This is a genomic window from Streptomyces sp. NPDC051677, assembly GCF_044453465.1.
GTDB lineage: Bacteria > Actinomycetota > Actinomycetes > Streptomycetales > Streptomycetaceae > Streptomyces.
The window spans coordinates 1-57671 of record NZ_JBITCT010000007.1 but is presented as its reverse complement, the minus strand read 5'-3'; the positions used below and the strand labels follow the sequence as shown (position 1 = coordinate 57671).

Below are 57671 nucleotides of genomic sequence, written 5' to 3'. Positions count from 1 at the left end.
TGGCCGAAGTATTCGAGCATGCCGAGCTTCTTCCAGTCGTCGACGCCGGAGTTGAAGCCGACGACGGGGATGCCGGCGGCGGTGGCCTTGGCGACGACGTCTTTCATGGCTTCGGGTTTGGCGGCGGTGAGGGCGATGCCGTCGACTTTCTGGTCGATGGCGTTCTGGACGAGGTTGGCCTGGTTGCCGGCGCTGGGGTCGCTGGAGTAGACGAGTTTGACGTTGTCCTTGGCGGCGGCGGCCTGGGCGCCCTTGCGGATGAGGTCCCAGAAGGTGTCGCCGGGGGAGGCGTGGGTGACCATGGCGACGGTCATGCGGGGGGTGGTGGCCTTGCCCGCGGAGGCGTCGGCGGCGCCTTCCTCGGACTTCTTGCCGCCCGAGCTGCTGGAACAGCCCGCGGCGAACAGGACGCCGGCCAGGGCGGTCGCGGTCAAAGTGGCGGCTCGGTGGTGTCTGTGCATGTCCCTCGCACCTCGCTGTGCTGGTCAGGGTGGGTGGGCGGAGCTGGGGCCCGATCACTAGCGCGCTGTATTAGCGCGCGCTAGTGGCATGACTATGGAGCCGCCCGCGAGGGATGTCAACGGGTTTGTCCGGACGTTTTGACAAGATGCCCCGACTAGGCGCAGGGCCCGATGTGATGCCTGCACGCTGGTGCCGCCTGGCGGCCCCGACGGGCCGGTGGTCCCGTCGTCGCCTGCGTGCGGAGCGGTCAGGCGCCCGCGCTCAGGCGGGCTGCCACAGCTCGACGCGGTTGCCCTCGGGATCGGTGACCCAGCCGAATCGGCCGACGCCGTCCATCTCCTGCGTCTCCTGGGCGACGTCCGCTCCCTTGGCGCGCAACTGCGCGAGCATCGCATCCAGGTCGCGGACCCGGAAGTTGAGCATGGTCTGCTGGGCGCGGGACCCGAAGTAGTCCGTCTCGGACTCGAACGTCGCGAACACCGTCGGCCCCGTTCCCTGACGCCACAGGCCGTTCTCGTCGGCGTCCAGGCCCAGGCACTCGCGATACCAGGCGCTCAGGGCCGCCGGGTCGGCGGCCCGCAGAAAATACCCGCCGATGCCAAGCACACGCTCCATGCCGCCATCTTGCCAGCACGGCCCTCGGGCGGCCCGGGGAGCCGGTCATCCGGGGGTCCCCCGGAGAAACGGGTCGGCCGTGACCGGCGGCGGACAGCCGGACCGCGGGGCGCCGAGCACGACCGAGCGCCACACCTCGGGCTCGCTCAGGGGTGCGGCGCCGAGCGTCCCCTGCGCGACGTCCTCGGCGATGCCGAAGCCCGGCAGCGCGGTCCGACGTGCCCGGCCCGGATGGAGGCGGGCATGGCGAAGCCGTTCGCCTCCGAGACGGCCGTGCGGATCGCCCTCAACGCCGTTCGCATCCACGGCGGTTACGGCTGCTCGACCGAGTTCGACGTCGAACGCTGGTTCCGCGCCGCCCCGTTGACGATCGTCGGCGAGGGCGCCCGACGAGATTCCGGCGCAACGTCGTCGCGAGCCGGGGTCCCGGCGTCAGTTCGTGCGGCTCGGGATACGGAGTTCCACCGCATAGCCGCCGTCGTCGGTCGGCCCCGACTCGAAGGTTCCGTGCAGGAGTTCGGCGCGTTCCCCGAGGCCGACGAGACCCTGGTGGGAGCCGGGGAGGGGAAGCGAGGGGCGGGTCGGCGGTGTGTTGGTGACGGTGACGCCGACGGCGTCGGCCTCGTGCCACAGGCGGACGGTCGCACGGGCGCCGGGGGCGTGCTTGCGCACGTTGGTGAGGGCTTCCTGGACGGTGCGGTAGACGGCGCGCTGTGCCGGGGTGCCGATGTCCGGCGGGAGTTCGCCGGTCAGGTCCGTCGGAATGCCGCTGGTGGTCACGAGCTGGTGGAGGTCGGCGAGGGTGGGCTGCGGGGTGAGCTCGGTGGCCCGCCCGCCCGAGGCCCGCAACAGGGTGACCATGTGCCGCAGTTCGTCGAGGGTGTCGACGCTGAGGGTGCGGATGGTCCGGGCGCCCTCCCGAACGTCGGGGTCGGTGGCCGAGACCTGGAGGGCGCCCGCCTGCACCGCGATCAGGCTGACCTGGTGCGAGACCACGTCGTGCATCTCGCGGGCGAGCTGGGCGCGTTCGCGGGCCAGCACGGCCTGCGAGTGCAGCAGCCGCTCGTGCTCACGGGCCTCTTCGATCTCCACGAGCCGACGCGCCAGGTCCTGGCGCGCCTGCACGAGTTGGCCCAGGAAGACCGGGGCCGCGGCCGTGGCGAGCGTGTAGAAGAAGTAGACGACCGTCCAGGTGCGATCGTGGGAAGAGAGGTCGTCCAGCGGCCAGGGAGCGGCGGAGGCGAGCGCGAACAGCACCGCGCAGACGGTGAGCAGACGACGGTCGCGGGAGCGTTCCGCCAGCGTGAACAGGGCGGCGAACGGGGCGAACACGATGTCCAGCACCAGGGCGCCGGGAAGTGTGATCAGGAACACCGGGAGCGGGAACCGCCGGCGCAACGCCAGTGCGGCACAGCCCGCGGCGGCCGCCCCCATGGCGAACGCGGACTCCTCCTCCAGGTTGATCAGGAGGTCCGCGACCGCGACCGCGACGACCGCGGCGTCGACGGCCGGCGCGGGAACCCGGCCCCACCAGGCCTGCGGCGAGCTCATCGGCCGGGCTCCGGACGCCGCCGACCGTCGTCGAGCAGCCCGGCCCGCTGGGCGAGCAGCGCCGCCTGCACCCGGCCGGCGACGCGCAGCTTGGTGAGGATCGCGCTGACATGGTCCTTCACCGTGCCCGCGCTGAGGTGGATGCGGCCGCCGATCTCGGCGTTGGACAGTCCCTCCGCGATCAGCACGAGCACCTCGCGCTCGCGCTCGGTGAGCCGTCCGATCCGGGCGGCCTCGGCGTCGTCGACGGCCGCGGCCCCCGGGTGGCTCTGCCACACGGCACGGGACGCCTTCGGCGACATCACCACCCCGCCCGCCACCAACGTCCGCACCAGCTGGGCGAGTTGGTCGGGCTCGGTGTCCTTCAGCAGGAAGCCGGCCGCGCCGGAGCGCAGCGCGGTCAGGATGTACTCGTCGGCGTCGAACGTCGTCAGCATCGCCACCACCGGCGGCTCGGGCAGGGCGCGCAGCTCCCGCAGCACGGTCAGCCCGTCGACGTCCGGCATCCGGATGTCGAGGAGCACGACGTCGGGCCGCTCCCGCCGTACGGTGTCGACCGCCTCGGCGCCCGCCGTGGTCGCGACGACCTCGATGTCGCCGGCCGCGCTCAGGATGAGCTTGAAGCCGGACCGCACCAGGGCCTCGTCGTCGACCACCATCACCCGGATCACGTGAGTTCCGCCTTGCTGTCGTTGCGCGGAGGTCCAGGGCCGCACGTCGCTGTCGATTGTCGCCGCTTTCGACCGTAGAGCGGTCAACGACCGGTGGGTCGGCCGGACGGGACGCTCCCGCCGCCTGGGGGGAGGGTTCCAGCCGGACGGGGGAGGAGCGGGGACGCACCCCCGCCGGGTGGCGGGGCGGGACCGGACAGGTGCCGGATACTCCGGGTCCGGGCCGCTCTCCAGCCTGGAGACATGACCCAGAACGCAGACGACACGGCGCTCACCACGCCGACCACGGGGCCGACCCCCGCGCCGGCCGCCGCGAGGGCCACCGCGCCGGCCGCCGCCCGGCCCCAGGCCCCGGCGAGCGGCCGGTCCTCGGTGGGCCGCCTGATCGGGGTGGACCTCGCCCGAGGCCTCGCGGTCTTCGGCATGTACGCGGCCCATGTCGGCCCCGACCCGTCCCAGGGCGGCGTCACCGGTCACCTCATGGAGCTGGCGCACGGCCGCGCCTCCGCCCTGTTCGCCTTCCTGGCCGGCTTCTCGATCATGCTGATCACCGGCCGCCGTACCCCGAAGACGGGCCGGGCGGCGCGTCAGGCCGTCGCCAAGGTGGTGATCCGGGCGCTCGTACTGCTGGCGGTGGGCACCGCGCTCACGATGAGCGGCACCCCCGTCGAGGTGATCCTCGCCTTCTACGGCCTGTACTTCCTGCTCGTCCTGCCGCTGTACCGGCTGAGCGCCCGACCGTTGGCGATCACAGCCGCAGCGAGCGCACTGGTCCTGCCGCAGCTCCTGTACGTCGTCCAGCACGCGCTGCCCGCCGACGGCGTCGAGGGCGTCTGGGCCTGGCCCGCGGACGCCGACGGCCTCGTCTCCCTCCTGTTCACCGGCAGTTACCCGGCCCTGACCTGGATCCCCTTCGTCATCGCCGGCATGGCCGTGGCCCGCCTCGACCTCGCCTCCGCACTCGTCCGCACCCGCCTGGCCGTCACCGGCGTCTGCCTCGCCGTCCTCGGTCACGGCGGCTCCTGGCTGGCCCTGCATCTGGTCCCCGGCGCGCTGACGGCGCTCGGCGAGTCCGGCTGGGGCGACGGCGGATCGGCCGCGTCGGCCTGGTGGTCCGACACCTGGGGCTACCCGAGCGGCGCCACCCCGGCCGGCCTCCTGGTCGCCTCCCCGCACAGCGAGACGACCTTGTCGATCCTGGCCAACGCCGGTGTGGCGATCGCGGTCCTGGCCGGCTGCCTCGCCGCCGTCGACGCCTTCCCGCGCTTCCACCGCCTGGCCCGCCCGGTCATCGCCGTCGGCACGATGTCGCTGACCGCGTACGTCTTCCACGTCGTCGGCATCCGGCTCCTCGGCATCGAGGAACTGCCCGGCTCCTCGCTGCACGTGCTGCTGGGCTTCCTCGTCGCCGTCACCGTCTTCGCCTCCCTCTGGTCCCGCTTCTTCCGGCGCGGCCCCCTGGAGTGGCTGCTCGGCAAGGCGACCAAGCCGGCCGAGTGGGTGCGATGAGCGGATCGCCGGGCGGCGGCTGGGAGTGCTGGTGGCTGGCCGCCGCGGTGGCCGCCGGCGTCCTGGGGGTCCTCCGCCCGGACCTGTACGCCTCCGCCACCGAACAGTTCGTCGTCGCCGTCGTCGGACACCGCTGACGGACCCTCGCCCGCCCCGGACACACCACAGGAGCAACCCACATGCTGTTCAACCCGCTGCCGAACCCGCATCAGCGCCCGCGCTCGCGCCCCGCCGGCCCGGCCAGGATCCTGCTGACCGCCGCCGGCGCGACGAGCCTCGCCGTCGCCGGACTGACCCTCGCCGCCGTCACCGACTCCGACGCCCGCCCCGTGGGGCGGAAGATCCACACGGTCGTCGTCTACGCCGACGGCGACGGCAGGGGCCGGCAGGACAAGACGCAGCAGGCGTGGGAAGGCACCGGCTTGTGACGCGTGCCGAGGGCCGAAGGCCTCTGCCGTCACAGGACGCCGTGCTGCGGCTGACGTCGCGCTTCGGCCGGCGCCGTGCAGCGGCGAGGTCTCGGCGACTCCTGGGGGCGACGCGACCTCGGGTTGCCTCCGGCGGTTCGACGGTCAGCGCCCCTTGCGACCGGGGCCCTTCGCCGCCGGGTCGGTCCGGGGGCTCCGGTGCGAATGGCCTCCGTGTCCGGGGTGCGGGGCGTCGGCCGAGCAGTCGGGGGGGCCGGCCTCTCCGGGATCCGGGGCACTGTCCCCACCGGGCTGCGAGGGGTCGGGGTCCGGGTCCGGCGTCACGGGGGCGGGCGCCGGCGGCTCCGGGTCTTTCGGCGTGCCGTTGTCGGTCGGGGGCGCGTCGTCCGGGTTCGCAGGCTCCTCGGACGTCGCGTCACCGGGTGTCGGCGTGCGGCTGTCGGCCGGGGGCGGCTGCGGCGCGTCCGTTCCGGCGGTGTCCGTGAGCGTACTGGGCGTGGCCGTTCCGGCCGTCCCTACAGGGGGCCTCTCCCGGGCGACCGGCGCCTGCGCGAAGGGGCCGTCGTCCTCGGGGGATTCGGCTCGGACGGCAGCCTGCGAAGGCGGGGCTTCGGCTGCCTCGGCCACCGGCGCCCCGTCCGCCGGGACCTGGACCGCGGGCGCCTCGGCCACCGGGGTGCGCTGCACCGGCGCCGGAGCGGAGTCGGACCAGCCGAGGACGAGACAGACCGCGGCGGCCCCCGCCACGAGCGCCCCGGCCGTCGTCGCCACGGGCGCCTTCGCAGCGCCGACCGTGGCATGACGCACCCCGTGCAGCACCCCGGCCGCGTGGCCGCCCGCCGCACCGGCGGACCCGGCCGCGAACGCCAGGAGGAACTTGCCCGTGCCGCCCAGCGCGAGGGCGAGCAGGGCGGGGCCGACCAGTGCGGGCAGCCGGTCGTTGGCCTGCATCAGCGAGGCGAGCAGCCTGCGGCAGTCGTCGCACGCGTCCACGTGGCCGAGCAGTCGCTCCTGCTGGCGGGCGGTCGCGGCGCCGCGGACGTACGCGGGCATCCGGGCCCAGTGGACCTGGCACGCGGGGTCCTCGGGGGCTCCGGTCTGGGCGCGCAGGAAGGCCTGCCGCATGCCTTCCCGGGCCCGGTGCAGCAGGACGGCCGTGGCCCCGTCCTTGGTGCCGAGCTGCGGCCCGATGGCCGCCAGCGGCTGGCCCTCGGCCTCCGCCAACCACAGTGCCCTCACCCAGCGTTCGGGCAGCTGGCCCAGCACCCGCACCACCAGATCGACGCCGGCCACCTGCTCGGCCGGGTCCTCGCCGTGCCTGCCCGGCTCGGCCCGCTCCTCGCTCTGCGGATCCTGCGGCGTCTCGCGCGCCGCGCTTCCGGAAGCCATCGCGAGATGCCGCACCGTCGTCCTGAGATACGCCGGCACGTTGTCGATCTCGTGCCCGGCGGACAGCCGCCGCCACACGCGGAAGTGCGCCTCGGCGACGAGGTCCTCGGCGGTCCACGCGTTCCTGGTGAGCGAGCGGGCGTACGCGACGAGACGCGGCTGCTGCTCCTCGTAGACACGGGCGTACGCGGCGGTGGCGGAGGACGGTGCGGGCACGGCAGTGGACCTGTCGGTCATGGAGGAACGCTCCAGTTGCCTGCTGAGGGGCGGAAGGATTTGTCACCCTAGATGACAAAACTTTCAAACAAAGTTGCGGTCGTCGATGGATGTGACTCACATCACGAGACCGGCAGGGGCCTCGGCCCGTCGGCCGCGGGCCCAGCCGAGCAGCAGCACCGACCACAGCGCCGCGAACGCGCACCAGGTCGAGACGAACTCCAGTCGCCACAGCGCGAAGCAGACCGACGCGCCCACGGCGACCACTGCCCCCAGCGTCAGCAGCCGCCGGTCGCCGGAGAACAGCAGGGAGCCGACGGTGGCCAGGAGGTAGCCCGCCACGAGCACGGGCGGGTAGGGAAGATCGAGGGCGTAGCCGACCGTGTGGCCGCGGATCTCGGCCGTCACCGGGCCGGTGGCGATCCCGTACCCGAGGCCCGCGGCCGTCGCGACGCCGACCGCGAGCAGGAACGTCAGCCTGCGCCGGGCGGACGGCGGGGCCGTGCACCACACGGCCGCCGGCATCCACACCGTCAGCAGCGGCATCGCGATGACGGCCCAGGCGACGGTGGCCGGTCCGCTGCCCCCGCCCGCGTCCCAGACCGCCGACTCCACGATCTGATGCGCCCCGAGCAGCAGGGGCAGTGCGGCGAGGGGAAGGTCCCGGCGCTCCCGCACCTGCGCCACCGTGGCCACCCCGACGGCCGCCACCCCGGCGCCCGCGACGAGATCGGCCGTCGCACTCCAACACATCGTGCCCCCCGTCCGCCGAGCCTCGGTTGCCACGGTACGTCCGGCTCCGATCATCCTCCCGCTCCGGAGCGGCGTCAGGATGCCTTTCGTGGGTAGGGGCTGCCTGTGGGCCGTCCCGGGGCGGGAGCGCGCCCAGGTGAGCGTCGGACGGTGAAGGAGGCCGAGGGTGGTGGACGCCTCGCGGGGGGTCGACCGGTTCGGACCGGTGCACGGCGGGGCCGTGCTGGAGGTGGGCCCGCTGTCCGGCCGGCCCGGGATACGTGCCAGGGGCGAGATCAACGAGGACACTCGTTCGCCGTGGGAAGAGGCCTTGGCGGGGCTGGCACGGCAGCATGGCGACGTGTCCTATGTGGAGCTCTCCGAGGTCGGGTTCGTCGACGTGGCCGGGGTGACGGCGCTCGCCGTCACGGCGCTGGCCCTGCGCGGCGGTCGGGTGGTGGTCGAGCATCCGCCACCGCAGGTGCCGCGCGTACTGGGCCTGTTCTGGCCGGGACTGAGCCGGATCGAGGTGGCGTCGCGATGAACCAGGTGGCGACCCACGAGGCGTTCGAGCACCCCGCGCTGTTCTACCGCACCGCACAGGAGTACGTGGACCGGACCGTGTCGTTCGTGCAGGACGGCCTGGACGTCGGCGAGCCGGTCGCCGTGGCGGTGCCCGGCCCCAACCTGGAGCTGATCAGGGCCGGGCTGGGCGCGGACGCCGAGGGCGTCCTCCTGCTGGACATGACCGAGGCGGGCCGCAACCCGGGCCGGATCATCCCCGGGGTGCTCCGCGCGTTCGCCGACGCCCACCGGGACGGGCGGGTCCGGATCATCGGCGAGCCGATCTGGGCGGGCCGCAGCGCGGTGGAGTACCCGGCGTGCGCACAGCACGAGGCGCTGATCAACGCGGCCTTCGCGGGCCGGCCGGTGACCATCCTGTGCCCGTACGACGCCTCGACGCTGGACGCGGAGGTCCTGGCCGACGCGAGGATCACCCACCCGACCGTCATGGCCGCCGGCGCCGAGCAGGCCAGCGACGCCTACGACTGGCGTTCCGTCGTCGCCCGCTACAACGAGGCGCTGGCGCCCGCGCCGGACGCCGCCGTGTACTCCTTCGGCCCCGACGACCTGTCCGCCGTCCGCGCCTTCGCCGTCGGCCGGGCCGAACGGCTGGGGCTGGCCGGGCAGCGGCTGGAGGACGCCGAACTGGCGGTGGCGGAACTGACGACCAACAGCGTGGTGCACGGCGGCGGACGGGGCACCCTCGCCGTCTGGGCCGAGGCGGGGCAGGTCGTGTGCGAGGTGCGGGACACGGGCCGGCTGGCCGATCCGCTGGCCGGCCGCAGGCCGCCGCTGCGCGGACAGATCGGCGGCCGCGGTCTGATGCTGGTCCACTACGTGGCCGACCTGGTCCGCCTGCACACCGCCGAGGACGGCACGACCGTCCGCTTCTACCTGAGCCCCTGAGCCCGTGAGCCCGTGAGCCCGTGAGCCCGTGAGCCCGTGAGCCCGTGAGCCCGTGAGCCCCTGAGCCCCCGAGCCCCCGAGCCCCTGAGCCCCCGAGCCTGTGAGCCCCTGAGCCCGTGAGCCCCCGAAGCGGCGGCGACCGACAGCCGCCGGCGGTCAGTCGGCGGCGCGCAGCGCGCCCCAGGTGGCCTGGTTCACGATGCCGCTGACCTTCAGCCCCTTGTCGCCCTGGAAGCTGCGGACGGCCGTCTCCGTGCCGGCGTCGAAGTCACCGCTCACCCCGGCCCCGCCGACGTCGTAACCGCGCTTGGTGAGCATGCACTGCACCTGCCGCACCCGCTTGCCGCTGTCTCCCGTGCGGGTACGGCCGTTGCCGGCGTAGTACGTGCAGTCGGTGACCCAGGGCGGGCTCGCCGTTTCGGTCGGCGCGGTGCCGACGGAGCCGGTCGGGCTGGGGGAGGCGGAGCCGCCGCCCCCCGGCGGGGCGGCGGAGGTGTCCTGTCCGCCGTCGCCGCCGGACGCGGAGGCCCGGGGCGACGACGTGACGTCGCCGTCGGTCTCGTCGGCGCGTTTGCTGGACGCGCCCGCGGCGGACGCCCGGTCCGGCGGGTCGGACACCCCCGGCAGGGCGACGGCCCCGGGCCCGGTGCGGGTCGCCGACGCGACGGACTCCGGTGGGGCCGCGCTCGCCGCATCACCCTGGCGCATGAGCACGAAGGCGCCCGCGGCGACCGCGCACAGGGCGGTGCCCGCGGCGGCGGCCAGCACCCGCTTCCGGCGGACGCGGTGGCGGGCCGGCGTCGTCCCGGCGGCGGGCGACTCGGCCACGGGCGCCGGGTCCGGGTCCGGCTGCGGGGCGCCGGGGACCGCAGCCGCAGCCGGCGCCGGCTGCACCCGGTAGTCCGAGGGCCGCAGCCGGGCCGCCCGTTCGACGGGCAGCCGGTGCAGCGTCTCGTACGCCCGCTGCCGGGCCAGCACCTGGCCGTGCAGCGGCTCCGGCCAGCCGGGCGTGCCGGCCCGCGTCCCGGCCGCGTCGATCAGCGCCCGTGGGGTGGGGCGCCGCTCGGGCTCCTTGGCCAGACAGGCGGTGAGCAGCGCCCCGAGCTCGGGGTCGGCCGCCGACACCACGCCGGTCACCTCCGGGTTCGGCTCCTCGAACGCCACCCGGTGCATCACGTCGACCCCGGTGCCGTCGCCGAACGGGGCCCGTCCGGTGGCCGCGTAGAGCAGGGTGCAGGCCAGCGAGAACACGTCGGACGCGGTGTCGCAGTGGCCCGTCCTCAGGTACTCCGGCGACATGTAGGCCGGCGTGCCGACCCGGTTGCCCGTGCCGGTGATCGCGCTGGCGTCCGCGGCCTTGGAGATCCCGAAGTCGATGACCCACGCGCCCTGCAGCGACAGCAGCACGTTGGACGGCTTGAGGTCCCGGTGCACGACGCCGGCGGCGGCGAGGGCGGTGAGCGCCCGCCCGAGCTCGGCTGTCAACTGCCACACGGTGGCCGTCGGCAGGGCTGCGTCGTCGCGTACGGCGTCGGCCAGATCGAGTCCGGGGACGTACTCCGTGGCCATCCACAGCAGTTGGTCGTCCCAGCCGGTGCCGCATAACCTCGGGGCGTGCGGCGGACCCAGCCGGGCGTGCACCGACGCCTCGCGTTCGAAGCGGCGCTGGAAACGGACGTCCTCGGCGTACTCCGGCCGGATCACCTTCACCGCGAACAGCCCCGGAGCGTCGTCGGCGGCCCGGGCCAGATAGACCCGGCCCATCCCGCCGCTGCCGAGCAGCGCCACCGGCACGAAGGGGCCGACCCGCGCCGGGTCGCCGATCCGCAGGGGTGCGGCCCCGGTCTGCCGGAGCGCGGCGGCCTCGCGCGCAGCGGAGTTCGGTGATGACGGCAGCTGGTCGGACACGGAACTCCCGAAGTGATGTTCGTCGTAAGTCAGTTCGCCTGGGCGGAACATCGAGGCTAGCCGAGCCACCGCCCGTGCTCAGGGATTCAAGTACTTCCGTCCGGTGACCGCGGCCGCGGAGCGGCCCGCCGGCCCCCCGCGACGCAGCCGGGTGAAGCCTGAGCCGCCGTCAGCTCCACGGGGCATGCATGAGGATCTCCGCCGTATCCGGCCGGGTCGGCGGACACGACGCGCTGGAGGCGAGAGTGATGAACGAACGAGCCGGACGGACCGGCCACGACACCCTCAGGGTCCCGGTCCTCATCGTCGGCGGCTCCCTGGTGGGGCTCGCGACCTCGTTGTTCCTGGGACGGCTCGGAGTGCGGCACATGCTGGTGGAGCGCCATTCCGGCACCTCCATCCACCCGCGCGGCCGCGGCAACAACGTCCGCACGATGGAGCTGTTCCGGGTGGCGGGCGTGGAGAAGGCCATCCAGGAGGCGGCCGCCACCCTGGCCGGCAACCACGGCATCCTGCAGACCCCCACCCTGGTCGGCGACGCCGGCGAGTGGCTGTTCCGGGACATCGACCCGGGCGGCGGACTGGCCCGCTTCAGCCCCAGTTCCTGGTGCCTGTGCAGCCAGAACGACCTGGAGCCGGTCCTCCTCGACCACGCCCGCAGGCACGGCGGCGACCTGCGGTTCTCCACCGAACTGATGTCCTTCGAGAGCGACCCCACCGGTGTCACCGCGGTGGCCAAGAGCCGTGAGACGGGTGAGCACACCACCATCCGCGCGGACTACCTCGTCGCCGCCGACGGACCCCGCAGCCCCGCCCGCGAGCAGCTCGGCATCGGCCAGAGCGGCCCCGGCGACCTGTTCCACAACGTCAGCCTCACCTTCCGCTCCCGCGGCCTCGCCGACGTCGTGGGCGACCGCCACTTCATCGTCTGCTACCTGACCAGCCCGGACGCCGACGGCGCCCTGCTGCCCGTGGACAACGTCGAGAACTGGGTCTTCCACGCCCCCTGGCACCCCGAACACGGGGAAACGCTGGAGGAGTTCACCGACGAGCGGTGCGTCGAGCACATCCGCCGGGCCGTCGGGGTCGCCGACCTCGATGTGACGATCACCGGCAAGGCGCCCTGGCACGCCGCCCAGCGGGTCGCCCGCAGCTACCGGTCGGGACGCGTGTTCCTGGCCGGCGACTCGGCCCACGAGATGTCCCCGACCGGGGCCTTCGGTTCCAACACCGGCATCCAGGACGCGCACAACCTCGCGTGGAAACTGGCCGCGGTGCTCGACGGCTGGGCGGGGGAGGGGCTCCTGGACAGCTACGACGCCGAGCGCCGCCCGGTGGCCGAGGCCACCAGCGCCCGCGCCGCCGCCCGGTCGGCCGAGCACAGCCACCCCGGTTTCGCCCCGCCGCCCGGCGCGGGCGGCGGCGGTCCCCAGCGCGGCATCCTCAACGTGGCCCTCGGCTACCGCTACCCGCAGGGCGCCGTCGTCGGCGCCGACCCGGGCGAACCGGTCGTCCCGGAAGGCCTCGACCTGAGCGGCCGGCCCGGCAGCCGGGCGCCCCACCTGTGGGTCCGGCGCGCGGGTGAGCGGATCTCCACCCTCGACCTCTACGAGCGGGCCCCCGTCCTGCTCAGCGACGCCGACGAGCCGAGCGGATGGCATGAGGCGGCCGCCCGGCTCGCCGCGGAGCTGTCCCTTCCGCTCAGGTCGTACCGGGTGGGCGCCGGACCCGAGGCCGACCTGGTGACCGAGGACGACGTCGACTGGGCGGAGCGCCACGGCACGACCCGCGGGGGCGCCGTACTCGTCAGGCCCGACGGGTTCGTCGCCTGGCGGTCGCCGGGCCCGGAGCCCGACGCCGAGGCGGCGCTGCGCGACGTCCTGAACAGCGCGCTGGCGCTCGCCGCGCCGCGCCGACTCCATCAGAACTGAGTGGACTTCACCCGTGTGAACGCCCCGAGTGGTGCGGCGACGACGAGCGGCTGACGGTGGATCACGTCCCGTTCGGGTCACCTCAGCTGACGAGGCGTCGGCTGCCCGATCGTGACGGAAGGGCCGTCGCATGCGTTCCGCTCACATGATCCCGGCCGCCGGTGACCCATGTCGGGCGCGATAGCGAAGCCGAGGCCGCCACCCGTACCCCGGGTGGCGGCCCGGCTCGCTTCCCGTGCCCTGTCCGCTCCGCTGCCGCGCCCGAGTGAGGTGGTCCCCGATGCCAGTACCCCCATCCCCGTCCTCGTCCCCGTCGCCTTCCCCCTCTGCACCCTCCCCTTCTCCCTCTCCTTCGCCCTCTGCTTCGTCTTCTGCCCCCTCTGCTCCCCCTGCCCTCTCTGGTCGCTCTGGTCCCTCCGAGGAGGGAAACTCCCGCACCGGCCTGACGATGCTGTGCGCCGCGGCCGCCGTGATCCTGGCGCTGAACCTGTTCGGCGGCAACGCCACGGCACCCGGCGCCCCCAGCCCCCCGCACGCCCCGCCCGCCGCCTCGCTCCCGGCGACCGGCGCACCCGACAGGCCCACCTCGGCGTCGTCCGGCCAGGACCAGGCCCCGCTGGGCAAGCACCTGCCGCGCTCCAGGCCCGTGCGGCTGCTCATCCCGAAGATCTCGGTCGACGCCCCCTTCACCGCCCTCGCCATCGGCCCCTCCGGACGGCTGGAACCGCCGCCCGCGGACGACGTCAACCTCGTCGGCTGGCACGCCGACGGAGCCTCCCCCGGCGAGACGGGCACCGCGATCATCGCCGGACACGTCGACACGAAGACCTCCCCCGCCGTCTTCGCGGGTCTCAGCGCCCTGGGGAAGGGCGACACCTTCTCCGTCCGGCGGGCCGACGGCAGCACGGCGGTCTTCCGGGTGGACAGCGCGGAGACCTTCGCCAAGGACGACTTCCCGAGCGAACGCGTGTACGCCGACACCGCGCAGGCGCAGGTACGGCTCATCACCTGCGCGGGGAGCTACGACCGGGCGGTCAAGGACTACACCGACAACCTGGTCGTCTTCGCCCATCTGATCTGACGCCTCGCCCGCCCGGTCACCCGCGTAGTTCATCCGAGTCGCGCACTTGCGGGGACGGGCTGAGGATCGAGGAACGCTGACGTCGCATCACCGCGGCCGACGTTCACTTCCCCCTCCGCGAAGGAGATGTGCGCAGGATGACCACCACGTCCGAACGTGTTGCAGGTTCGCGGACGCGACAGGCGTCGCAACGAGTCTCCCAGTCCGTGTTCGACGGCTCCCGGCTTCGAGTCGTCCTCCTGGTCGACGTCTACGACGGAGCCCAGCAGCAGTTCCTGGAGGCCTACGAGCAGCTCTGCAACCAGGTCGCGTCCGTCCCCGGGCATGTCAGCGACCAGCTGTGCCAGTCCATCGAGAACCCCTCCCAGTGGCTCATCACCAGCGAATGGGAGAGCGCCCCGCCGTTCCTCGCCTGGGTCAACAGCGAGGAACACGTACGGATGGTGGAGCCGCTGCACAGCTGCGTCCGCGACACCCGGTCGTTGCGCTTCCACGTCGTGCGCGAGACCGGCGGCCCGGCGGCGGAGGCGAAGCCGGGCAAGCGCCGCCTCCAGACCTCGCCCAGGATCGGCGACGGCGTGATCCGTCACGCGCTCACCTTCACCGTGAAGCCGGGCAGCGAGAAGATCGTCGCCAAGATCCTCGCCGACTACGCCTCGCCCGAGCCGCAGGTCGACGACACCACCCGGCTCTGCCGCACCTCGCTGTTCATGCACGGCAACCGGGTGGTGCGGGCCATCGAGGTGCGCGGCGACCTGCTCGCCGCGCTGCGCCACGTCTCCCGGCAGCCCGAGGTACGGGCCGTCGAGGAGGCCATCAACCCCCATCTGGAGCAGGACCGCGACCTCAACGATCCCGAGTCCGCGCGGGTGTTCTTCACCCGGGCCGCGCTGCCGGCCGTCCACCATGTGACGGCGGAACGTCAGGACGCGCAGGCCGAGCGGTACGCCCTGTACTACCCGGCCCGGGCCGACCGCGGCATGAAGCTGGCCGAGCTGCTGGCCCGGCAGGACGAGGCGGCGGCGGACGACCCGCGCAGCCCGGTCCTGCGCAGCACGATCTTCCAACGCGACGACGTCGTCGTCCGGCTGATCGACGTGCGCGGCGGACTCGACGCCGCCGACCCCGTACAGGCCCTCGGCCTGGCCGACCCCGGGCAGGTGGCCGAGCTGACGACGCTCCAGGACGCCGTCGACGCGGACGCCTCCGCGACGAAGGACGCCCGGCTCGCGCGCTTCCTCGAACGCGCCCGCATGGACCTCGTCACCGACCGTCGGTCGCCCGACGCCTGATTCGTCATCACGTGGGCCGGGGCGGCGCCCTGCCCCGCCCACGTCGGTGCAGTACAGCAACGGAGGAACGTCGTGATCACTTCCCGTCCCAGAGTCGTGGATCTCAGCGAGGTCGAGCCCAACACCCGGCGCGGCGGCGATCTGCGCGCCATGCTCACCCCCGTCACGGTCGGTTCGACCAGCGGTTTCATGGGCGTGGCCCTCATCAAGCCCGGCGACCGCATCGGCGAGCACTACCACCCCTACTCCGAGGAGTTCGTGTACGTCGTGTGCGGGCAACTGGAGGTGGACCTGGACGGCGAGCCCCAGCCGCTGCAGCCCGAGCAGGGCCTGATGATCCCCGCCCACATGCGCCACCGCTTCCGCAACGTCGGAAACGTCGAGGCCCGGATCGTCTTCCACCTCGGCCCGCTGGCCCCGAGCCCGCCGCTCGGCCACGTCGACACCGAGGAGAGCGACGCCGAGCCCGTGGTGATCGGGCGCGAGGCGACCGCCCGACGTCAGGCCAGGTCATGACGAGGCGGGTCGCGGTCACCGGCATAGGCATCGTCGCTCCGGGCGGCATAGGCGTCCCGTCGTTCTGGCGGCTGCTGGTCGAGGGACGCACGGCGACGCGCGGCATCACCTTCTTCGACCCGACCGGTCTGCGCTCGCGGATCGCCGCCGAGTGCGACTTCGACCCGGCGGCCCACGGACTGGACGCCCAGGACGTCGAACGCTGCGACCGCTACATCCAGTTCGCCATGGTCGCCGGCGACGAGGCGGTACGGGACGCCGGTCTCGACCTCGCCGCCGAGAACCCCTGGCGGGTCGGCGTCTCCCTGGGCACCGCGGTCGGCGGCACCACCCGGCTGGAGAACGACTACGTCCTGGTCAGCCACCGCGGGCAGCGCTGGGACGTGGACCACCGGGAGGCTGCCCCGCAGCTGCACCGCGCGTTCTCGCCCAGCACGCTCGCCGCCACGGTGGCCGAACGGTTCGGGGCGCGCGGGCCGGTGCAGACCGTCTCCACGGGCTGCACCTCGGGGCTCGACGCGGTCGGGTACGCCTTCCACACCGTCGAGGAGGGCCGGGCCGACGTCTGCATAGCCGGCGCCTCGGACTCGCCGATCTCCCCGATCACCATGGCCTGCTTCGACGCGATCAAGGCCACCTCCCCGAACAACGACGACCCCGCCCACGCCTCGCGTCCCTTCGACGCCGACCGGGACGGGTTCGTCATGGGCGAGGGCGGCGCCGTACTCGTCCTGGAGGAGCTGGAGCACGCCCGGGCCCGCGGCGCCCACGTGTACTGCGAGCTCGGCGGGTACGCCACCTTCGGCAACGCGTACCACATGACCGGTCTGACCAGCGAGGGCCTGGAGATGGCCCGGGCCATCGAGGACGCCCTCCAGCACGCCCGGACCGACGCCACGGCGATCGACTACGTCAACGCGCACGGGTCGGGCACCAAGCAGAACGACCGCCACGAGACCGCCGCGGTGAAGCGGGTCCTGGGCAGGCACGCCTACGACACGCCCATGAGCTCCATCAAGTCCATGGTGGGTCACTCCCTCGGCGCGATCGGCGCGATCGAACTCGTCGCCTGTGTCCTGGCCCTGACCCATCAGGTCGTACCGCCGACCGCGAACTACGAGACGCCCGACCCCGAGTGCGACCTGGACTACGTCCCGCGCGTGGCCCGCGAGCGCAAGCTGGCCAGCGTGCTCTCGGTGGGCAGCGGGTTCGGCGGTTTCCAGTCCGCGGTGGTCATGAACCGGCCGAGGGAGAAGACACGATGAGCGAACCCCATCCACGGCGCGCGGCCGTCACGGGAATCGGTGTGGTCGCGCCCAACGGAGCCAGCACCGAGACCTTCTGGAAGTCCACCAGCGAGGGCATCAGCGTCCTGGACCGCGTCACCGGCGAGGGGTGCGAACACCTGCCGCTGCGGGTGGCGGGCCAGGTCCGCGACTTCGACCCGACGGCCATGATCGAGGAGCGCTACCTCGTCCAGACCGACCGGTTCACGCACTTCGCGATGGCCGCCGCCGACCTCGCGCTGGACGACGCCCGCCTCGGGCGCACCGACACCGACGCGGCGCCGTTCTCCGTCGGCGTCGTCACCGCGGCCGGTTCCGGCGGCGGCGAGTTCGGCCAGCGGGAACTGCAACAGCTGTGGGGCAAGGGCAGCCGCTTCGTCGGCCCCTACCAGTCCATCGCCTGGTTCTACGCCGCGAGCACCGGCCAGATCTCCATCCGGCGCGGCTTCAAGGGCCCCTGCTCGGTCGTCGCCGCCGACGAGGCCGGCGGCCTGGACGCCCTCGCGCACGCGGCGCGGGCCGTGCGGCGCGGCACCGACGTGATCGTGGCCGGGGCCACCGAGGCGCCGATCGCGCCCTACTCGATGGTCTGCCAGCTCGGGTACAAGGAGCTCAGCACGCTCGACGACCCGACCCGCGCCTACCGCCCGTTCACCGCCGCGGCCTGCGGGTTCGTGCCGGCCGAGGGCGGCGCCATGGCGGTGGTGGAGGAGGAGGGCACGGCCCGGGCGCGGGGCGCGCGGGTGCGGGCCTTCCTCGCCGGGCACGCGGCCACCTTCACCGGCGCCTCCCGCTGGGAGGAGTCACGGGAAGGGCTCGCCCAGGCGATCCGGGGGGCCCTGGAGGAGGCCGAGTGCGCCCCCGAGGAGATCGACGTGGTCTTCGCCGACGCGCTCGGCGTGCCGGACGCGGACCGCGCCGAGGCGCTGGCGATCGCCGACGCCCTCGGCGCGCACGGCGCCCGCGTGCCCGTCACGGCGCCGAAGACCGGGATCGGCCGGGGTTACTGCGCGGCGCCGCTGATGGACGCCGCTGCGGCCGTGCTCGCGATGGAGCACGGCGTGATCCCGCCCACCCCGAACGTCTTCGACATCTGCCATGACCTCGACCTGGTGACCGGCCGGGCCCGCAGCGCCGCATTGCGCACGGCGCTGGTCCTGAGCCGGGGACTCATGGGGTCGAACTCGGCGCTGGTGCTGCGGCACGGCGCCACCGACGCCTCGTAGCGAGGCGCCGCGGAGAAGCAAGAGGAGAGGAACCGCATGTCTGATCGCATCACCGTGGAAGAGCTGGCCGAACTCATGAAGAAGTCAGCCGGCGTCACCGTCGCCCCGGAGGAACTCCGGCAGAACGACACCGGCTTCGACCGCCTCGGCGTCGACTCGCTCGGCCTGCTGGGCATCGTGGGCGAGCTGGAGAACCGGTACGGCACGCCGATGCCCACCGACGCCGAGCGCTCCAAGACGCCCCGGCAGTTCCTCGACCTCGTCAACACTGCCCTCATGACAGGAGCGTGAGATGACCGGACACACGCAGAACGAGATCACCATCGCGGCCCCCCTGGACCTGGTCTGGGAGATGACCAACGACCTGGAGAACTGGCCCCGGCTGTTCAGCGAGTACGCCTCCGTCGAGGTCCTCCGCCGGGAGGGGCGCAAGACCACCTTCCGGCTGACCATGCACCCGGACGAGAACGGCACCGTGTGGAGCTGGGTCTCCGAGCGCGAGCCGGACCGCGAGGCGCTCACCGTCAAGGCCCGCCGGGTCGAGACGGGGCCCTTCGACCACATGAACATCCACTGGCGGTACGAGGAGGTCCCGGCCGGCACGCGGATGGTGTGGACGCAGGACTTCGCGATGAAGCCCGAGGCGCCGGTCGACGACGAGTGGATGACCGACAACATCAACCGGAACTCCAAGGTCCAGATGGGTCTCATCCGGGACCGCATCGAGAAGGCCGCCGCCGAACGCGGGGCCACCGCGGGTCTGACCGACTGAGCCGGACGGAGAACGGTCCCATGCACCAAGCCCTGATCGTCGCCCGAATGGCCCCGGGGTCGGCCCCTGACATCGCCAAGGTGTTCGAGGAGTCCGACCGGGGAGAACTGCCGCGCCTCGTCGGCGTCGCCCGGCGCAGTCTCTTCCAGTTCGGCGACGTGTACATGCACCTCATCGAGTCCGAGCGCGACCCCGGGCCCGCCATCGCCAAGGTCACCGGGCATCCCGAGTTCCGGGATGTCAGCGAGCGGCTGTCCGCGTACGTCAGCGCGTACGACCCGGAGACCTGGCGTTCCCCCAAGGACGCCATGGCGCAGCGCTTCTACCTCTGGGAGCGCGAGCCGGCCGGCTGACCACGGTCGGCCATCACCGGTCGCCGGACCCGCGACGCTGCGGGCCCGGCGACCGGTGGTTCGTGGGGGATACGGGGAACGTGCGGCCGGATCAGCCGGGGACGTGGCAGTCGAACGCGTGCAGATAGGGGTTGACCGGGCTGACGTCGTCGATGACCAGGCCCGCTTCGGTCAGCCGGCCGACCATGCTCTCGGTGGTGTGCTTCGCCCCGCCGACGTTGAGCAGGAGCATCAGGTCCATCGCGGTGCTGAACCGCATCGACGGCGTGTCGTCGACCAGGTTCTCGATGACCACGACCCGCGCCCCGGGGCCGCCCGCCGCACGGACGTTGCGCAGGGTGCGGGCGGTGCTCTCGTCGTCCCACTCCAGGATGTTCTTGATGACGTAGACGTCGGCCTGCACCGGGACGGCCTCCCGGACGTCGCCGGGCACCACGCGCGCCCGGTCCGCGAGGTCGCCGCCCGCGCGCAGCCGCGGCACCGCGTTCTCCACCACCCGGGGCAGGTCGAGCAGGGCGCCGTGCATCGCGGGGTACTTGTCCAGCAGGCTCGCCACCACGTGCCCCTGGCCGCCGCCGATGTCGGCGACCGAGGAACTCCCCGACAGATCGAGGAACTCCGCGACGTCCCGCGCGGACTGCACGCTGGACGTCGTCATGGCACGGTTGAAGACGTCGGCGGACTCCGGGGCGTCCTCGTTGAGGTAGGGGAAGAACTCCTTGCCGTACAGGTCCTCCACGACGTTGCGGCCGGTGCGCACCGCCTCGTCCAGCAGCGGCCAGGCGTCCCAGGTCCATGGCTCGGTGCACCACAGGGTGATGGCGCGCAGGCTGTGGGGGTCGTCCTCGCGCAGCAGCCGGGAGACGTCGGTGTGCGCGAACACCCCGTCCGGCTGCTCGGCGAAGACGCCGTAGCAGGACAGGGCCCGCAGCAGCCGTCGCAGCGGCCGGGGTTCGGTCTTCACCGCGGCTGCGAGGTCCTCGACGGCCATGGGGCGGTCGCCGAGGGCGTCGGCGACGCCCAGCCGGGCGGCCGCGCGCAGGGCGGCGGCGCACGCCGCCCCGAACGCGAGCTCCCTCAGCCGCATGGACGGCGGTGGGGCAGTACGAGCGGTCGTCATGTGCCGCCTTCTTTCCTTCTCTGGGTCATGGGCTCGGGGTCACGGGCTCTGGGTCACTGGCTCGGGGTCACCGGCGCGGTTCAGCACAGGCCGGAGGGCTTCGACGCCCGGCAGTCGTTGCCCATGAAGGCGTTGCCCTTGCCGGTGTCCGTGTTGATCAGGTCCGCGGGGGAGTTGTCCCGCAGCACGTTGTCGGTGACCCGGTTGCGGTCGCTGGTGGTGCCCACGAAGCTCTTGAACAGGACGATGCCGCCCGACAACGGGGACTTGCCGGCGTTCTCCTCGATCACGTTCCTGGTCACCAGGCTGTCCTCGGCCCCGGTCAGGACGATGCCCGAGCCTTGCAGCGCGGCCAGCTTGGCCGTCTTCGGGCAGGACTTGTTGTTGCGCACGATGTGGTTCTCGGCCACGGTCACGAAGCCGGCCTTCGGCTTGTTCTCGTCGCCGACGACGAACACGCCCGCGCAGTTGCCGGTGAGGTGGTTGTGCGCGACGGTGAGGTCGCGCAGCCGGCGGACGGTGACGCCGATCCGGTTGCCCTCCAGCCGGTTGTGCTCGACCACCGTCCCCTTGGTGTCCGCGGCGCCCTGCTCCTCCTTGATCGTGTTGGCGAGGAACAGGCCCGCGTCGCCGTTGTTCCGGGCGACGTTGTCCTGGAACACTCCGCGCACCGAACGCTCCGTGGCGATGCCCCACACGCCGTTCTTCACCGCGGTGACGTGGCGCACGGTCAGCCCGTCGGTCGCCATGGAGAAGACGCCGGCCTTGGTGAAGCCGGTCACCGTGAGGGAGGCGACGGTGACGCCCTTGACGTCGCGCTTTTTCGTCCCGAGGACGCAGATGCCGTTGCCGCCCTCGGCACAGCTCTGGGTGGCCTTCGCGGCGGACGCGGCGGACGCGGCGGACGCGGCGGCACTCGTGGTGCTGGTGGCGGTGCTGGTGGCGGTGCTGGTGCTCACGCGCGGGTCCGGCTTGAGCACCGTGCGGTTGCCCATGCCGCGCAGGGTCAGCCCGGGCGTGCTCACCTTGACGCTCTCGTGGAAGGTGCCGGAGGTCAGCAGAACGGTGTCACCCGGACGGGCGGCGTCCACCGCCTTCTGGATCGACTCTCCCGGCCGGACCACGTGGACCGTGTGACCGGCGACCGACGGAGCGGCGCCCAGGCCGGTGCCGAGGAGTGCGGCGGTGCACGCCAGGTATGCGATATGGCATTTCTTCATATTGCGTACGTTATGACCGGATCGTCAGTTAATCGGCGGGATGGGCCATCCGGCGGCGTGTCCCGACGGAAGGTGCGAGGGCTTGTTCTCGCTCGTCTCGCGAGGGGTGTGACGAATCGGGAGCCACTGCCGAATCGTGGCGAATTTGCGGAGCAAACGTGAAGTGTGTCACTCCACGAGTTCCATTGGTTTGTGGTCCTTGGGGTCTATGTCCGCTTGTGAGTCTCTGGTTAGCGAGTCGAGAGCGGTCGTATGTTGCGACCTGACCGTGTGAGCGAACACATCCGGTCATGTCCAACGCGGTTTCATGGGGGAGCAGTTCACATGAACACATACGGGGGGAGACGTCGGTTGCGCGCAGCCGGCGTGGCGCTCTCCGCTGCCATCGTGCTGGCGGCGAGCGCGTCCAACGGCGCCCTGGCGGCGACCGGTGAGAGAGCGGCCGACACTCCGGCCGCAAAGTCCGCCGATTCTGCAAAGTCCGCCGGCGCCGCCGCGGCCGACGGGTCGGCCACGGCCGCCGGAGACGATGGAGCGGGCGAGGACGCCAAGGCGCTGGCGAAGGCCGCGCGCACGGGCAAGCCCGTGGAGATCACCTCGATGCGGGGTGAGAGCAGTGAGGTGTACGCCCTCCCCGAGGGGCATCTGGAGGCGCGGGAGCATCTGCGTCCGGTACGGACCCGGGTGGACGGCGCGTGGCGCGCCATCGACACCACGCTGGCCCGCGGCGCGGACGGAACGGTGGCGCCCAAGGCGACGACGGTCGGTCTGACGTTCTCGGGCGGCGGTTCGGCTCCGCTGGTGCGGATGACGAAGAACGGCCGCGAACTGGCGTTGTCCTGGCCGAAGAAGCTGCCCGCCCCGGAGCTGAACGGGAACACCGTCACCTATCCGGAGGTGCTGCCCGGCGTCGATCTGCGGATGACGGCCCAGCAGGACGGCTTCACCCAACTCCTCGTCGTCAAGTCGGCCGAGGCCGCCGCGAGCACCGAACTGAGCAAGCTGCGGCTGAAGTTGGACGCCGACGGCATGCGGGTGAAGGAGACCTCGGACGGCGGTCTGGCGGCGATCGACCAGGGCGCCGGAAGCGCGGTCTTCGAGGCTCCGCGCCCCGTGATGTGGGACTCCAGCACCAAGGCGCCCGGTGCCGCGGCGAAGTCCACGCCCAAGGCCGCCACCGAGAGCCCCTCCACGACCACGTCCACAAGCACGTCCAAAACCGCTTCCAAAACCGCCGGCAACGCTGCGGCGGAAACAGCCCCCGCCGCCGAGCGCGGGCCGAACGCCCCCGAGGCCGTCGCCGCGGAGTCCGGAAACGTCGCCGCGGTCGGTGTGGACGTCCCCGCCGCGCAGGACGCGCTGGTGCTGACGCCGAACAGCGGTGTGCTCAAGGGCGAGAACACGGTGTACCCCGTGTTCATCGACCCGCAGTGGTACTCCCCGAAGGCCTCGGCTTGGACGATGGCCTCCAAGTACTGGGCGTCGTCGCCGCAGTGGAAGTTCAACGGCGATCCGGACGCGGGCCTCGGCTACTGCGGCTGGTCGTACTGCGCGCCGTACGACACCAAGCGGCTCTTCTACCGCATCCCGACCTCGAAGTTCGCCGGACGGACCGTGCTCCAGGCGGAGTTCGTGGTCCGCAACACCTGGTCGGCGTCGTGCGCGGACCGGGGCGTGGAGCTGTGGCGCACCAAGGACATCTCCTCGTCGACGACGTGGAACTCGCAGAACGCGTCCGGCTTCTGGATCGACCACCTCAAGACCGAGTCCTTCGCCTACGGCTACACCGGCTGCGCGGCGAAGGACGCGGAGTTCGACGTCAAGTCCGCGGTGCAGCAGGCCGCGGACAAGAAGTGGTCGACGATGACCTTCGGCATGAAGGCGTCCAGCGAGTCCGACGAGTACGGCTGGAAGCGGTTCTCGGACGACGCCTATCTGCGCGTGCAGTACAACCGGGCGCCGCCGCAGGTCAAGATGTCCCAGCTGACCATGGAGTACGGCGGCTCCTGCAAGAAGCCCTCCAGCGCCGCGCGGGTGCGCAGCCTGGGCAAGATCTACGCGAACGACGTCACCGACCCCGACGGCGACTCCGTCTCCGTGGAGTTCCGCGCGAGCTGGGACACCGGTGACGGCAAGGGCGTCGTCACCCGCTGGAAGTCCGGGCTGACGACGGCGAAGAGGTCCGGCTCGGACTTCGCGATCACCCTGCCGTCCTCCATTCCCCCCAACAAGACGGTCAACTGGTACGTCCACTCCTACGACGGCGCCCAGTACTCGCCGTGGTCGTACACGGGTGACCCGACGGCCTGCTACTTCGTGTACGACACCAGCGTGCCGAAGGCGCCTGCCATCGCCTCCGCCATCTACCCGGCCTCGAACCCCGAGGACCCCGAGGACCCCTGGTACGACGGAGTGGGCCAGTACGGCGACTTCGTGATCACCGGTGCGGTCTCCGACGTGACGAAGTACTGGTACGGCATCAACGGCGACCCGGTCTCCGCCAACACCGTCACCACCTCGGGCGGAGCGGCGAAGACCGTGCCCGTGCTGCCCCTCAAACCGGGCCTGAACACCTTCACCGCGAAGTCCTTCGACGCCGCGGGCAACCCCTCCGAGATCCGCACCTACCAGTTCCGGGTCAAGTCGGGGCAGCGCGAACGCGCCGACTGGTCCATGGACGAGGCGGCCGGCGCCACCCAGGCGGCGGGCAGCGCGCCCGAGCAGACCGCGACCCTGTACAACGGCCCGACGCCGGGCGTGGAGGGCAAGGTCGGCAAGGCGGTGCAGTTCGACGGCGTCGACGACTACGCCGCCACCGACATCGCCACCATCAACACCGACGTCAGCTTCTCGGTGTCCGCGTGGGTGAAGCTGTCCGCGATGCCGTCCGGTGCGGCGGTCGTGGCCTCCCAGCGCGGCAACAACGCACCCGGCTTCGAGCTGTACTACTCCAAGGGCTACGACCGCTGGGTGTTCAACCAGTACAGCGCCGACAGCACCAGCGCCACCCCCGTGCGCGCCATGCAGTCCGCCGCCGGCGGGGTCAAGGCAGGGGAGTGGACGCATCTGGTCGGCGAGTACGCCGCCGGTGAGAAGCTGCTGAAGCTGTACGTCAACGGCGCCCTGGCCGGCACCACCGCCTACAGCACGCCGTGGAACGCGCGGCGCGGCATGGTCATCGGCGGCAGCTTCCTCGGCGGCACGCCGACATCGCCCTTCCCCGGCGCCATCGACGAGGTGAAGACCTTCGAGAAGCCGCTGTCGGCGGGCGAGGTGTCGAGCCTGTACAGCTCGAACTCGATCGGCTCCGGCCGCCCGGCCCGTGCCGTCTTCCCCATGGACGACGCCGCCGACGCGACCGCGCTGAGCGGCCGGGCCGACGTGAACCCCGCGGTCCTCAAGGGCGGCGCCGCCACGGGCTCGGCCGGCGTGGACGGCAACGCGCTGACCCTGGACGGGACCGACGACTACGCGGTCACCGCCGGCCCGCACATCAACACCTCGTACAGCTTCGCCGTCTCCGCCTGGGTGAAGCTGCCGAAGACCAAGCCGACGCACGCCGCGACCGTCGCCACGCAGATCGGCGACACGGTGACGGGTCCGGAGCTGTACTACTCCAGTTCCTACGACCGCTGGGTGTTCAACCAGCACAGCGCCGACACCGCCGACTCCACGGTGGTGCGGGCCATGCAGCCCGACGGCGTCACCGCGTACGGCGGTGAGTGGACGCATCTGGTCGGCGTGCAGGACACGGAGGCCGACAAGCTCTCGCTGTACGTCAACGGGACCCTGGCCGGCACCACCGCACTGCCCTCGACCTGGTACGCCGGAGGCGCGATGCAGTTCGGCGCCAGCGCGTTCGAGGGCAAGGCCACCTCGTTCTTCCCCGGCCAGATCGACGACGTGCGGCTGTTCGACCGTCCGGTGTCCGCCGGTGAGGTGCAGCAGTTGTTCAAGCAGCGCGCGGTGGTCAAGGGCCGCTGGAAGTTCGAGACGGCCACCGGCGCCCCGCTGACCTCGCCGGACGCCTCGTCCGCCGGCAACGCCATGACCCTCTACAACGGCGCCCAGACGGGCTCGGGCTGGGTCGACGGCGCCGTCGCCCTGGACGGTACGGACGACTACGCGGCGGCCTCCGTGGTGCCGGTCGACACCAGCGCCAGCTTCACCGTCAGCGCCTTCGTGCAGGCGGCCGCCACTCCGACGAGTCCGGTCACCGTCATGAGCGCTCCGGGCGCCAAGAAGAGCGCGTTCGCGGTGCGTTACGAGCCCAGCGCCACCCCGGCCACCGATCCGGGCCGCTGGCGGATCGCCACGGCCGACTCCGACAGCGACTCCGCCGCCGTCTCCGACATCGGCAACGGCATGTTCTACAGCCCCACCGACTGGAACCACGTGGCACTGGTCTACGACGGCTTCTCCAAGGAGGTCCGCCTCTACGTCAACGGCGAGCTCCAGGAGACGGCCTGCGCCGACGCCGACGACGACGGGGTGCAGGACGACGCGAGCTGCGCCGACACCGTCTCGTGGTCCGACGACGTGCTGACCTACAAGGCCGCGAAGACCCTGCAGCTCGGCCGGGACACGACCGGGACCGCCTCCGGTCAGTACTTCCCCGGTTCGCTGTCCGACGTGTGGGTCTTCCAGGGCGCCCTGACGGAGACCCAGATCGATCACCTCGCCGTCGGCATGCCGGGCGTGGACACCGCCGTCCCCAGCGGCGACTGATCGGCTCACCTGCCGGGAACGGGTCGGCCGCCGCGCGCGGACCGGCCCGTTCCCGGGCCAGCTGCTTCGCTCCGCCGTGCACGGCGTCCTGCTGCCCGCGGAGCACTCAACGGGAGGAACACAGAACGGCATGAAGACCAGATCACGTAACCGAACGGGCAGGCCGTGGCGCCGTATGGCGATGGCCACGGCCGCCGTGCTGACCGCGACCCTGCTCCAGGCGTCGGGCGTGCCCGCCGTCGCCCAGGGCTGGGTGAAGCCCGCGCTGCCGCAGTCGGAGTCGCCGGTCGCCGGCGGTCCCGCGGGCAAGGCGGTGCCCCGCAAGGTGACCAAGGGGCCCCGTACACCCGCCGAGGCGCCGGCCACCGGCTGGCCGAAGGCGAGCGCGGCGGCCGTTACCCTGCGGCAGCAGGCGACCCGGGTCAAGGGGCTGCCGCTGACCCTGGACACCACGGTCAAGAAGTCCGCGGACGCGGCCACCGGCACCTACACCGTGAGCACGCTGTCCCGCGCGGCGGCGGCCAGGACGGGGGTCGACGGGCCGGTCTTCACCCTGACTCCCCGGCAGGGCGGCACGCAGCGCGCCGGGACGGTGCGCGCCGCGCTGGACTACTCCTCGTTCGCCGGCCTGTACGGCGGCGGCTATGCGGACCGGCTGACCCTGGTCCGGCTGCCCGCCTGCGCGCTGACGACGCCGCAGAAGGCGCAGTGCCGTACGGTCCAGCCGGTGCCGACCGTCAACGACACCGAGAAGCAGACGCTGACCACGAAGGCGGTCGCCCTCAGCGCGAGCACGGCGACGGTCCTGGCGGCGGCCACGTCCACCGGCAGCGACCGGGGCGACTACAAGGCCACCTCCCTGTCCGCCTCGTCGACCTGGAACACGGATCAGAGCACCGGCTCGTTCGCCTGGGCCTACGACATGGCGGTGCCGCAGGTGCCCGGCGGGCTGGCCCCGAAGGTCGGTCTGTCGTACTCCTCGGGCGGGGTCGACGGCCGGACGGGAAACACCAACAACCAGGCGTCGTGGGTCGGTGACGGCTTCGATCTGTCGCCGGGCTTCATTGAGCGCAGCTACAAGGGGTGCGCGGACGACGGCGTCACCAACGCCGACGGCAACAAGCCGGGCGACCTGTGCTGGGCGTACGACAACGCCACGCTGTCGCTGAACGGTTCGGGCGGCGAGCTGGTGCCGAGCGGCGCCAACTCCTTCAAGCTGCAGAACGACAACGGCACGAAGATCGACCGGATCTACGGCTCGTCGTCCGACGTGCGCTCCAACGGCGCCCGCAACGACGAGTACTGGCGGGTGACGACGCCCGACGGCACGCAGTACTACTTCGGCTACAACCGGCTGCCCGGCTGGGCCAGCGGCAACGAGACCACCGACTCGGCGTGGACGGTGCCGGTCTTCGGCAACAACACGGACGAACCCTGCCACGCGGCCGCCTTCGCGGACTCCTGGTGCCAGCAGGGCTGGCGCTGGAACCTGGACTACGTCGTGGACCCGCACGGCAACGCCGTCGCCTACTACTACGACAAGGAGACCAACTCCTACGGCCGCAACCTGAAGGCGGCCGACGACACCCCGTACGTGCGCGGCGGCACCGTGGACCGCATCGAGTACGGCCTGAAGTCCACGGCCATGTACTCGGCGAAGCCGCTGGCCAAGGTGAACTTCACCAACAGCGAGCGGTGCATCCCCGACAGCAGCACCGACTGCTCCTCGATCTCCAAGGACGCCTTCTACTGGTACGACACCCCGTGGGACCTGAACTGCACGGCGGGCGCCGACTGCGACAACGGCCGGTTCTCCCCGGCGTTCTTCACCCGCAAGCGGCTGACGTCCGTCACCACTCAGGTGCTGGCGTCCGGTGCCTACAGCAACGTCGACGGCTGGAAGCTCGCCCACCGGTGGGGCATGGCCGACACCGACTACCAGCTGCTGCTGGACTCCGTCCAGCACACCGGCTACGACGGCACGGCCTCGATCACCCTGCCGAAGGTCACCTTCGCCTACACCCAGCTCGCCAACCGGCTCGACAAGATCGGCGACGGCTACGCCCCGTACATCAAGGCCCGGCTGTCCACGGTCGCCGACGAGTCGGGCGGCCAGATCGACGTCGGCTACTCGGCCCCGGTCTGTGACGCCGCCGCGCTGCCCACCCCGGAGACCAACACCACCCGCTGCTTCCCGCAGTACATCGGCGGGAGCACGACCGACGACCCGGACCGGCAGTGGTTCAACAAGTACGTGGTGGACACGGTCACTTCGACGGACCGTACCGGCGGGGCCCCCGACCAGGTCACGATGTACGACTACCTGGACGGCGCGGCCTGGCACTACGACGATGACGACGGGATGACCAAGGAGAAGTCCAAGACCTGGTCGCAGTGGCGCGGTTACGGCCACGTCCGGGTGCGCACCGGCGGTCAGGGCGGCGCGTCGGCGATGAAGACGCAGAGCGACTCCTACTTCCTGCGTGGCATGGACGGCGACCGCAAGACCACCAGCGGCGGTACCAAGAGCGTCTCGGTCGCCCTCGACTCGGGTGAGGGCGACCCGATCACCGACCACGAGTCGCAGGCCGGGTACGCGTACAAGACGGTCACCTACTCCGGTCCCGGCGGCAAGGTGCTGTCCAAGACGGTGAACCGTCCCTGGTACAAGGAGACCGCGAAGAAGGTCCGCACCTGGGGCACCGTCACCGCCAACCTCACCGGCAACGCCTCTGCCAAGTCGTGGACCTCGCTGGACGACGGCGCCGGCGCCAAGTGGCAGACGACCGCGTCGTCCGACACCCACGACGCCACCACCGGTCTGGTCACCCAGACCGAGGACCTGGGCGACACCACGACCGCGGCCGACGACCAGTGCACCCGCACTGCCTACGTCTCCGGCAGCGTTCCCGTGGCGGCCCCCTCCCGGGTCGAGACGGTCGCCAAGGCGTGCGACGCCGCCACCAGCCGCCCGGCCGACGTCATGTCCGACGTCCGCACCGCCTATGACGGCGGGGCGTACGGCGCCGCGGCGACGAAGGGCGACGCCACCAGGACCGCGAAGCTGAAGACGTACAACGGCTCCAGCGCGGTCTATCTGGAGTCCACCTCTGCCTACGACGGCTACGGAAGGGCGCTGACCACCAACGACCTGACCGCCGACGTCACGGTCACCTCGGCGGGCGCGCTCACCCGGTCCGCCCGCACCGACGGCCGGACCACCACCACCGCCTACACCCCGACCACCGGATTCCCGACGAGCAGCACGGTGACCACCCCGCCCGCCACGCCGGGGGACAGCACCACCGCGCAGACGTCGACCACCGCCTACGACACGCTGCGCGGGCAGCCGCTCACGGAGACCGACACCAACGGCAAGGCCGTCACCTACGCCTACGACGCGCTGGGCCGCACCGCCAAGGTGTGGCAGACGGACCGGACCACGAGCCAGACCCCCAGCTACGAGTTCAGTTACACCATCACCGACGGCAAGCCGGTCGTGGTGGCCACCAAGACCATCGGCAACTCGGGTGCCCAGGACACCACGTACACCTTCTACGACGGCTTCCTGCGAGCCCGGCAGACCCAGGCCCCCGGTCCGAACGGCGGAACACTGCTGGCGGACACCTTCTACGACGAACGCGGCCTGACCGCAAAGGAGTTCGCTCCCTACTACGCCACCGCGGCGCCGTCCACGACGCTCTTCAAGCCCGAGGACGCGCTGGGCGTGGAGACCCAGAACCGTTACACCTACGACGGCCTGGGCCGGGTGACCGAGTCGCGGCAGATCGCCGGCAACGGCGACGGCGGAGCGGTCCTCGGCATCACGAAGACGATCTACGGCGGCGACCGCACCACGGTCATCCCGCCGGTCGGCGGCACCGCGCAGACCACGGTCAGCGACGCCCGCGGCCGTACCAGCGAAGTGCGCCTGCTGCACGCCCGCGCCGCCGAGGCCGCCTACGACACCACGTCGTACGGCTACTCGCCGCGCGGTGAGCTGACCAGGGTCACCGACCCGGCGGGCAACGCCTGGACGTGGACGTACGACCTGATGGGGCGGCTCACCGACACCACCGACCCCGACAAGGGCGCCGGCCACAACGAGTACGACGACCGCTCCCAGCTGACCAGCACCAAGGACGCCCACGGCAGCGTCCTCGCCTACGGCTACGACGGTCTGGGCCGCAAGACCGAGGTGCGCGACACCTCCTCGACCGGCACTCTGCGCGCCAAGTGGGTCTACGACACCGTCAGCGGCGCCAAGGGCCAGCTCGCGTCCAGCTCCCGATACAGCGGCGGCCAGGAGTACAAGACCAGCGTCGTCGCCTACGACCGGCAGTACCGGCCGCTGCGCACCTCGATGACCATCCCCTCGACCGAGGGCGCGCTGGCCGGCACCTACCTGTCGGCGACCAGCTACAACGCCTCGGGCACGATCCAGGGCATCGGCTACCCCAAGGCCGGTGACCTCGCCGCCAACACCGTCGCCTACACCTACGAGGACGGCACCCTGCGGCCCGTCGGGATCAGCGGCCCGCAGAACCTGACCGGGAGCTCCACCTACAGCCTCACCGGCAAGCCGCTGCAGTACTCGCTGGCCGCGAACGGCGGCAAGACGACGTACGAGACCAACACCTACGAGTGGGGCACCCAGCGGCTGGCGACCTCGCGCGTCGACCGGCAGGACGTCGCGGGCGTCGACCAGTACAACACCTACAAGTACGACGAGGCGGGCAACGTCCTGTCCGTCTCGGACACCTCACGCTCCGGCACCGACAACCAGTGCTTCGCCTATGACTACTTCGGCCGGGTGACGGAGGCCTGGGCGCAGTCGACCACCGGCTGCGTCGCCACTCCCACCACCGACACGGTGGGCGGCCCGGCGCCGTACTGGACCTCCTACACCTACGACAAGGTGGGCAACCGGCTCACCGAGACCCGGCACGCCACCACGACCGGCGCCTCGGACACCAAGCGGAGCTACCACTACCCGGACCCGGGTGCGGTCCGTCCGCACGCACTGGGCTCCGTGGACGAGGTCACCGGCACGGTCAAGTCCACCGACAGCTTCACCTACGACGACGACGGCAACACCCACACCCGGCTGCTGGGCAACGGCACCTCCCAGACCCTGGACTGGGACGCCGAGGGCCACCTCGCCAAGGTCACCCAGCCGGTGGAGGGCGGCAGCGACAAGGTCACCGAGTACCTCTACGACGCCGACGGCACCCGGCTGATCGGCCGCACCCCGACCGAGACGACGCTCTACCTGGGCGCCACGGAGATCACCCTGGCGAAGGGCGCGACCGCCGCCAAGGGCACCCGCTACATCGACGTCGGCGGCGGCCACCAGGCCGTCCAGGCCAACGACGGAACCATCTCCTTCACCCTGGCCGACCACCACGGCACCGCCCAGCTGTCCGTCAACGCCACCACCCAGGCACTGACCCAGCGCCGCACCCTGCCGTTCGGCGGGTCGCGCGGCGCCGAGCCGAACACCTGGACCGGCACCAAGGGCTTCATCGGCGGCACCGCCGACACCGCCACGGGCCTCACCCACCTCGGCGCCCGCGAGTACGACCCCGCCACGGGCCGGTTCCTGTCGGTCGACCCGGTCTTCACGGCCGACGACCCGCAGCAGATGAACGGCTACTCCTACGCCGACAACAACCCGCTGACGTTCTCCGACCCGGCGGGCACGGAGATCGGCTCCCGGCCCAACTCCTGCCAGTACGACATCAAGTACTGCAGCAAGCACGAGCAGCAGGAAGTCGGCTACGACCCGAAGACGGGCACGTCCGACTACCACCGCGGCAACATCTACAAGCGCGCCCACGCGGCGAAGAAGCACTGGGTGGCGACGAACACCCCCGTCACCAACGACATCGACAAGCTCCAGAACTACTGGGCCAGCATGATGGACGGGGAGTTCACCGACGACTTCTGGTCCAACCCCGTCTACGAGTCGTCCACGGCGGGCTCGGCCTGCTACGGGCGTGAGGGATGCCGCCAGGCCTACCTCTACGTGCTGCACGAGGGCGACCACGCCGACGTCAAGAAGGCCAAGGAGATCGCGGCCACCTACTGCGTCTACCACGCCAGCCAGTGCTCGGACGAGGCCAAGGAGGTGGCGCGGGGCAAGGTCATCGAGGAGATCACCAGCGAGGTGTTCCTGGCCTATCTCGGCGGGGCGCAGGGAATCGAGGAAGACGGGACGCCCTGCAACAGCTTCGCCCCCGGTACCGAGGTCCTGCTGGCCGACGGCACCACCAAGCCCATCGAGGAGATCAGACCCGGCGACAAGGTTCGCACCACCGATCCGAAGACCGGCCGCACCACGACCAAGACGGTCACCGCCGAGATCACCGGCAAGGGCCTGAAGCACCTGGTCAGGATCACCCTGTCCGTCGACGGCGAGAAGCGGACGGTCTCCCTGACCGCGACCGACGGCCACCCCTTCTGGGTGCCGGAACTGGGCCAGTGGATCGACGCCACCCACCTCATCCCCGGCGAGTGGCTGCTCGCTTCCACCGGGGCCACGGTCCGGGTGACGGGGGTCGACCGCTGGTCCGCCCCGGCCACCGTGCACAACCTCACCGTCGCCGACGTCCACGCGTACTATGTGCTCGCCGGGACCACGCCGGTCCTCGTGCACAACTGCCCCAAGAGGGTGGCACGGGGCGCCAACGCCGTTCCGGAGACCCCGAACATCGTTCACGAGGGGGTCGCGGACATCAAGGTCAACGGACGCCCGCAGCGGGTGGACGAGAACGGCGACCTCGATTTCTTCACGGTGCGGCCGACCACGCCGCAGCGGATCGCCCGGAAGTGGGGTGGAGCCAAGATCTACGACATCCCCAACGGCGGCAACAGCTACCGGGTGCTGATCAACGGTCACGGTGACATCGGCTGGGTCAGGAACCACGACTACACCAAGATCTACCCCTACACACCTCGGTCGTAAGAAGTCCCGAGGGAATCCGCCGCGACATCGCGGCGCCGTCCGGCCGCCGGGGAGGCAGGAGTCTCCCCGGCGGCCGGGTTCATGTCGTCCCGAGGAGCCTTGGGACGCACGGGTGAGAAAGGTTGCCCCTGTGGAAGAAGCAGAGTTCGCGGCGTCGCTGTTGGACGCGGGCCTGCAGTGGTGCGCGGCGGAAGCCGGCGGCGGCGCCCTGCCCGTCGCGGCCGCCTGGCTCGCCACCAGCTGCCGTCGGGAGGACGGACGGCGTGACGAGACCGTGCGCAGGGACGATCCGCAGTTGATCGAGAAGGCGAACGACGGGTGGTTCCGGCTGGCCCGCGACCACGGGTTCCTGGGAGAGGACCGGGAGTTCCTGCTGGGCGTGAACCACGCCGACGACGAGTCGGCGCCGATCCTGCGCTGGGCGAGAGTCCGGCTCCTTCAGGAGTGGGACATCATGGGGGCCGGCGCCGCGACCGGAATCCTGGGATCGGCGGCCGGATTCCCCGAGTTCGCCATGCTCTCGCTCGACGGCAACGTCATCCTGCGCGGCACCGTCTGGCAGGAATCCATCGGCTCCCTGCTGGTTCCCGACCCGCATCGGGTGAAGATCATCCGTGACTACGTCGAGCGGCGCTCCGCCAATCCCCGCACTCCCGCGGCGGAGCGTGCCGAAGGCGAGGCCTGGCTCAGAACGCATCCCCCGGAGCACTGACGGCATACGCGATGCCCCGCCGGACGTTTCCGGCGGGGCATCGTGCGTGACGGCTACCGGGGACGACGGCCGCGGCCCCCCGGGGCGCGGCGGGGGAGCGGTCGTGGGCGGGCGTTCGGGGCCGGGGGCTCCTCGGCGGGCCGTGTCTTCGCCGCCTCGTCCTGCCACGCCTCGTAGTCCGTGAAGGCGTCACCGGAGTCCTGGCCGCCGAACCCGGCCAGGGCGTCCGCGTGCCGGGACTGCGGGACGCTCTTGACCAGGGCCAGGGCGAGCGTGTCGGAGTCGGGCATGGCGTCCGGCGAGCGCTGGGCGACCGTGTCGGGCAGCATGACGAGGGACGTCGTGCCGGACCGCTCGCCGGACGGGCGCAACTGGACGCGGATGCCGTGCCGTTCGGCGAGTCGGCCGACCACGAACAGACCCATGTGCTGGGAGATGTCGACGTCGACGGTCGGCGGGTTGGCCAGCTTGTGGTTGAGGGTCGCGAAGTCGTCCGCTTCCAGCCCGATGCCCTCGTCGTGGATCTCCACCATGATCCGCCCGTCGGGCAGCCGGACCGCGGTCACCCGCACCTCGGAGCGCGGGGAGGAGAACGCGGTGGCGTTCTCCAGCAGTTCGGCGAGCAGATGGACGAGGTCGGTCACGGCCCGGCCGTGGATGTGGGCCTCGGGGATGCCGGCGAAGCTGATGCGCTCGTACTGCTCCACCTCCGACGAGGCCGCGCGGATCACGTCGACCAGCGGCAGCGGCTGGTCCCACTGCTGGGCGGGCTTCTCGCCGCCGAGCACCAGAAGGTTCTCGCCGTTGCGGCGCATACGGGTCGCGAGGTGGTCCAGCCGGAAGAGGTTCTCCAGCAGCTCCGGGTCGGCCTCGTTGTCCTCCAGGCTGGTGATCAGCGCCAGTTGGCGTTCGATCAGGGACTGGCTGCGGCGCGAGAGGTTGGTGAAGATCGCGTTGATGTTGCCCCGCAGGAGGGCCTGTTCCGCGGCGAGCCGGACGGCCTCGCGGTGGACGTGGTCGAAGGCCCGGGCGACCTCGCCGATCTCGTCGGTGGTGTGGATCGGGATCGGGGTGACCCGGGTGTCCACCTGGCCGGGGTCGGTCTGGGACATCTGGTCGATCATCCTCGGCAGCCGCTGTCCGGCGATCTCGATGGCGGAGGCGCTGAGCCGGCGCATGCCGGTGCTCATGGTGCGGGCCACCCAGGCGGCGAGCAGGAAGGCGACGAGCACCGCGGCGAGGACGAGCGCGGCGTTCATGATGGCGTCGCGGCGCGCGTCGTCGGCGATGTCCTGGGCGCTGGCGAGCGCGGTGTCGGTGAGGTTCACCTGGATGCCCCGGTAGGCGTCGAAGCCCAGCGTGGACGCGGCGAAGAACGACTCGGGCGTGATGCCCTGCGCGGCGAGCTCCGCGGCCGGCTTGCCGGTGGAGATCTCGGTGACCATCTTGTCGATGCCGGGCGGGGCGACGAACGGCCGACCCGCCGCCTTGGCCTGCGCCGCGGCCTGGGCGGTCAGTTCCTTGCCGCGCGCCTCCGCGGCGACCAGCGCCTTCTGCAGCCGCGCCATGTCCCCGGTGGTGCCGGCGCCCGCGTACTCCTGGAGCCCCACCTGTTCGAGATAGGCGTACGAGCGGAACGAGGCGAGCTGTGACTGGAGCTCGCCCCGGGCGAGTCCGGCGCGGTCCTCCACCAGGAGGTGGGTGCCGATGGACCGGATCAGGGACTCGGCCGCCTGGGTCAGGGACACGGCGTAGAGCGTGCGGCCGTAGCTCGCCTGGTTGCTGCTGCCGAAGCCCAGTTCGTTGGAGATCTCCATCAGGGGGTGCTGGACGGTGTGGTAGCTCTCCTCCGTCTGCACCCCGGACATCCGGGAGGTGAAGGCGGCCCCCCGCACGGTTTCGAGCTGCTTCTCACCCTCGCGCACCAGCTGCACGCGCCGCAGGAGTCCGGCGGTCTTCGGCATACGGTCGACGGCCGCGCTGAACGCCTTCGCGTCCGCGTCGGTGACCTTCCGGGCCTGCACGACCGCGTCCGATGTCTTCTTGTCCTTGACCAGCGGGATGACCGACACATCGCGCTCGTTGATCGCATCGCTGGCATATTTATTGGCCGCTTGAACCAGTTCGGCCACGCGGACCGCGTCGTCGGCGTCCTGCCAGGTGTCGACCGAACGTTTCACCCGCACCCCCCCGAGGACGAGGGCGACGAGCACCGGAATCAGCAGAACGGCCCGAAGCCTTCTGCCCACTGGCCAGTTGCGGGTGAGGGACTTTCTCTGTCCCTCCGCCGCAGGTGAGTTGTTCGGCAAGGTCGTCCAATCGCTGCTGGAACGTCTCGCGCGTGACGCGCCGGTACCCCTCACTACGACGCGTCGGCGGGGCCGCGTTCAAAAGTGGTGCAACTTTAACCAAAATCATCGGTCCCCGCGGTCACTTCAGCAAACTCGGGCCGTCCCGAGTCACAGAAACCCGACGAGTACCGCCTCAGGCCCGTCCATGGGCCTCCTGGGAGCGTCGTGACAGCGAATCGATGATCACGGCGGCGAACAGCACCCCGCCCGTGATCACGAACTGGACAGCCGGGGGAGTGTCCGTGATCGCCATGCCGGAGGCGATCGACTGGATGACCAGCATGCCCAGCACCGCCGACCAGGTCGTGCCGCGCCCGCCGAACAGACTGGTGCCGCCGATCACGGCCGCCGCGATGGCGTTGACCAGCAGCACCCCGGAGCCCGAGCTCTGGCTCACCGAGGTGATGCGGGAGGCCAGGAACAGGCCGCCGATCGCGGCCATCGTGCCCGAGACCGCGAGCACCGCGGTCTGCACCCCCGTCACGCTGAGGCTGGCACGACGGGCCGCCTCGATGCTGCCGCCGAGGGCGTAGACCTGCCGTCCGTAGTGCGTACGGCGGAGCATGACGTCGAGGCCGGCCACCACCACGAGGAAGATGAGCAGGGCGAGCGGCAGGCCCTGGAACCGGTTCAGCAGATAGGCGACGGCGAACGCGACCACCGCGAGCCCGCAGGTGCGCACCACGATGGCGCGCAGCGAGCGATGCGGCATGCCGACGGCCCTGCGCCGCCGCCGGTCCCGGTCCAGGGTGAGGAAGACCGCGCCCGCGGCGAGCGCAGCCAGCCCGTAGGCGACGGCGTCATCGGTGAAGTAGTAACTGGTCAGCTCGGCGACCAGCCCGTCCTCGTCGAGATTGACGGTGCCGCTGTCCCCGAGGATGGCGAGCATGAGGCCGTTCCAGGTGAGCAGCCCGGCGAGGGTGACCACGAACGCCGGCACCCGCGTCCGGGCGATGGAATAGCCCTGGACGGTCCCCGCGACGGTGCCCGCGAGCACCGCGACGACCAGCGCCAGCCACTCCGGCACCCCGTGGTTGACGTTCAGCACGGCGAAGACGGCCGCCGCCAGGCCGCTGATCGAGCCGACGGACAGATCGAGTTCGCCGAGCAGCAGCACGAAGACGATGCCGACCGCGATCAACCCCGTCCCGACGATGTCCACGCTCAGGTTGGAGAGGTTGCGGGGCGAGAGGAAGTTCTCGTTGAGGGACTGGAAGGTGATCCACACGACGGCCAGGACGAGTACGACGGGCAGCGACCCCAGCTCGCCGGCGCTCAGCTTGTGCCGGACGACCGCGACCCCGCTCTCCAGGGCACGGCCGACGGCCCGCACGCGGCTCACCACCCCGCCTCCCGGGCGGCGGGCCGGCGCGGCACGTTCTCCGTCGCGCCGGTGATGGACGAGATGATCTGCTCGTGCGACGCGGTGTTCACGTCGAAGAACCCGTTGTTGCGGCCCAGACGCAGCACCGCGGCGCGGTCCGCGAGGGCCTTCACGTCGCCCATGTTGTGGCTGATGAGCAGCACGCCCAGCCCGCGGTCGCGCAGCTGGTCGATCAGGTCCAGGATCTCGGTGGTCTGCTCGATGCCCAGCGCGGCGGTGGGTTCGTCCAGGAGGAGGACCCGCGGTCCGGCGAGCAGCGAGCGGGCGATGGCGACCGTCTGCCGCTGGCCGCTGGAGAGGGAGACGACGGGGCCGCGCAGATCGGGCAGCCGCCTGGTCAGGCGTTCCAGCAGCTGTCTGGTGCGGCGCTCCATCTCCACCTCGTCGAGGAACCCGAACCGGCGGAGCTCCCGGCCGAGGAACAGGTTCCCCACGACGTCGAGGTTTCCGCACAGCGCCAGATCCTGGTAGACGGTGGCGATGCCGAGGTCCCGGGCGTCGTGCGGGCGTCTGATGTGGACCGGTCGGCCCTGCCACTCGATGACGCCCTTCTCGGCGGGGGCGACCCCGGAGATCACCTTGACCAGAGTGGACTTGCCGGCCCCGTTGTCCCCGAGAAGGGCGACGACCTGCCCGGAGTGGATCTCCAGCTCGATGTCCGTGAGGACCTCGACGACGCCGAAGCGCTTGCACACGCCCCGCAGCGCCAGCAAGGGGGGATCCGGCACGGAAACCAACTCCTTCTCGGGGGCGTCGGGGGATGCGGCGTCCGGTCGGTGCGGCCTCAGGTCAGTCCGGCCTTCGCGCAGGCGGCCCGGAGCTGCGGGGTGCAGATCTGCGCGACCGTGTGCAGGCCGTCCTTCACCACCGTGCTGCGGATGTTGTCGACGGTCACCGGCACGGGGGTGAGCAGGACCGAGGCGACCGCGTCCCCGCCGCGCGTCGGCACCTGGCCCGTGGCCACCTCGCCCAGGCTCTGCCCGCGGGCCGCGGCCACCGCCATGGCCCCGCCGGCGGCGGCCTCGGGCCTGAACGGCTTGAAGACAGTCATGTACTGGTCGCCGGCGACGATGCGCCGCAGCGCGGAGAGCTCGGCGTCCTGCCCGGTGACCGGGGGCAGCGGGTCGACCTTGTTCGCCTTGAGGGCGGAGATGCTCCCGCCGGCGAGGCCGTCGTTGGCCGCGTAGACGCCGTCGACGGAGTCGGCGCCGAGGGCCGCGAGGGCCCCGGACATGTTCATGTGCGCGGTCTCGGCCCGCCACTGGGGGGTGTCGTAGGCCTTGCCGATCTTCACCTTCCCGCCGAGCACGGACAGCGCGCCGTCCCTGAACGCCTTCGCGTTCGGGTCGCTGGGGTCGCCGTTCATCATGACGATCTCGGCGCCGGGCACCTTGGCGCCCATCGCCTTCAGCAGCGCCCGGCCCTGGAGCCGGCCGACCTCCACGCCGTCGAAGGAGACGTACCCCGAGATGGGGCCCTCGGCGAGCCGGTCGTAGGCGATGACGGGGATGCCCGCCGCGTGGGCCTTGCTGACCGCGGCGCCGAGCGAACGGGCGTCCACGGCCACCAGCACGATCGCGTCGACATCCTTGGTGATCATCGAATCCATCTGCTCCTGCTGGAGGGCCACGTCGCCCTTGGCGTTGGCGTGCTCGACCGCGCAGGTGTCGCACAGTTCCCTGATCCGCTTCTCCAGCAGGGGACGGTCCTGCGCCTCCCAGCGTGCCGTGGTGGCGTCCGGCAGGAGCAGACCGATGCGCGGTCCGTTCGCCCCGTCGGGATCGTTCCCGGTGTCCGCCCCGCAGGCCGCCAGCACGATCGCGGTGGACACGGCGGTCACGGTGGCGGCCGTGTCCCGTATGCAGGCCTTCATGGGTGCTACCTGCCGTAGACGACAATAAGGTTGGTATGTGGTGAATGTGTTCGGTTGATCCTTATATGCGATTCTGGTGGGTGGGTGCCCCGATCTCAACCTGTCGGCACCTGCGACAGGACGGGAGGTACGTTGCGGACATGCCTCGATCGGGCCCTGACCTTCGCCGGAGCGACACTGGCCGCGGTCTACGCGCCCGACGCCGGCAACCATGAGCTTCGGTTGGTGGACACGTCCGGAGGAACCCCTTCCGGGTCGGGGCCGCCGAAGCAGCTTCCCCTGTCCGGTGACTCGCCCCCGGCACGCGCCCTCCGTGTCGACCGACCGCTCTGGCTCACCGCCGAGACCCCGCTCGCCGCGCTGCCCCTCGGCCCGGAGGGCGCACGACAGGGCTGCCTCCTCGTCATGGGAGCCTCGACGGACGGCTTCCAGAGCGAGCAACGCCGGTTCCTGGAGCGCTACGCCGACGCCGTCGCGGCCCTCCTCCCGCCCGGCGCCGACCCGCCCCGGCCGACGCAACTGCTCGCGCCCGCCCTGCGCAGCCTGCGCGTCGGCTCCTTCGCCCTCTTCCCGGACACCGGCCTGATCGAGGCCGACGACACCCTGCTCGAACTCGTCGGCATCACCCCGGACGACTTCGACGGCAAGGCCGACACCCTGCTCGCCCACGCCCTCCCGGAGGACATGCACGCCCTGATGTCGGTCCTGGAGCCGTCCGCCGAGGACTTCGGCCGACGGGACCTGGAGTTCCGGGTCCGCGGCCCCACCGGCGAGATGCGCTGGCTGAGCCTGAGCTGCCGGGTCCAGGCTCCCACCGGCGACCGGCCAGAACAGGTGTTCGGCGTGGTGACGGCGACCCCGGTGCTGCGCCGCGGCAGCGACGACGTCGCCCGCATCCAGTGGCTGACCGCCGCCCTCGACGACGCCGCGACCGTCCGCGACGTCGGCCGCGTCGTGGTCTCCGCCCTGCGCGAGCCGCTGGCCGCCGACCGGGTGGCCCTCGCCGCGCTCCAGGACGACCGCCTCATGGTCACCGTCCTCGACCCGCCCCAGCCCACCGCCTGGCCCGAGGCGTGGCGCACCGAATGGCGCACCGAATGGCCCGACGCCCCGCTGCGCGCCCTGCCCACCCTGCGGGCGGCCCTGCGGGACGGCCGGATGGACCTGTGGCCGGCCGGCGCCGAGCTCGAACCCGGCCTGGCCGGCATCGGCACCGGCGGCCTCGCCGTCCTGCCGCTCCCCGCCAAGGACCGGGTCGCCGGCGTCTGCCTGGTCGGCTGGGACCGTCCGCACGAGTTCGTCCCCGAGGAACGGTCCCTGCTCACCGCCACCGCCGCCCTCGTCGGCCAGGCCCTCAAGCGCGCCCACGCGCACGACGCCGAGCAGGAGCTCGCGACGATGCTCCAGCGCAGCCTGCTGCCCCGGCGCCTGCCCGAACTGCCCGGCGGGACCGCGGTCGCCCGCTATCTGCCCGCCCGACGAGGCCTCCAGGTCGGCGGCGACTGGTACGACGTCATCGCCCTCTCCGAGGACCGGGTGGCCCTGGTCATCGGAGACGTCCAGGGCCACAGCGCCGGAGCCGCGACGATCATGGGCCAGATGCGCACGGCGGTCCGCGCCTACGCCATGGAGGGCCACCCGCCCGACGTGGTCGTCTCCCACGCCAACCGGCTCCTCGTCGCCATGGAGACCGACCTGTTCGCCACCTGCTGCTACGCCGAACTGGACATGGAGGAGGGCAACATCCTCTTCGTCCGGGCCGGCCACCTCGCCCCCCTGCTGCGCCATCCCGACGGATCCACCGAGGAGGTCGAGGTGGCGGGCGGGCCCCCGCTGGGCATCCTCGCGGAAGCGGAGTTCCCCATGACATCCGTCGAACTCGCCCCCGGCGCCGTCCTCGCCCTGGTCACCGACGGCCTCGTCGAGGCCTCCGACCTGCCCCTGGACGAGGGCATGCACCGCACGCGCCTCGCACTGGCCGCGGCGGACCCCGAAGACCTGGGCCGGATGGCCGACGCACTCCTCGGCGACGTCGGCCGCCGGGAGGACGACGTGGCGCTGCTGCTCCTGCGCTACGACGGCATGAGGACCCGCCCGATCCGGGCCGGCTGGATGGTGTGGCGGCTGCCCGACGCCGTCATGCACGCCCGCCGCTTCACCGCGCGCACCCTGCGCCGCTGGCAGGTCCAGGAGGCGGGCGACGCCGTCCTGCTCGTCGTCTCCGAACTCGTCACCAACGCCCTCGTGCACACCCAGGGCCCGGTCCGCCTCGACCTTGTGCTGCGCGGCGACCGGGTGCGCGTCGGCGTCAGCGACGCCTCGCCGCGCGCACCCGCCAAGCCCGTCATCGTCGACTGGGAGTCCACCGGCGGCCGTGGCCTGATGCTGGTCGAGGCGATGTCGGAGTCCTTCGGCTCGGTCCCGGTGGCCGGCGGCAAGCAGGTGTGGAGCGAGATCGCCGTACCAGGGGGTGCGCCATGAGGATCCCACGCAGGCACCTCGTCGCCGTGGTCGCCGCGGCACTCCTGGCGATGCCCCTGGCCGCCTGCGGAGGAGAGCACGAGACGGGCAGCGAAGGCTTCACCGTCGGCCTGCTGCTCCCGAGCCGCGCCGTCCCCCGCTGGGAACACTCGGACCGGCCGCTGATCGAGGCCAACGTGAAGAAGCTGTGCCCCACGTGCACGATGGAGTACGCCAACGCCGAGAACGACGTGACCCGCCAACGCGGACAGCTGATCTCCATGGTCACCAAGGGGGCCAAGGTCATCATCCTGGACGCCGCCGACACCCGGGCGCTGCGCTCCTCGATCCAGGAGGCGCGCCGGGCGGGCGTCCCGGTCATCGCCTACGACCGCCTCGCCGAAGGCCCCATCGTCGGCTACGTCAGTTTCGACGGCTTCCAGGTCGGCCGGCTCCAGGGCGAGGCACTTCTGACGGCCCTGAAGGAGGAGACCGGGCGCCCGGACATCGTCATGGTCAACGGCGACCCGACCAGCCCCAACGCGGCCTGGTACCGCAAGGGCGCGCTGTCCGTCCTCACCGGCAAGGCGAGGATCGCCCGCTCCTACGACACCCAGGACTGGAGCACGCAGAACGCCCACGCCAACATGTCCGCTGCCATCGCGGCCCTCGGCCCGGACCGCATCGACGGCGTCCTCGCGGCCAACGACTCCATCGCCGCCGGCGTCGTCGCCGCCCTCAAGAGCGCCGGCGTCACGAAGTTCCCGCCCGTCACCGGGCAGGACGCCGACCTCGACGCCGTGCGACGCATCGTCAAGGGCGAGCAGTACATGACGGTGTACAAGCCGTTCGACAAGGAGGCCGCCGCCGTCGCCGCCATGGCCGTCGCCGTCGGACGCGGCGAGGATCCCCGAGACAGCGCCACGACCACCATCGACAGCCCCACCACCAAGGACATCCCGTCGGTCCTGCTCACCCCGACCGCGGTCACCGCCCCCGACATCGGGCCGACCCTCGTCGGGGACGGCGTGTACACCGTCGGCCAGATCTGCACCCGTGACCTGCGGGCCGCCTGCGCCAAGGCCGGACTCACACGGTGAGCGACAAGACCGTCAGCACCCCGTGAGAACCGTCAGCGCCCCGTGGAGCCGTCAGTTCTGGTACGGCTGCTGGTGCTGCTGAGGCTGCCCGTACGGCTGCTGCCCGCCGAAGCCGCCCGCGCCCTGCGCGAGCAACTGGTCCGCCTGCTCCTTCGTCACCTTCTGCTCGGCGCCGCAGAACGTGCACTGCGTCGCGTACTTCGTCGAGATCGGGAACAGCGGCACGAAGAACAGCGTGAACTTCGTGACCCGCTTCCTGAGGGTGTGCGCGGCCGGGTTCCCGCACCGGCCGCACAGCAGCGTCAGTATCGCCAGTTGATAGAGGTATCCCTTGGTGCCGAAGATGATCACGCTGTGCTTCCTTCTGAGTGAGTGGTCGTCCGCACCGCACAGTCTGCTGCATGTCGCGTCACCCGCGTGAGCGGCAGCCGGGTCCATGCCCTGGGCCACGCGGGCGAACTCCCGGCCGCGACAGCCGCGGGCGCCGTCGGGACACCGCCATGGTCGTCTGGCCGCCGCACGACGGCGCTTCCCCGCTCCCCTCACGGAGAGGTCCCGCAGTCCATGCCCCGACTCCCACGCCTGGCGGGCGTCACCGCCGCCGCTCTCGCCCTCGGCCTGCTCGCCGCGGCTCCCGCCGTGGGCGGCGAGCCGACCGTCTCCGACCCGCGCGTCGTCGCCCACTTCGACTTCGCCCGGGGCCAGACACCCGAGAACATCGCGCTCGAACCCGACGGTTCCGCCGACCTGACGTTCGCCTTCGCCCGGCAGGTCGCCAACGTCACCCGGGAGGGCCGGACCCGGATCCTCGCGACGCTGCCCGCCGTGGCGAACCCGAACACCCCCGTCACCGGCGCGGCCGTCGTCACCGGAATCGCCCGCGCCGATGACGGCGCCCTCTACGTCAACTACGCCACCGGCACCGACAGGACCGGGATCTGGCGCATCGACCCCGACGGCAGCGCACCCCGGCAGATCGCGGAACTGCCGCCGAACGGCTTCCCCAACGGCCTCGCCCTCGACGAACGCCGCAACGTGCTCTACGCCGCGGACTCCGTGCTGGGCACCGTCTGGCGCGTCCCGCGCTCCGGCGGCGAACCCGTCGCCTGGGCCACCGGCGCCGAGCTCGAACCCGGCACCGCGCCTCCCGCGGCCGGCGTCGGGGTCAACGGCCTCAGGTTCCACCACAACGCCGTGTGGGTCTCCAACTCGGACGCGGCGACGCTCCTGCGCATCCCCGTACGCCAGAACGGCTCCGCCGCGACGATCGAGACCCGGGCGACCGGCCTCGACGGGATCGACGACTTCGGCTTCGTCGAACGGCACCGGGACACCGTCCTCGCCGCCCTGATCGTCAGCAGCCAGGTCGCCCTGGTCCGCCCGGACGGCACCCACCGGATCGTCCTTACCCAGCAGGACGGCCTGGACAACCCCACCGCCGTGGCCGTCCGCGGCCGCACCGCCTACGTCACCAGCGCCGCGTACTTCACCCAGCGCGACCCGAACCTCCTCCTGGCCCGCGTCCACCAACGCGCCCGCGACTAGTACCGACCGTGGCCCCGTACCCGGAGAGCGGGTACGGGGCCGTGTGCGCTCGCCGCCGGCGGGGGCGGGTCAGGCCGCTGGGTGTACCAGGCCGTACTCGTAGGCGAAGGCGACCGCCTGGACGCGGGCGTGGGCGCCGATCTTGGCGAGGATGTGGCTGACGTGGGACTTGACGGTGGTCGGGGCGATGGACAGCCGGGCGGCGATCTCCGCGTTGGACCAGCCGGAGGCGACGGCGACGAGGACGTCGCGCTCGCGCTCGGTGAAGGAGTCGAGCCCGATCGCCCGCTCGCGCGGCCGTGGCGCGCGCTGCTGGCGGACGGTGTCGATGAGGGCGCGGGTCAGTTCGGGGGTGATGACGGCGTCCCCGGCGGCCACGACGCGGATCGCCGCGGTGAGTTCGTCGGAGGTGGCGTCCTTGAGGAGGAATCCGCCGGCGCCCGCCCGCAGGGCGGCGTAGGCGTACCCCTCGTCATGGGTGGAGGTCAGGACCAGCACCCGCGGCTGATGTCCGTCCGGCCCCGCGGAAGCACTGCGGACCGGTGCGAGGTGTGAGGGGCGTGCGATGCGGCGGATGGTGGCGATGTCGTCGGTCTCGGGACGGTGGCTGCCCATCAGGACGACGTCGGGACGGAGTTCGGCGCTCATGCGGACCGCTTCGGCGCCGCTCGCGGTGTCGCCCACGACGGTCAGGTCGGGCTCGGCGGCCAGCAGCATGCGCAGACCGAGGCGTTGGAGGGACTGGTCGTTGACGACGAGTACGGAGGCCATGGCTGTCGTTCTCCATGTGGTGGGGGCGAACGCCTCTTATGAACGAAACGGTTTCGTTCACTTGGTAGCCAGAGTAGCTCCCGGGCCCATCGAAACGGCACCGTTTTCTTGTGGTATGGATCACATGGGTGAGGCGCGAAGAGGTCCCTGCCTTTTCTCAAGGCAGGGACCCCGGTCGTTTATGCCCAGCAGCCGTTGACGGTCGCGGCGAGACCGTCCATGGCGTCCTTGATGTCGTTCGGGTTGGCCGTGGAACCGTTCTCGATGAAGGAGAACACCTTCCACTTGCCGTCCTTGCCCTGCGTCAGACCGCTCAGCGCGATGGCGCCGGTGAGGGTGCCGGTCTTCGCGTGCACCTTGCCGACCGCGCACTTGGAGTTCACGTCGTCGAAGCGGCCCCACTCCGGGCCGAGGGTGCTGCCGGCCTCACCGGAGACGGGCAGGCCGTCGAGGATGGAACCCAGGGTGTGGGCGTAGCGGGGTTCCGTCAGCAGTTCGAGGATGTCCGCGAGGGTGGCGGCCGGGATGCGGTCGGCCCGCGACAGGCCGCTGCCGTCGTACATCTCGAAGTGGTCGAGCGACACCCCGTACCGCAGGCTCAGCACCTGGCGCACGACCTCCGTGCCGTCCTCGAAGGTGGCCTGGCGGCCCGCGCCCAGCGCGGTCATCCGCAGCAGGGTCTCGGCCATGTTGTTGTCGCTGGTCTTGAGCATCGTGTGGACGATGTCCGACAGCGGCGCCGATCTGTGCCGGGCGACCGGCACGTCGCCTTTGCTCGCCGTGGCGCGGGCCACGGCGCCGTCGACCGTGACGCCGGCCGTGGTGAGCTGCTGGGCGAAGACCTGCCCGGCGTCGAGGGACGTGTCCTGCACGCCGTGCCCGTCGACGACGAGCGCCCGCACCGGGGCGACCGAGTCGGGGTAGTAGCCGGTGTTCCAGCCGTTGGCCAGCGTCGGTTCGGGGAAGAGGCTGTCGTCCACGGCGACCTTCACCGACGTCAGCCCCGCGGCCTTGAGCCCCGCGACCGCGGTCTTGGCCAGCTCGGCGAGGTCGGCGGTGGTCAACGTCCGGTCGCCGCCGCCGATGAGGGTCAGGGTGCCGTTGCCGTAGACGACCTTCGTGGTGAACCGGTGGTCGGGGCCGAGGACCGTCAGGGCCGCGGTCGACGTGGCCAGCTTGACGTTGGACGCCGGCATCATCGCCGTCGCCCCGTTGTGGTCCCACAGCGTGTTGTCCGAGTCGGCGTCGAGGACGACGCCGCTGACGTTGGCGCCCAGCCGCTGGTCGAGCACCCGGGTTTCGAGATTCGTGATCATCTGCTGGTCGTCCGCGTCCAGACCCTGGCCCGGTGCGGTGTCCTTGGCCGTGGCGCCGATGCCCTTCTCGGCGGCGAACGCCGAAGGGCCGGCGAGGGCGGCGGAGGTGACGGGAACGGCCAGCGCGAGCACGATCGCCCGCCGGACGCCGGTGCTGCTCTGCTTGGTCCTGCGGTGCCGGCGGCGACCGCCCGGGACAAAAGAGTTCACAGGGGTTTCCGCCGTTATGTCGTTCATGGATTGTCTCAAGGCTTTCGTGTGGGGGCACTGCACAAGAGAATTCCGGCGCACCATACCACCCGTCACATGTGGCCCACAGGTAACGCATTCGCCTATTGACGGAAATTCAGCGGCCGGAATTCCCCTGTCATTCACGCCCCGTTCAGGACGTCGACCCCAGGCTCTGCGTCGTGTAGGCGCATTCCGTGTAGATGTAGCCCGATTCGAGCTTGGCCGTGTCGGAGGCGGGCGAGGAGAGGCTGTCGTTCATCGGTTTGTGGAGGAAGTAGGTGGTGCCGACCGGCAGGCTGATGGTGCGCTCCGGATAGTTCTTGCTGCTGTCGCTGCAGGGCTCGAAACCCCGGGTGATGGTGCGGATCATGGAGTACGCCTTGCAGCTGCCGCACCCCTTGAGGGTGAAGCTGCCGGTGACCGGCCCGGTGTAGAGGACGGTGATCTCGTCGGGGCTGTCGTTCTGCACCGTCACCGAGATGCTGCCGCCCTGCCGGGTCGTCGGCAGGGTCTTGCCGGCGGCCGGGACCGTCTGGGCGATCTCCGCCGCTATCGCGATCTTCTTCGCCAGGGCGGCGCTCTTGGCGGCCTTGTGGTCGGAGGCCCACTTGGTCATGGTGGTCTGCGCCGACTCGAAGTCGCCGTCCCGGTACTGGTCCACGCCGCAGGCGTACGTGCCGTTGTCGGCGCTGGCGTCGGCCCGCCGGGCGTCCTTGTCCAGCGCGGCGCCGACCTCCGCCCGCTCCGACGGCACGGCGACGATCTGCGAGCCGAGCGTGCGCAGCCGCTCGACCGCCGAGCACGGTTCCGCCCCGCGCAGGCCCTTCTCCGTCCGGGCGACGGCGGCGGCCACCGCGGGCTCGGCCTTCGCGGCCTGCTCCGACTCGGGGAACGTGGTCAGCAGCTTCCCGAACTGTGCGGCCCAGGTGTCCCCACCGGCCGTGAGCGCCGTTGACGCGCACTCGTACAGCGAGGTGGCCAGGCGGTCGTCGGGCCAGGACTTCAGCTCTGCGAGGTCCGTGTCGGGCAGGCTCTTGGGCACCGTGCGCAGATACGTCAACGGCTCTATCGCCTGGCAGTAGTTGCCCTGCTCGAAGGTGGCGCCGACCGTCGTGTAGAAGGTCTTCATCCGCGCGGGCACCCGCTCGGCCGCCCGGGACCCGGGATGGTCGGCCCTGAGATCCGCGTAGGCCCCCAGCGCCTTGCGGTAGTCGGCCTGGGCGGTGGAGAAGTCCTTCTCCCCGGCGGCCTGCACCAGCCGGTCGGCCTCGTCGAGCCGGTCGAGGAGCATCTGCTGCGTCGCCTCGTCCCGGGCGTCGTCGTACAGCACGGCGCCCCCGGCCGGCACGACGAGCAGGAGCAGTCCGAGTCCGAGCGCGAGCGGCGCCTGCCGGAGCCCGGCCAGCGGGGTGCGCAGGCCCAGGCGCGCAGCGTGTGCCGCCACCGCCACGAGGAACGCGACGTACAGGACGATCGCGAAGGCCGGGACGCCGTCCGGGTCGGCCGGCAGTGCCACGAACAGCAGGACGGCGGTGGCGATCCAGCACAGCGCCGTCAGGGCCCAGCGGCGCATCAGGGCGTACCCCAGGCCCAGACCGCTGAGGTTGAGCACGGCCGCCGCGACCGCCCGCACACCGTCCGCCGGGGCCGGCGGCGGGGCCGCGGGCATGGGCGGGACATAGAAGGTGTTGCCGTAACCGCCGGTGTTGTCGTATCTGTCGTACTGATCCCCCGACATGGTGGCTCCCCCCGGTCAACTTCGCCCGCACACCGCTGATTTGTCAGTGTACGGGCGAAGAGGGCGCCTCGACAGAGGCCGTGGGGCGGGAAGCCGGCCGGGCCGCCACCGGGGGGCAGAGGTGGCGGCCGCGGCTGCTATCGCATCAGGCATGGGTCAGGCCACACCTCCCACCGTCTTCTTGCGGCGCAGGGCGTAGAAGCCGGTGCCGGCGACGGCGAGGATGCCGAGACCGGCCGCGGTCACCGAAGGCGTGGCGAGGGCGCCGCCGCCGGTGTGCATGCCGCCGCTGGGCTTGTCGTGCTCCTTGCTCCAGCCGCCCGACTCCTCCTTGTCACCGCTCCAGGAGTCCGACTTGCCGTGCTCGCTGTCGTGGTCCTTGTAGGTCTCCGGGTCGTACTTCGGGTCCTTCGCGCCGCGGTCGCTGCTGTCGTTCGCCAGGGCCAGCGCGCCGCCGCCGGTGTGCATGCCGCCGCTGGGCTTGTCGTGGTCCCCCTTGCCGTGCTCCTTGCCGTGCTCGGAGTCGTGCTCCTTGCCGTGCGAGGAGTCCTCGTCCTTGCCGTGCGAGGAGTCTTCGTCCTTGCCGTGCGAGGAGTCTTCGTCCTTGCCGTGCGAGGAGTCTTCGTCCTTGCCGTGCGAGGAGTCCTCGTCGTTGTTGTACGACGAGTCGTCCTCCTTGCTGTACGAGGAGGAGTCGTGGTCCCAGTCCCCGTCGGCGGCGTGGACGGGGGCGCCGATGGCGAGAGCGGCCGTGGCCGCCGCGGTGGCCAGGATCATGCGAGCAGAACGCATCTGATGGTCCTTCCGTCACGACCGGGCAGCCGACACTTCGTCAGCTGACGTGACCCGGCCCGACGTGATCCACCGTCAGGCAGTCCGCGCTCCGCCACCACTCGGGGCGCTCACCCGGGTGAACCGGCCCGCCTTGCCCACGCTCCGCGCCGCCGATTCGCCCTTCGCGGAGAATCACCCCAACGGCGCAGAGGTAAAACGATTCCCGGGGTGAAGACGTGTGGCATTCGGTCATCTTCGAGGACGACGCCACGATCCTGAGGCAGGCATCCGGCATGTACCCGGATGCCTCATATCCGGCCCTGATGCCTCATATCCAGCAAGGAGTTCCGCTGTGCGTGTTCGTCGTACGGTGCTCAGCACCCTCGGTTCCGTCGCTCTCGTGCTCACCTCTCTGGGCGCGGTGACCGCCGCCGCCGCGAGCCCCGCGGCAGCGAACCCGTGCGGCTTCTACGAGACCGGTTCCGACGCCTTCTACAACCACTGCACGTCCGACGGCTCGAACGTGGTCATCAAGGTCGAGGTCGCCATGGCGCCCGACTACGAGCGGTGCGTCGGACCGGGCAGGTCCTGGCTGGGCTCGGCCGGCAAGATCCAGGGCGCCCACTACACCGGCCGCACCTGCTGACAGGGGATCACCCGTGCGGCTGCCGGGGTCCGGGGCGAAGCCGTCCCGGACCCCGGCGGCTTGTGCGGGCGTGGGTCACATGAAGTCGCCGAGGACGTCGGCCGGCCGGGGCGACGCTGTGGAGTCGCGGCGATCGCGATCGAGGACCTCGACTTCACTCACGGCACCAGCCGGGAGAAGCACGGTCGCAACAAGCGTTTCCGCCGTCTGATCTCCCGCTTCCCCACCGCGAAACTGAAGGCGCGGCTGGTCTCCATGGCCGCCGGGCAGAACCTGGCCATCGTCGCGGTGGACCCCGCTTATACCTCTCGTTGAGTGCCCAGCACTGGCAGCAGCCACTGACCACCCCCACCCGCCAAGTGTCCCGGCGCGATGCGGCAAGCATCGCGATCGGGCGACGCGCCCTCGGGCATCCGATCAGGCGACGGACGGCACCGCCCCGAAACGACCAGAGCGATCGTTACGGGCATCGGACCGTCCAGGCCCGACCGGAAGCCCGGCGGCGTGAGGGACCCCGCCCCCGCATTCCCGGACCACGCACCAGATGCGTGCCGCCCGGCAGCGGAGCGAAAGCGGGCGACCAGCATGCCCAACACCGTTCGGGGCACGCGACTGAGCAGCAGTCCCGGCAACAGGACTCACTCCCGCTCAGTTCCTAGGAACGGATGTCGAGTTCGTCCGTCGTTCAGAAGAGGACGTTCAGCGTCGCCATTGGGTACTCTGATCCGCCGTCGCGCAGGCCGGGGTGCCGAGGTGGCCACCGCCGGGACTGCCCACGGGCGATCAAGAAGCCCAACCGATGGCCGGTGCTGAGGACCCGTGCCAGACGTGACACCGTGCAGCCTGGCCGCTGGGCCCACAACCCGACCGCGAAGCAGAAGAGCTCCCGCCGGGCCGGACGACCGGCACTGAAGGAATCGCAAGCCGCGTCACCCCTGAGAGGGCGCTCTGCGTCAGGCAGGTGGGGACCGATGGAGCTCAGTCGTCCTAGTGCCTCTAGGTTGAATGCTAGTGAACCTAGGTTGTGTGTTTTCCGTGACGTACAGTCGAGGGCGGGGGGACGCTCGGAGACGGAAGACATGAAGGGGGCCGGCGTGCCGCTGGAGCCGGTGCGGTTCGCGGTTCTGGGGACCGTGCGGGTGTGTCGGGGTGACGTGGAACTGGACCTCGGCGGGCCGCAGGAACGTGCCTTCCTCGCCCTGCTGCTGGTCGGGGCCGGGCAGCCGGTCGCCCTGGCCGAGATCGTGGACGTGCTGTGGGGAGCGGCTCCGCCGCACAGCGCGGTCAACGTCGTCCGACGGCATGTCGGTTCGCTGCGCCGACTCCTGGAGCCCGGCCTCCCCGCCCGCGCGGCGGGCCGCTGGCTGATGCGGGACGCGGGCGGATACCGGCTGGTGACCGACGGCGACTCCTCGGATCTGCCGAGGTTTCGCGCACTGCGGGAAGAAGGGCGCCGGATCGCGGAACGGTCACCCGCGCGGGCCCTCGAACTCCTCACCGAGGCCCTGTCGTTGTGGCGGGGACCGGTCGCCGACGGTGTCCCGGCGCAGGCCCGCGCACACCCGGTGTTCGACGCTGTGGACCGCGAGCGGCTCGCCGCCCTGCGGGAAGCGGCGGACGCGGCCCTGCGCGCCGGGACGCCGGACGTGGTCCTGCCCGAACTGCGACAGGCCGCTGCCCGGCACCCGCTGGACGAGCCTCTGCAGGCCGCACTGGTCGCCGCGCTGGCGGCGGCCGGCCACCGCCCGGAGGCACTGGCCGCGTACGACACCGTACGGGCACGGCTGGCCGAGGAGTTGGGGATCGACCCCGGGGCGGAACTGCGGCAGGCGCGGGACACGGTCCTGCGGCAGGCGCCTCCCACGGGGACGCACGAGGCGGGGGACGGCGCCGGCCCCGACGGGACGACCGCGTCCGTGGGCGAACCCCCGGCGCCCGCCGCGCCGTCCCCCGCGCACCCGCCTTCTGCTCTGCCGCCCGCCCAACTGCCGTACGACATCCCCGTGTTCACCGGGCGGCGCGCCGAACTCGACGAGGTCCTCGGGATGTTCGGCGCGGACGTGGCGCTGCCCAGGACCGTGGTGATCAGTGCCATCGGCGGTATGGCGGGCGTCGGCAAGACCACCCTCGCGGTGCACTGGGCGCACCGGGTGGCCGAGCGGTTCCCCGACGGGCAGCTCTACGTCAACCTGCGGGGCTTCGACCCGTCCGGCGCCGTCATGGAACCGGGGGAGGCCGTCCGGGGGTTCCTCGACGCGCTCGGTGTGCCCCCGGAACGCGTGCCGCACGGGGTCGACGCGCAGAGCGCGCCGTACCGCAGCCTGCTCGCCGGCCGACGGGTCCTGGTCGTGCTGGACAACGCTCGCGACACCGAGCAGGTCCGGCCGCTGCTGCCCGGCTCGCCCGGCTGTCTCGCCATCGTCACCAGCCGCGACGAACTCTCGGGGCTCGTCGCCGCCCACTCCCTGACCCTGCGTCCGTTCGACGCCGGTCAGGCGCGGGCGTTCCTGGTCCGCCGCCTGGGCGCCGAGCGGGTCGCGGCCGAGCCGGACGCGGCCGACGAGATAGGCGAACTGTGCGCCGGGCTGCCCCTCGCCCTCGCCTGCGTCGCCGCCCGCGCCGTCGTCCACCCCGACTTCCCCCTCGCCGCGGTGGCCGCCGAACTGCGCGAGGCACACGGCAGCCTCGACGCCTTCGCCCGCTCCGACGCCTCCGTCGACGTCGGCACGGTCTTCTCCTGGTCCTCGCGCGCGGTCTCGGCCGCGGCCGCCCGGCTGTTCCGGCTGCTCGCCCTGCACCCCGGCCCCGACTTCTCCCTCCCCGCCGCGGCCGCCCTGGCGGGCCGGCCCGTGCACCGGGTCCGGCCGCTGCTGGCCGAGCTGACCGGGCTGCACCTCGTCACCGAGCACAGTCCCGCCCGCTACGCCTTCCACGACCTCCTGCGCGCCCACGCCGGCGAACTCGTCCACGAGCAGCACACCGAGACCGACCGGCAGGAGGCCCTGCACCGGCTCCACCACCACTACCTGCACACCGCCCACGCCGCCGACCGGCTCCTCGCCCCCAACGCCGACCCGCTGCCCCCGCCGCCCGCGCCCGAGGGCGTGCACCCCGAACCCCTGGGCGACGACGACCGCGCCCTGGCCTGGCTCACCGCCGAACACGCGGTACTGCTCGCCGTGGTCGACACGGCCGCCGCGTCCGGACAGCCGACGCAGGAACGTCTCTCCTGCCAACTGGCCTGGTCCCTGGAGCCGTTCTTCGACCGGCGCGGCCACTGGCACGACGGGCTGACCGTGCAGCGCACCGCGCTCGACGCCGCCCGACGGCTCGCCGACCCCGCGCTGGAGGCCCGCGGCCTGCGCGGACTGGGCCGGGTGGAGGGCCGACTCGGTCTGCACTCCCGGTCCGTTCCCCGGCTGGAGCAGGCCCTGGAACTCTTCGCCGAACTCGGCGACGACACCGGCCGCGCCCACACCCACCGCAGCCTCGGCTGGGAGAGCGAGCAGCGCGGGGACCTGCCCGGCGCCCTGCGCCACAACCAGCGCGCCCTCGCCCTGTTCCGCACCCTCGACGACCGTGCCGCGCAGGCCAGCGTCCTGAACTCGGTCGGCTGGTACCACGCCCTGCTCGGGGAGTACCGGCAGGCCCTGACGCACTGCTTCGAAGCCCTGGCCATGCTCCAGGAACTCGGCGACCGCTACGGCCAGGCCGCCACCTGGGACAGCATCGCCTACGCCCACCACCACCTCGGCCGCCACCCGCACGCCATCCTCGGCTACCGCAACGCCCTCGCCCTGCTGCGAGACCTGGGCGTGCCCTACGTCGAGGCCGAGACCCTCGTCCGGCTCGGAGACACCCACCTCGCCACCGGCGACCACGAAAGCGCCCGCACCGCCTGGAGACAGGCCCGCACGCTCTTCAAGGCCCTGAACCACCCCGACGCCGAGCGGGTCGAGGCGCGGCTGAACGCACGGGACGGTCGCGTCGGTGCCGGGTGAGGCGCTGCGGTTCGAGGTCCTGGGGCCCGTACGGGTGTGGCGGGAGGGACAGGAGCTCGACGTCGGCTTCCCCCAGCAACGAGCCCTGCTCGCCCTGCTCCTGACGCAGGCCGGGCGGCCCGTGCCGATGAGCGAGATCCTCGACGCGCTGTGGGCCGAGCGACCGCCCGCCAGCGCGCCGAACGTGGTGCGGCGTTACGCCGGCGGGCTGCGGCGGCTGCTGGAACCGGGGTTGCCGCCCCGCGCTCCCGGCCGGCGTCTGCGGCGCCGCACCGGCGGCTACCTCCTGGACGCGGCCACCGACGAGGTCGACCTGCTGCGCTTCCGCGACCTGACCCGGCAGGGCAAACGGGCGGCCGCCACCGGACGGGCCGAGACCGCGGCCCGGGCGTTCGCCCTGGCACTGGGGGAGTGGCGCGGGCAGGTGGCGATGGGGATCCCCGCGTCCGTGCGCGAGCACGTCCGGTTCACCGCCGTCCAACGCGAGCTCCTGGACACCGCCCGGCCGGCGGCGGACGCGGCGCTGCTGTGCGGGCGCGCCGAGCAGGTCCTGCCCGCCCTGCGCCGGGCAGCCGCGCACGACCCCCTCGACGAGCCGCTGCACGCCCGACTGGTGCTGGTCCTGGCCGCCTGCGGACTGCAGGCGGAAGCCCTGCGCACGTACGACGACGTACGCCGACGCCTCCAGCGGGACCTGGGGATCGCCCCCGGCGCCGAACTGGCCGCGGCACACACGCGCGTACTGCGCCAGGAGGTGAGCCGTCGGACGGAGGCCGTGGAGGTCGGCAAGAGCAACGCAGTCACCGCCCCCGCGCCGGCCGCGGCCGGGCCTGTCCCCGACTTCGGGAGTGTCCAACTGCCCCCGCCCGCCCCCTCCTTCGTCGGGCGGGCGGCCGAGTCGGCGTGGCTGGACGCCTGCGCCGATGCCGGTGCCGATGCCGGTGCTGGTGCGAAGGTCGTGGTGGTCGGTGGGATGGCGGGCGTCGGCAAGAGCGCCCTCGCCCTGCACTGGGCGCACCGGGCCGCCGACCGCTTCCCGGACGGGCGGCTGTACGTGGCGTTGCGCGGCTTCGATCCGGCCGGGCCCGCCGTGGAGAGCGCCGACGCGTTGCGCGGACTGCTCACGGCGCTCGGGGCGCCCGCGTCGCGCATGCCGGACGGCGTGGACGCCCTGACCGGGATGTACCGAACCCTGCTCGCCGGCCGGCGGGTCCTCGTGATCCTTGACGACGCCCTCTGCACCGAATCCCTGCGACCGCTGCTGCCCGCGGCGCAGGGCTGTATGGCGCTGGTCACCAGCCGCCACGCCCTGCCCGGACTGGTCGCCTCGGGAGCCCGCCCGCTGCGCCTGGCGCCCCCGTCCGCCGCGGACGCGCGCGCCTTGCTGGCCGGGCGGATCGGCGCCGAACGGGCGGCCGCCGAACCCCGGGCCGCCGACGAGATCGTCGCCCGGTGCGGCCGGCTGCCCCTGGCGCTGGCTGCCGTCGCCGCGCACGCCGTGGGCCGTCCCGACGTCCCGCTCGCCGCGGTGGCCGCCGAACTGCGCGAGGTCCACGGCGGCCTCGACGCGCTGTCCGCCCTGCGCCCGGCCTTCCTGAGCTCCTACCGTCGGCTGCCGGACGACACCGCGCGCCTGTTCCGGCTGCTCCCCCGGCACCCCGGACCCGACCTCACCCCCGCGACGACCGCCGCACTCAGCGGGCTGCCCGTCCGCCGGACCCGGCTGCTCCTCGCCCACCTCGCCGAATCCCACCTCCTCGCCGAACCCACGCCGGGCCGCTACACCCTGCACGACCTGCTGCGGGCCCTCGCCGCCGAACTGGCCGACGGCAACGAGCGGCACGCGGCGAACTGACAGGCCGACCACAGGACGGGGAGGCGCCGTCACACCACTGTCACTCTTTTTGCACATCCGCCGACCTACCGTCCGGGCACGTGACCGTCCCCCCGAGACAACGGCGGAAGATGCCCACCACCAGTAGCGCCACCAGCAACGCCACGAGCAACGTCCCGAGTACCGCCGGCCGTTCCAGCCTCCCGTCCCCGGGCGTCGAGATCCGCACCGGCGAGCAGAGCGGGTGGACCCCGGCGCGGCTGCCCGCGGAGGGCCGGCCGCACCCCGCGCACCGGCTCCTCGCCCAGGACCGCGGCGAGTACCTCTTCGTCGGACTGCGAGGCCGCGCCACCGCTCCCGACCCCCGGCCCCTCACCCTCCACCTCGCCCCCGGCGACATCTGCTTCTACGACGTCCGGCACGCCCCCGCCCTGGACTTCGCCGCGGGGTGCCGGGCGACGGTGTTCCTCGTCCCGAGCGAGCTGTTGGGGCTCACGCGGCACGACACGGCCCGGATCGCGCGGACGCCGGTCGCCGGCGGCTCCCGGATGGGCGCGCTGCTGTCGCCGCTGCTGTCCGACCTGGCCCGCACCGCGGCCGAGGCCGGGCCCCCGGTCGGCGAGATGCTCGCCTGGAACGCCGTGAACCTGCTGGCGACCCTCGCCGCCGAGCAGTCGGGCACGGACACGCACGGGGCGCCGGGCACGCCGGGCGGGCGGCCTCCGGCGCTGGTGCGGATCATGGAGTACGTCGAACTGCACCTGACCGACCCGGACCTCTCCCCGGAGGCCATCGCCCGCGCCCACCACATCTCCGTGCGCTACCTGCACAAGCTGTTCAAGGACGAGGACACCACGGTGGGCCGATGGATCCTGCGCCGCCGGCTGGAGGAGTGCCGACGCGACCTGATGCGGTACGGGCGCGGGAGCCGGACCATCGCGGCCGTGGCCGGCCGGTGGGGCTTCCTGAGCGCCACGCACTTCAGCCGGGTCTTCCGGTCCGCCTACGGCATGTCCCCGCGTGAATGGCGGGACATGACGGGAGGCGGCGGGACATGACGCGCGGGCCACGCATTCCGTGCCCCGATGCAAACCCGTTTCCGGTGCTCGACAAGCCCGTTTCCCGTGCGCTGTCGGAACACGTGTGGTGCACAGGTGGGCAATTCCCGGTCACAGTCCGCATTTAGCGTGACCGGCAGCAAAGCGCATGCACATCGATCACAGCAGGAGCTGCCATGTCCGACGTCGTCGAACCGGTCACGCCGGTCCTCGAACCCGCTGCCCAGTCCTTCGTCGAGGCGACCGCGAACCCGCCGTACCTGTTCGACCTGTCCCCGGCGGAGGGGCGCAAGGCGGTCGACGAGGTGCAGTCCGGTGAGATCGCCAAGGCCGCCGTCGACGAGGAGTGGATCACCGTGCCGGGCGGGCCGACGGGGAGTGTGCGGGCCCGGATCGTCAGGCCCGCCGGGGCCGAGGACGTCCTGCCGGTGATC

General features: G+C 72.0%; 43 protein-coding genes and 3 pseudogenes (1 of these 46 running past the window's edge). 27 read left to right on the top strand and 19 right to left on the bottom strand.

Going from position 1 to position 57671, the window contains the following annotated elements; genetic code table 11:
- The 3 genes from ACIBAF_RS10145 to ACIBAF_RS10135 form a co-directional block, all read right to left on the bottom strand.
- Window positions 1–461 carry the 5' portion of a sugar ABC transporter substrate-binding protein gene (locus ACIBAF_RS10145; RefSeq protein ID WP_399462706.1) on the bottom strand. Its footprint begins 544 nt before the window's first position, so the window shows 461 of its 1005 coding nt (coding positions 1–461); its start codon is at window positions 459–461; its stop codon lies beyond the left edge, outside the window.
- A 262-nt stretch (window positions 462–723) separates the two neighbouring features.
- On the bottom strand, window positions 724–1077 hold the full coding sequence (locus tag ACIBAF_RS10140; protein WP_399462705.1) for a VOC family protein: 354 nt from the start codon (window positions 1075–1077) through the stop codon (window positions 724–726).
- Between the two features lie 45 nt (window positions 1078–1122).
- Complete coding sequence (locus tag ACIBAF_RS10135; RefSeq protein WP_399462704.1) at window positions 1123–1383, bottom strand: hypothetical protein; 261 nt, start codon at window positions 1381–1383, stop codon at window positions 1123–1125.
- Between ACIBAF_RS10135 and ACIBAF_RS10130 the strand changes: the two are divergent.
- A pseudogene (locus tag ACIBAF_RS10130) lies at window positions 1309–1461 on the top strand (acyl-CoA dehydrogenase family protein); the annotation flags it as partial. The gene ACIBAF_RS10135 and the pseudogene ACIBAF_RS10130 overlap by 75 nt on opposite strands.
- Window positions 1462–1509: 48 nt before the next feature.
- Here ACIBAF_RS10130 and ACIBAF_RS10125 read toward each other — a convergent pair.
- Together ACIBAF_RS10125 and ACIBAF_RS10120 are read right to left on the bottom strand one after the other, a co-directional pair.
- On the bottom strand, window positions 1510–2628 hold the full coding sequence (locus tag ACIBAF_RS10125; protein ID WP_399462703.1) for a sensor histidine kinase: 1119 nt from the start codon (window positions 2626–2628) through the stop codon (window positions 1510–1512).
- The gene (locus ACIBAF_RS10120; protein ID WP_399462915.1) at window positions 2625–3287 is read right to left on the bottom strand and encodes a response regulator; all 663 of its coding nucleotides are present in this window, start codon (window positions 3285–3287) and stop codon (window positions 2625–2627) included. Before ACIBAF_RS10120 ends, ACIBAF_RS10125 begins: the two co-directional genes overlap by 4 nt.
- A 255-nt stretch (window positions 3288–3542) precedes the next feature.
- On the opposite strand from ACIBAF_RS10120, the gene ACIBAF_RS10115 reads away from it, so the two are divergent.
- The 3 genes from ACIBAF_RS10115 to ACIBAF_RS10105 are packed head-to-tail and all read left to right on the top strand — an operon-like array spanning window position 3543 to window position 5236.
- Window positions 3543–4808: a DUF418 domain-containing protein gene (locus ACIBAF_RS10115; protein WP_399462702.1), complete on the top strand. Its 1266-nt coding sequence runs from the start codon at window positions 3543–3545 to the stop codon at window positions 4806–4808.
- A complete protein-coding gene (locus tag ACIBAF_RS10110; RefSeq protein WP_399462700.1) occupies window positions 4805–4945 on the top strand; it encodes a hypothetical protein in 141 nt (46 codons plus the stop codon). Before ACIBAF_RS10115 ends, ACIBAF_RS10110 begins: the two co-directional genes overlap by 4 nt.
- 42 nt (window positions 4946–4987) lie before the next feature.
- Complete coding sequence (locus ACIBAF_RS10105) at window positions 4988–5236, top strand: hypothetical protein (protein ID WP_399462699.1); 249 nt, start codon at window positions 4988–4990, stop codon at window positions 5234–5236.
- 144 nt (window positions 5237–5380) lie between these two features.
- Here the strand turns inward: ACIBAF_RS10105 and ACIBAF_RS10100 are convergent, their stop codons facing one another.
- Together ACIBAF_RS10100 and ACIBAF_RS10095 are read right to left on the bottom strand one after the other, a co-directional pair.
- Entirely contained in the window at window positions 5381–6862 is a 1482-nt protein-coding gene (locus ACIBAF_RS10100) for a sigma-70 family RNA polymerase sigma factor (protein ID WP_399462697.1), read from the bottom strand.
- A gap of 96 nt (window positions 6863–6958) precedes the next feature.
- Window positions 6959–7594, bottom strand: a complete 636-nt coding sequence (locus ACIBAF_RS10095) for a DUF6629 family protein (RefSeq protein WP_399462696.1) — start codon at window positions 7592–7594, stop codon at window positions 6959–6961.
- Window positions 7595–7760: 166 nt separating this feature from the next.
- On the opposite strand from ACIBAF_RS10095, the gene ACIBAF_RS10090 reads away from it, so the two are divergent.
- Together ACIBAF_RS10090 and ACIBAF_RS10085 are read left to right on the top strand one after the other, a co-directional pair.
- Window positions 7761–8117: an STAS domain-containing protein gene (locus ACIBAF_RS10090; protein WP_399462695.1), complete on the top strand. Its 357-nt coding sequence runs from the start codon at window positions 7761–7763 to the stop codon at window positions 8115–8117.
- Window positions 8114–9043, top strand: a complete 930-nt coding sequence (locus ACIBAF_RS10085) for an anti-sigma factor RsbA family regulatory protein (protein WP_399462694.1) — start codon at window positions 8114–8116, stop codon at window positions 9041–9043. Before ACIBAF_RS10090 ends, ACIBAF_RS10085 begins: the two co-directional genes overlap by 4 nt.
- Window positions 9044–9199: 156 nt before the next feature.
- On the opposite strand, the gene ACIBAF_RS10080 is transcribed toward ACIBAF_RS10085, so the two are convergent.
- Window positions 9200–10951: a protein kinase gene (locus ACIBAF_RS10080; RefSeq protein WP_399462693.1), complete on the bottom strand. Its 1752-nt coding sequence runs from the start codon at window positions 10949–10951 to the stop codon at window positions 9200–9202.
- Window positions 10952–11199: 248 nt separating this feature from the next.
- Between ACIBAF_RS10080 and ACIBAF_RS10075 the strand changes: the two genes are divergently transcribed.
- The 9 genes from ACIBAF_RS10075 to ACIBAF_RS10035 all read left to right on the top strand — a co-directional run bounded on the left by ACIBAF_RS10075 (window position 11200) and on the right by ACIBAF_RS10035 (window position 19408).
- Window positions 11200–12882: an FAD-dependent oxidoreductase gene (locus tag ACIBAF_RS10075; protein WP_399462914.1), complete on the top strand. Its 1683-nt coding sequence runs from the start codon at window positions 11200–11202 to the stop codon at window positions 12880–12882.
- A gap of 448 nt (window positions 12883–13330) precedes the next feature.
- Window positions 13331–13963 (top strand): class F sortase, encoded by a 633-nt coding sequence (locus tag ACIBAF_RS10070; RefSeq protein ID WP_399462692.1) that lies wholly within the window; start codon window positions 13331–13333, stop codon window positions 13961–13963.
- A gap of 137 nt (window positions 13964–14100) precedes the next feature.
- Window positions 14101–15255: a SchA/CurD-like domain-containing protein gene (locus tag ACIBAF_RS10065; RefSeq protein ID WP_399462691.1), complete on the top strand. Its 1155-nt coding sequence runs from the start codon at window positions 14101–14103 to the stop codon at window positions 15253–15255.
- Between the two features lie 72 nt (window positions 15256–15327).
- Window positions 15328–15771 carry a cupin domain-containing protein gene (locus tag ACIBAF_RS10060; RefSeq protein ID WP_399462690.1) on the top strand — a complete coding sequence of 148 codons (444 nt, stop codon included), beginning with the start codon at window positions 15328–15330 and terminating at the stop codon, window positions 15769–15771.
- On the top strand, window positions 15768–17036 hold the full coding sequence (locus ACIBAF_RS10055; RefSeq protein ID WP_399462689.1) for a beta-ketoacyl-[acyl-carrier-protein] synthase family protein: 1269 nt from the start codon (window positions 15768–15770) through the stop codon (window positions 17034–17036). Before ACIBAF_RS10060 ends, ACIBAF_RS10055 begins: the two co-directional genes overlap by 4 nt.
- Window positions 17033–18283: a beta-ketoacyl synthase N-terminal-like domain-containing protein gene (locus ACIBAF_RS10050; RefSeq protein ID WP_399462688.1), complete on the top strand. Its 1251-nt coding sequence runs from the start codon at window positions 17033–17035 to the stop codon at window positions 18281–18283. Before ACIBAF_RS10055 ends, ACIBAF_RS10050 begins: the two co-directional genes overlap by 4 nt.
- Before the next feature lie 36 nt (window positions 18284–18319).
- Window positions 18320–18574 (top strand): acyl carrier protein, encoded by a 255-nt coding sequence (locus ACIBAF_RS10045; protein ID WP_399462687.1) that lies wholly within the window; start codon window positions 18320–18322, stop codon window positions 18572–18574.
- A gap of 1 nt (window position 18575) precedes the next feature.
- The gene (locus ACIBAF_RS10040; protein ID WP_399462686.1) at window positions 18576–19055 is read left to right on the top strand and encodes an SRPBCC family protein; all 480 of its coding nucleotides are present in this window, start codon (window positions 18576–18578) and stop codon (window positions 19053–19055) included.
- 20 nt (window positions 19056–19075) lie between these two features.
- Window positions 19076–19408, top strand: coding sequence for a TcmI family type II polyketide cyclase (locus ACIBAF_RS10035; protein WP_399462685.1), 333 nt, complete (start codon window positions 19076–19078; stop codon window positions 19406–19408).
- Window positions 19409–19499: 91 nt separating this feature from the next.
- Here ACIBAF_RS10035 and ACIBAF_RS10030 read toward each other — a convergent pair whose 3' ends face one another.
- Both ACIBAF_RS10030 and ACIBAF_RS10025 read right to left on the bottom strand, forming a co-directional pair.
- Window positions 19500–20528 carry a methyltransferase gene (locus ACIBAF_RS10030; RefSeq protein ID WP_399462684.1) on the bottom strand — a complete coding sequence of 343 codons (1029 nt, stop codon included), beginning with the start codon at window positions 20526–20528 and terminating at the stop codon, window positions 19500–19502.
- A gap of 80 nt (window positions 20529–20608) precedes the next feature.
- The gene (locus ACIBAF_RS10025; RefSeq protein ID WP_399462683.1) at window positions 20609–21748 is read right to left on the bottom strand and encodes a nitrous oxide reductase family maturation protein NosD; all 1140 of its coding nucleotides are present in this window, start codon (window positions 21746–21748) and stop codon (window positions 20609–20611) included.
- Window positions 21749–22072: 324 nt separating this feature from the next.
- Between ACIBAF_RS10025 and ACIBAF_RS10020 the strand changes: the two genes are divergently transcribed.
- From ACIBAF_RS10020 to ACIBAF_RS10010, 3 genes are all read left to right on the top strand, one after another.
- Complete coding sequence (locus ACIBAF_RS10020; RefSeq protein WP_399462682.1) at window positions 22073–26476, top strand: LamG-like jellyroll fold domain-containing protein; 4404 nt, start codon at window positions 22073–22075, stop codon at window positions 26474–26476.
- Between the two features lie 130 nt (window positions 26477–26606).
- On the top strand, window positions 26607–33443 hold the full coding sequence (locus ACIBAF_RS10015) for a polymorphic toxin-type HINT domain-containing protein (protein WP_399462681.1): 6837 nt from the start codon (window positions 26607–26609) through the stop codon (window positions 33441–33443).
- A 130-nt stretch (window positions 33444–33573) separates the two neighbouring features.
- Window positions 33574–34155 carry a hypothetical protein gene (locus ACIBAF_RS10010; RefSeq protein ID WP_399462680.1) on the top strand — a complete coding sequence of 194 codons (582 nt, stop codon included), beginning with the start codon at window positions 33574–33576 and terminating at the stop codon, window positions 34153–34155.
- A 53-nt stretch (window positions 34156–34208) separates the two neighbouring features.
- On the opposite strand, the gene ACIBAF_RS10005 is transcribed toward ACIBAF_RS10010, so the two are convergent.
- The 4 genes from ACIBAF_RS10005 to ACIBAF_RS09990 all read right to left on the bottom strand — a co-directional run bounded on the left by ACIBAF_RS10005 (window position 34209) and on the right by ACIBAF_RS09990 (window position 39763).
- Window positions 34209–36404 (bottom strand): nitrate- and nitrite sensing domain-containing protein, encoded by a 2196-nt coding sequence (locus tag ACIBAF_RS10005; RefSeq protein WP_399462679.1) that lies wholly within the window; start codon window positions 36402–36404, stop codon window positions 34209–34211.
- Between the two features lie 235 nt (window positions 36405–36639).
- On the bottom strand, window positions 36640–37851 hold the full coding sequence (locus ACIBAF_RS10000; RefSeq protein WP_399462678.1) for a sugar ABC transporter permease: 1212 nt from the start codon (window positions 37849–37851) through the stop codon (window positions 36640–36642).
- The gene (locus ACIBAF_RS09995; protein WP_399462677.1) at window positions 37845–38627 is read right to left on the bottom strand and encodes an ATP-binding cassette domain-containing protein; all 783 of its coding nucleotides are present in this window, start codon (window positions 38625–38627) and stop codon (window positions 37845–37847) included. The genes ACIBAF_RS10000 and ACIBAF_RS09995 overlap by 7 nt, the downstream gene beginning before the upstream one ends.
- A gap of 47 nt (window positions 38628–38674) precedes the next feature.
- Window positions 38675–39763, bottom strand: a complete 1089-nt coding sequence (locus ACIBAF_RS09990) for a sugar ABC transporter substrate-binding protein (protein WP_399462676.1) — start codon at window positions 39761–39763, stop codon at window positions 38675–38677.
- A 132-nt stretch (window positions 39764–39895) separates the two neighbouring features.
- Here ACIBAF_RS09990 and ACIBAF_RS09985 point away from each other — a divergent pair, with 132 nt between their 5' ends.
- Both ACIBAF_RS09985 and ACIBAF_RS09980 read left to right on the top strand, forming a co-directional pair.
- Window positions 39896–42244, top strand: a complete 2349-nt coding sequence (locus ACIBAF_RS09985) for a SpoIIE family protein phosphatase (protein ID WP_399462675.1) — start codon at window positions 39896–39898, stop codon at window positions 42242–42244.
- Window positions 42241–43323: a substrate-binding domain-containing protein gene (locus tag ACIBAF_RS09980; protein ID WP_399462674.1), complete on the top strand. Its 1083-nt coding sequence runs from the start codon at window positions 42241–42243 to the stop codon at window positions 43321–43323. Before ACIBAF_RS09985 ends, ACIBAF_RS09980 begins: the two co-directional genes overlap by 4 nt.
- Before the next feature lie 51 nt (window positions 43324–43374).
- Here the strand turns inward: ACIBAF_RS09980 and ACIBAF_RS09975 are convergent, their stop codons facing one another.
- Entirely contained in the window at window positions 43375–43674 is a 300-nt protein-coding gene (locus ACIBAF_RS09975; RefSeq protein ID WP_399462673.1) for a zinc-ribbon domain-containing protein, read from the bottom strand.
- A 213-nt stretch (window positions 43675–43887) separates the two neighbouring features.
- On the opposite strand from ACIBAF_RS09975, the gene ACIBAF_RS09970 reads away from it, so the two are divergent.
- Window positions 43888–44868 (top strand): SMP-30/gluconolactonase/LRE family protein, encoded by a 981-nt coding sequence (locus ACIBAF_RS09970; protein WP_399462672.1) that lies wholly within the window; start codon window positions 43888–43890, stop codon window positions 44866–44868.
- 69 nt (window positions 44869–44937) lie between these two features.
- On the opposite strand, the gene ACIBAF_RS09965 is transcribed toward ACIBAF_RS09970, so the two are convergent.
- The 4 genes from ACIBAF_RS09965 to ACIBAF_RS09950 form a co-directional block, all read right to left on the bottom strand.
- Window positions 44938–45639, bottom strand: coding sequence for a LuxR C-terminal-related transcriptional regulator (locus tag ACIBAF_RS09965; protein WP_399462671.1), 702 nt, complete (start codon window positions 45637–45639; stop codon window positions 44938–44940).
- Window positions 45640–45818: 179 nt separating this feature from the next.
- On the bottom strand, window positions 45819–47192 hold the full coding sequence (gene dacB, locus ACIBAF_RS09960) for a D-alanyl-D-alanine carboxypeptidase/D-alanyl-D-alanine-endopeptidase (RefSeq protein WP_399462670.1): 1374 nt from the start codon (window positions 47190–47192) through the stop codon (window positions 45819–45821).
- A 145-nt stretch (window positions 47193–47337) separates the two neighbouring features.
- Window positions 47338–48924 (bottom strand): hypothetical protein, encoded by a 1587-nt coding sequence (locus ACIBAF_RS09955; RefSeq protein WP_399462669.1) that lies wholly within the window; start codon window positions 48922–48924, stop codon window positions 47338–47340.
- A gap of 156 nt (window positions 48925–49080) precedes the next feature.
- Window positions 49081–49716, bottom strand: coding sequence for a hypothetical protein (locus ACIBAF_RS09950; RefSeq protein WP_399462668.1), 636 nt, complete (start codon window positions 49714–49716; stop codon window positions 49081–49083).
- Between the two features lie 334 nt (window positions 49717–50050).
- Between ACIBAF_RS09950 and ACIBAF_RS09945 the strand changes: the two genes are divergently transcribed.
- From ACIBAF_RS09945 to ACIBAF_RS09920, 6 genes and pseudogenes are all read left to right on the top strand, one after another.
- Window positions 50051–50344, top strand: coding sequence for a DUF6355 family natural product biosynthesis protein (locus tag ACIBAF_RS09945; RefSeq protein WP_399462667.1), 294 nt, complete (start codon window positions 50051–50053; stop codon window positions 50342–50344).
- 111 nt (window positions 50345–50455) lie between these two features.
- A pseudogene (locus tag ACIBAF_RS09940) lies at window positions 50456–51003 on the top strand (IS200/IS605 family accessory protein TnpB-related protein); the annotation flags it as partial.
- Between the two features lie 420 nt (window positions 51004–51423).
- Complete coding sequence (locus ACIBAF_RS09935; protein ID WP_399462666.1) at window positions 51424–54345, top strand: AfsR/SARP family transcriptional regulator; 2922 nt, start codon at window positions 51424–51426, stop codon at window positions 54343–54345.
- Window positions 54335–56200: a BTAD domain-containing putative transcriptional regulator gene (locus tag ACIBAF_RS09930; protein ID WP_399462665.1), complete on the top strand. Its 1866-nt coding sequence runs from the start codon at window positions 54335–54337 to the stop codon at window positions 56198–56200. The genes ACIBAF_RS09935 and ACIBAF_RS09930 overlap by 11 nt, the downstream gene beginning before the upstream one ends.
- A 110-nt stretch (window positions 56201–56310) precedes the next feature.
- Window positions 56311–57237 carry a helix-turn-helix domain-containing protein gene (locus ACIBAF_RS09925; protein ID WP_399462664.1) on the top strand — a complete coding sequence of 309 codons (927 nt, stop codon included), beginning with the start codon at window positions 56311–56313 and terminating at the stop codon, window positions 57235–57237.
- Between the two features lie 176 nt (window positions 57238–57413).
- A pseudogene (locus ACIBAF_RS09920) lies at window positions 57414–57671 on the top strand (esterase); the annotation flags it as partial.

Coding starts and splice junctions, on each gene's coding strand:
- ACIBAF_RS10140 (WP_399462705.1), bottom strand. CDS start 1,077: ATGGAGCGTGTGCTTGGCATCGGCGGGTATTTTCTGCGGGCCGCCGAC.
- ACIBAF_RS10125 (WP_399462703.1), bottom strand. CDS start 2,628: ATGAGCTCGCCGCAGGCCTGGTGGGGCCGGGTTCCCGCGCCGGCCGTC.
- ACIBAF_RS10120 (WP_399462915.1), bottom strand. CDS start 3,287: ATGGTGGTCGACGACGAGGCCCTGGTGCGGTCCGGCTTCAAGCTCATC.
- ACIBAF_RS10115 (WP_399462702.1), top strand. CDS start 3,543: ATGACCCAGAACGCAGACGACACGGCGCTCACCACGCCGACCACGGGG.
- ACIBAF_RS10110 (WP_399462700.1), top strand. CDS start 4,805: ATGAGCGGATCGCCGGGCGGCGGCTGGGAGTGCTGGTGGCTGGCCGCC.
- ACIBAF_RS10105 (WP_399462699.1), top strand. CDS start 4,988: ATGCTGTTCAACCCGCTGCCGAACCCGCATCAGCGCCCGCGCTCGCGC.
- ACIBAF_RS10100 (WP_399462697.1), bottom strand. CDS start 6,862: ATGACCGACAGGTCCACTGCCGTGCCCGCACCGTCCTCCGCCACCGCC.
- ACIBAF_RS10095 (WP_399462696.1), bottom strand. CDS start 7,594: ATGTGTTGGAGTGCGACGGCCGATCTCGTCGCGGGCGCCGGGGTGGCG.
- ACIBAF_RS10085 (WP_399462694.1), top strand. CDS start 8,114: ATGAACCAGGTGGCGACCCACGAGGCGTTCGAGCACCCCGCGCTGTTC.
- ACIBAF_RS10075 (WP_399462914.1), top strand. CDS start 11,200: ATGAACGAACGAGCCGGACGGACCGGCCACGACACCCTCAGGGTCCCG.
- ACIBAF_RS10070 (WP_399462692.1), top strand. CDS start 13,331: ATGCTGTGCGCCGCGGCCGCCGTGATCCTGGCGCTGAACCTGTTCGGC.
- ACIBAF_RS10065 (WP_399462691.1), top strand. CDS start 14,101: ATGACCACCACGTCCGAACGTGTTGCAGGTTCGCGGACGCGACAGGCG.
- ACIBAF_RS10055 (WP_399462689.1), top strand. CDS start 15,768: ATGACGAGGCGGGTCGCGGTCACCGGCATAGGCATCGTCGCTCCGGGC.
- ACIBAF_RS10050 (WP_399462688.1), top strand. CDS start 17,033: ATGAGCGAACCCCATCCACGGCGCGCGGCCGTCACGGGAATCGGTGTG.
- ACIBAF_RS10045 (WP_399462687.1), top strand. CDS start 18,320: ATGTCTGATCGCATCACCGTGGAAGAGCTGGCCGAACTCATGAAGAAG.
- ACIBAF_RS10040 (WP_399462686.1), top strand. CDS start 18,576: ATGACCGGACACACGCAGAACGAGATCACCATCGCGGCCCCCCTGGAC.
- ACIBAF_RS10035 (WP_399462685.1), top strand. CDS start 19,076: ATGCACCAAGCCCTGATCGTCGCCCGAATGGCCCCGGGGTCGGCCCCT.
- ACIBAF_RS10030 (WP_399462684.1), bottom strand. CDS start 20,528: ATGACGACCGCTCGTACTGCCCCACCGCCGTCCATGCGGCTGAGGGAG.
- ACIBAF_RS10025 (WP_399462683.1), bottom strand. CDS start 21,748: ATGAAGAAATGCCATATCGCATACCTGGCGTGCACCGCCGCACTCCTC.
- ACIBAF_RS10020 (WP_399462682.1), top strand. CDS start 22,073: ATGAACACATACGGGGGGAGACGTCGGTTGCGCGCAGCCGGCGTGGCG.
- ACIBAF_RS10015 (WP_399462681.1), top strand. CDS start 26,607: ATGAAGACCAGATCACGTAACCGAACGGGCAGGCCGTGGCGCCGTATG.
- ACIBAF_RS09990 (WP_399462676.1), bottom strand. CDS start 39,763: ATGAAGGCCTGCATACGGGACACGGCCGCCACCGTGACCGCCGTGTCC.
- ACIBAF_RS09980 (WP_399462674.1), top strand. CDS start 42,241: ATGAGGATCCCACGCAGGCACCTCGTCGCCGTGGTCGCCGCGGCACTC.
- ACIBAF_RS09970 (WP_399462672.1), top strand. CDS start 43,888: ATGCCCCGACTCCCACGCCTGGCGGGCGTCACCGCCGCCGCTCTCGCC.
- ACIBAF_RS09965 (WP_399462671.1), bottom strand. CDS start 45,639: ATGGCCTCCGTACTCGTCGTCAACGACCAGTCCCTCCAACGCCTCGGT.
- dacB (WP_399462670.1), bottom strand. CDS start 47,192: ATGAACGACATAACGGCGGAAACCCCTGTGAACTCTTTTGTCCCGGGC.
- ACIBAF_RS09955 (WP_399462669.1), bottom strand. CDS start 48,924: ATGTCGGGGGATCAGTACGACAGATACGACAACACCGGCGGTTACGGC.
- ACIBAF_RS09950 (WP_399462668.1), bottom strand. CDS start 49,716: ATGCGTTCTGCTCGCATGATCCTGGCCACCGCGGCGGCCACGGCCGCT.
- ACIBAF_RS09935 (WP_399462666.1), top strand. CDS start 51,424: ATGAAGGGGGCCGGCGTGCCGCTGGAGCCGGTGCGGTTCGCGGTTCTG.
- ACIBAF_RS09925 (WP_399462664.1), top strand. CDS start 56,311: ATGCCCACCACCAGTAGCGCCACCAGCAACGCCACGAGCAACGTCCCG.